Origin of the sequence: Acinetobacter chinensis, assembly GCF_002165375.2 — a bacterium.
Lineage (GTDB): Bacteria > Pseudomonadota > Gammaproteobacteria > Pseudomonadales > Moraxellaceae > Acinetobacter > Acinetobacter chinensis.
This window is the reverse complement of sequence record NZ_CP032134.1, coordinates 2475771-2533441: the sequence shown is the minus strand read 5'-3', so window position 1 is coordinate 2533441 and position 57671 is coordinate 2475771. Positions and strand designations below refer to the sequence as shown.

General features: G+C 42.2%; 44 protein-coding genes and 3 tRNA genes (1 of these 47 only partly in view). 24 read left to right on the top strand and 23 right to left on the bottom strand.

Translation table 11 applies throughout. The features are described from left to right. The 6 genes from CDG60_RS13020 to CDG60_RS12995 form a co-directional block, all read right to left on the bottom strand. Positions 1–510, bottom strand: partial view of an amidohydrolase gene (locus CDG60_RS13020; protein WP_087511886.1) — the 5' end (the start) only. 1353 nt of this gene lie to the left of the window's left edge; only the first 510 of its 1863 coding nucleotides appear in the window; it begins with the start codon at positions 508–510; its stop codon lies off the left edge, out of view. 70 nt (positions 511–580) lie between these two features. After that, positions 581–1267, bottom strand: a complete 687-nt coding sequence (locus tag CDG60_RS13015) for a hydrolase (RefSeq protein ID WP_087511885.1) — start codon at positions 1265–1267, stop codon at positions 581–583. Between the two features lie 243 nt (positions 1268–1510). After that, a complete protein-coding gene (locus CDG60_RS13010) occupies positions 1511–1882 on the bottom strand; it encodes a cupin domain-containing protein (RefSeq protein ID WP_087511884.1) in 372 nt (123 codons plus the stop codon). Between the two features lie 64 nt (positions 1883–1946). Beyond that, positions 1947–2495 carry a GTP cyclohydrolase I FolE gene (gene folE / locus CDG60_RS13005; RefSeq protein ID WP_171405512.1) on the bottom strand — a complete coding sequence of 183 codons (549 nt, stop codon included), beginning with the start codon at positions 2493–2495 and terminating at the stop codon, positions 1947–1949. A 128-nt stretch (positions 2496–2623) separates the two neighbouring features. After that, positions 2624–3325, bottom strand: coding sequence for a Smr/MutS family protein (locus CDG60_RS13000; RefSeq protein WP_087511982.1), 702 nt, complete (start codon positions 3323–3325; stop codon positions 2624–2626). Beyond that, the gene (locus CDG60_RS12995) at positions 3322–3585 is read right to left on the bottom strand and encodes a hypothetical protein (RefSeq protein ID WP_087511882.1); all 264 of its coding nucleotides are present in this window, start codon (positions 3583–3585) and stop codon (positions 3322–3324) included. Before CDG60_RS12995 ends, CDG60_RS13000 begins: the two co-directional genes overlap by 4 nt. Positions 3586–3642: 57 nt before the next feature. Between CDG60_RS12995 and CDG60_RS12990 the strand changes: the two genes are divergently transcribed. Further along, positions 3643–4167, top strand: a complete 525-nt coding sequence (locus tag CDG60_RS12990) for a hypothetical protein (protein ID WP_087511881.1) — start codon at positions 3643–3645, stop codon at positions 4165–4167. Between the two features lie 124 nt (positions 4168–4291). Here CDG60_RS12990 and trpC read toward each other — a convergent pair whose 3' ends face one another. From trpC to CDG60_RS18220, 4 genes are all read right to left on the bottom strand, one after another. Then, positions 4292–5101, bottom strand: a complete 810-nt coding sequence (gene trpC, locus CDG60_RS12985; protein WP_087511880.1) for an indole-3-glycerol phosphate synthase TrpC — start codon at positions 5099–5101, stop codon at positions 4292–4294. A gap of 16 nt (positions 5102–5117) precedes the next feature. After that, a complete protein-coding gene (gene trpD, locus CDG60_RS12980) occupies positions 5118–6164 on the bottom strand; it encodes an anthranilate phosphoribosyltransferase (protein ID WP_087511879.1) in 1047 nt (348 codons plus the stop codon). 17 nt (positions 6165–6181) lie between these two features. Next, a complete protein-coding gene (locus CDG60_RS12975; RefSeq protein ID WP_087511878.1) occupies positions 6182–6766 on the bottom strand; it encodes an anthranilate synthase component II in 585 nt (194 codons plus the stop codon). Between the two features lie 470 nt (positions 6767–7236). Next, positions 7237–7413 carry a hypothetical protein gene (locus tag CDG60_RS18220; protein WP_160117051.1) on the bottom strand — a complete coding sequence of 59 codons (177 nt, stop codon included), beginning with the start codon at positions 7411–7413 and terminating at the stop codon, positions 7237–7239. A 1080-nt stretch (positions 7414–8493) separates the two neighbouring features. Between CDG60_RS18220 and glnA the strand changes: the two genes are divergently transcribed. The 3 genes from glnA (at position 8494) to CDG60_RS12960 (ending at position 11826) form a co-directional block, all read left to right on the top strand. Beyond that, positions 8494–9909 carry a type I glutamate--ammonia ligase gene (gene glnA, locus CDG60_RS12970; protein WP_171405456.1) on the top strand — a complete coding sequence of 472 codons (1416 nt, stop codon included), beginning with the start codon at positions 8494–8496 and terminating at the stop codon, positions 9907–9909. Between the two features lie 163 nt (positions 9910–10072). After that, complete coding sequence (locus tag CDG60_RS12965) at positions 10073–10351, top strand: hypothetical protein (protein ID WP_087511876.1); 279 nt, start codon at positions 10073–10075, stop codon at positions 10349–10351. Between the two features lie 293 nt (positions 10352–10644). After that, a complete protein-coding gene (locus CDG60_RS12960) occupies positions 10645–11826 on the top strand; it encodes a hypothetical protein (protein WP_087511875.1) in 1182 nt (393 codons plus the stop codon). A gap of 95 nt (positions 11827–11921) precedes the next feature. Here the strand turns inward: CDG60_RS12960 and CDG60_RS12955 are convergent, their stop codons facing one another. After that, positions 11922–12905 carry a LysR family transcriptional regulator gene (locus CDG60_RS12955; protein ID WP_087511874.1) on the bottom strand — a complete coding sequence of 328 codons (984 nt, stop codon included), beginning with the start codon at positions 12903–12905 and terminating at the stop codon, positions 11922–11924. Between the two features lie 624 nt (positions 12906–13529). Between CDG60_RS12955 and CDG60_RS12945 the strand changes: the two genes are divergently transcribed. From CDG60_RS12945 to CDG60_RS12870, 16 genes are all read left to right on the top strand, one after another. After that, positions 13530–15173 carry a BCCT family transporter gene (locus tag CDG60_RS12945; protein WP_227542882.1) on the top strand — a complete coding sequence of 548 codons (1644 nt, stop codon included), beginning with the start codon at positions 13530–13532 and terminating at the stop codon, positions 15171–15173. Further along, complete coding sequence (locus tag CDG60_RS12940; protein WP_087511871.1) at positions 15170–16099, top strand: alpha/beta hydrolase; 930 nt, start codon at positions 15170–15172, stop codon at positions 16097–16099. The genes CDG60_RS12945 and CDG60_RS12940 overlap by 4 nt, the downstream gene beginning before the upstream one ends. A 58-nt stretch (positions 16100–16157) precedes the next feature. After that, entirely contained in the window at positions 16158–17273 is a 1116-nt protein-coding gene (cntA, locus tag CDG60_RS12935) for a carnitine monooxygenase subunit alpha (protein WP_087511981.1), read from the top strand. Positions 17274–17353: 80 nt separating this feature from the next. Further along, the gene (locus tag CDG60_RS12930) at positions 17354–18805 is read left to right on the top strand and encodes an NAD-dependent succinate-semialdehyde dehydrogenase (RefSeq protein WP_087511870.1); all 1452 of its coding nucleotides are present in this window, start codon (positions 17354–17356) and stop codon (positions 18803–18805) included. Positions 18806–19053: 248 nt separating this feature from the next. After that, entirely contained in the window at positions 19054–20013 is a 960-nt protein-coding gene (gene cntB / locus CDG60_RS12925; protein WP_087511869.1) for a carnitine monooxygenase, reductase subunit CntB, read from the top strand. A 61-nt stretch (positions 20014–20074) separates the two neighbouring features. Further along, on the top strand, positions 20075–20725 hold the full coding sequence (locus CDG60_RS12920) for a hypothetical protein (RefSeq protein WP_087511868.1): 651 nt from the start codon (positions 20075–20077) through the stop codon (positions 20723–20725). A gap of 100 nt (positions 20726–20825) precedes the next feature. Then, positions 20826–21335 (top strand): chorismate--pyruvate lyase family protein, encoded by a 510-nt coding sequence (locus CDG60_RS12915; protein WP_087511867.1) that lies wholly within the window; start codon positions 20826–20828, stop codon positions 21333–21335. A 6-nt stretch (positions 21336–21341) separates the two neighbouring features. After that, positions 21342–22220 carry a 4-hydroxybenzoate octaprenyltransferase gene (gene ubiA, locus CDG60_RS12910; RefSeq protein WP_087511866.1) on the top strand — a complete coding sequence of 293 codons (879 nt, stop codon included), beginning with the start codon at positions 21342–21344 and terminating at the stop codon, positions 22218–22220. Positions 22221–22599: 379 nt separating this feature from the next. Then, positions 22600–25293, top strand: coding sequence for a DUF11 domain-containing protein (locus CDG60_RS12905; RefSeq protein ID WP_087511865.1), 2694 nt, complete (start codon positions 22600–22602; stop codon positions 25291–25293). A 16-nt stretch (positions 25294–25309) separates the two neighbouring features. After that, the gene (locus tag CDG60_RS12900; protein WP_087511864.1) at positions 25310–27958 is read left to right on the top strand and encodes a hypothetical protein; all 2649 of its coding nucleotides are present in this window, start codon (positions 25310–25312) and stop codon (positions 27956–27958) included. 1 nt (position 27959) lies between these two features. Further along, a complete protein-coding gene (locus CDG60_RS12895; protein WP_160117049.1) occupies positions 27960–31697 on the top strand; it encodes a prealbumin-like fold domain-containing protein in 3738 nt (1245 codons plus the stop codon). A gap of 208 nt (positions 31698–31905) precedes the next feature. Beyond that, positions 31906–32397 carry a hypothetical protein gene (locus CDG60_RS12890; RefSeq protein WP_087511862.1) on the top strand — a complete coding sequence of 164 codons (492 nt, stop codon included), beginning with the start codon at positions 31906–31908 and terminating at the stop codon, positions 32395–32397. Between the two features lie 56 nt (positions 32398–32453). Then, entirely contained in the window at positions 32454–35252 is a 2799-nt protein-coding gene (locus CDG60_RS12885; RefSeq protein ID WP_087511861.1) for an isopeptide-forming domain-containing fimbrial protein, read from the top strand. 106 nt (positions 35253–35358) lie between these two features. Beyond that, a complete protein-coding gene (locus CDG60_RS12880; protein ID WP_227542881.1) occupies positions 35359–41376 on the top strand; it encodes an SdrD B-like domain-containing protein in 6018 nt (2005 codons plus the stop codon). Then, entirely contained in the window at positions 41376–42470 is a 1095-nt protein-coding gene (locus CDG60_RS12875) for an OmpA family protein (RefSeq protein ID WP_087511860.1), read from the top strand. Before CDG60_RS12880 ends, CDG60_RS12875 begins: the two co-directional genes overlap by 1 nt. A gap of 82 nt (positions 42471–42552) precedes the next feature. Continuing rightward, a complete protein-coding gene (locus CDG60_RS12870) occupies positions 42553–42756 on the top strand; it encodes a hypothetical protein (RefSeq protein ID WP_087511859.1) in 204 nt (67 codons plus the stop codon). Positions 42757–42776: 20 nt separating this feature from the next. Here CDG60_RS12870 and CDG60_RS12865 read toward each other — a convergent pair whose 3' ends face one another. The 7 genes from CDG60_RS12865 to CDG60_RS12835 all read right to left on the bottom strand — a co-directional run bounded on the left by CDG60_RS12865 (position 42777) and on the right by CDG60_RS12835 (position 46385). After that, a complete protein-coding gene (locus CDG60_RS12865; protein ID WP_171405510.1) occupies positions 42777–43223 on the bottom strand; it encodes a DUF2726 domain-containing protein in 447 nt (148 codons plus the stop codon). Between the two features lie 61 nt (positions 43224–43284). Next, positions 43285–43360: transfer RNA gene (locus tag CDG60_RS12860), tRNA-Asn, on the bottom strand. A 323-nt stretch (positions 43361–43683) separates the two neighbouring features. After that, positions 43684–43759: transfer RNA gene (locus tag CDG60_RS12855), tRNA-Asn, on the bottom strand. Positions 43760–43764: 5 nt separating this feature from the next. Continuing rightward, positions 43765–43840, bottom strand: a tRNA-Asn gene (locus CDG60_RS12850). 249 nt (positions 43841–44089) lie between these two features. Then, on the bottom strand, positions 44090–44728 hold the full coding sequence (locus CDG60_RS12845) for a hypothetical protein (RefSeq protein ID WP_087511857.1): 639 nt from the start codon (positions 44726–44728) through the stop codon (positions 44090–44092). A 122-nt stretch (positions 44729–44850) separates the two neighbouring features. Beyond that, a complete protein-coding gene (gene sodB / locus CDG60_RS12840; RefSeq protein WP_087511856.1) occupies positions 44851–45477 on the bottom strand; it encodes a superoxide dismutase SodB in 627 nt (208 codons plus the stop codon). Positions 45478–45626: 149 nt separating this feature from the next. Then, positions 45627–46385, bottom strand: a complete 759-nt coding sequence (locus CDG60_RS12835) for a Nif3-like dinuclear metal center hexameric protein (RefSeq protein ID WP_087511855.1) — start codon at positions 46383–46385, stop codon at positions 45627–45629. Between the two features lie 167 nt (positions 46386–46552). Between CDG60_RS12835 and CDG60_RS12830 the strand changes: the two genes are divergently transcribed. Next, the gene (locus CDG60_RS12830) at positions 46553–47731 is read left to right on the top strand and encodes a S1C family serine protease (RefSeq protein WP_087511854.1); all 1179 of its coding nucleotides are present in this window, start codon (positions 46553–46555) and stop codon (positions 47729–47731) included. 126 nt (positions 47732–47857) lie between these two features. Here CDG60_RS12830 and CDG60_RS12825 read toward each other — a convergent pair whose 3' ends face one another. Then, entirely contained in the window at positions 47858–48400 is a 543-nt protein-coding gene (locus CDG60_RS12825) for a DUF2239 family protein (protein ID WP_394373886.1), read from the bottom strand. Between the two features lie 184 nt (positions 48401–48584). Continuing rightward, a complete protein-coding gene (locus CDG60_RS12820; protein WP_087511979.1) occupies positions 48585–48920 on the bottom strand; it encodes a thioredoxin family protein in 336 nt (111 codons plus the stop codon). 140 nt (positions 48921–49060) lie between these two features. On the opposite strand from CDG60_RS12820, the gene CDG60_RS12815 reads away from it, so the two are divergent. After that, entirely contained in the window at positions 49061–50053 is a 993-nt protein-coding gene (locus CDG60_RS12815) for an NAD(P)H-quinone oxidoreductase (RefSeq protein ID WP_087511852.1), read from the top strand. A 494-nt stretch (positions 50054–50547) separates the two neighbouring features. Continuing rightward, a complete protein-coding gene (locus CDG60_RS12805; protein ID WP_087511851.1) occupies positions 50548–51054 on the top strand; it encodes a hypothetical protein in 507 nt (168 codons plus the stop codon). Positions 51055–51182: 128 nt separating this feature from the next. On the opposite strand, the gene CDG60_RS12800 is transcribed toward CDG60_RS12805, so the two are convergent. From CDG60_RS12800 to CDG60_RS12790, 3 genes are all read right to left on the bottom strand, one after another. Then, positions 51183–52529: a CitMHS family transporter gene (locus tag CDG60_RS12800; protein ID WP_087511850.1), complete on the bottom strand. Its 1347-nt coding sequence runs from the start codon at positions 52527–52529 to the stop codon at positions 51183–51185. 358 nt (positions 52530–52887) lie between these two features. After that, entirely contained in the window at positions 52888–54213 is a 1326-nt protein-coding gene (gene paeA / locus CDG60_RS12795) for a polyamine export protein PaeA (protein ID WP_087511849.1), read from the bottom strand. 128 nt (positions 54214–54341) lie between these two features. After that, positions 54342–55331 carry a LysR family transcriptional regulator gene (locus CDG60_RS12790; RefSeq protein ID WP_087511848.1) on the bottom strand — a complete coding sequence of 330 codons (990 nt, stop codon included), beginning with the start codon at positions 55329–55331 and terminating at the stop codon, positions 54342–54344. A 638-nt stretch (positions 55332–55969) separates the two neighbouring features. On the opposite strand from CDG60_RS12790, the gene CDG60_RS12785 reads away from it, so the two are divergent. Continuing rightward, positions 55970–57571 carry an isocitrate lyase gene (locus CDG60_RS12785; protein ID WP_087511847.1) on the top strand — a complete coding sequence of 534 codons (1602 nt, stop codon included), beginning with the start codon at positions 55970–55972 and terminating at the stop codon, positions 57569–57571. Positions 57572–57671: the final 100 nt, after the last annotated feature.

Here is a 57671-nt window from a genome sequence, read left to right as displayed (position 1 = left end):
TGGTGGATCTGGGGTGTCTTTGTTGAAGCCCAGTACATTCAGTGCGGCACGGTTCAGCATGGCACGGGCATACAGGTGTAAAACAAATACAGGGGTATCAGGAGCTGCTTTATTCAGCTCTTCGAGTGTAGGTAAGCGTCGCTCAATAAACTGAAACTCTGACCAGCCACCGACCACACGAACCCATTGAGGAGCAGGGGTGTTATCTGCCTGTTCTTTCAGTAATCTGAGTGCATCTGCGACAGAGGGAACACCTTCCCAGCGCAGTTCCATGTTGTAATTCAAGCCACCACGGATAATGTGCAGGTGACTGTCATTCAGACCTGGAATGACCCGACGGCCATTCAGATCAATAATTTTTGTGTCTCGATCTGCCAGTTTTAAAATGTCCTGGTTGTCACCCACCTGAAAGATTTTTCCGTCACTGATGGCAAGTGCTTCCACTTCAGGGTGCTGTCGATCAAGCGTTGTAATTTTTCCGTTTTTATATATGACCTGTATTGCAGACATGACAATTTCCTTTTATGACAATGGTTGTACATCAAGAAAAAAGAAGGCGTATCAAAGTACGCCCTGATTGTTATTTTGCTGGAACTGGTGCAACAGTTTCATGCTGGGACTGAGTGCGCTGAGGTGCTTTATGTACCATAGTGTATGCATAGTCCACACCCATACCGTATGCGCCAGAGTGTTCACGGACGATGTCCATTACCGCGTCATAGCTGTCGCGTTTAGCCCAGTCACGTTGCCATTCGAGCAGCACCTGCTGCCAGGTGACAGGAATGACACCTGCCTGAATCATGCGCTGCATGGCATAGTCATGTGCTTCTTTGGTTGTGCCACCTGAAGCATCTGCAACCATATAAATTTCATAGTCTGTGTCGTGCAGGGCACTCAGAGCAAAAGTTAAATTACACACTTCAGTCCATAGACCTGAAACAATAATTTTTTTGCGTTGATTTTTTGCCAGTGAATCACGGACTTTCTGATCATCCCATGAGTTCATGGAAGTACGTTCAAGCAGTGGCAGGTCTGGAAATACATCGAGCAGTTCAGGATAGGTATGACCTGAAAAACTGTCTGTTTCTACCGTTGTGATTGTGGTTGGAATATTAAAAACTTTAGCTGCTTTAGCCAGTCCAACGGTATTGTTTTTTAATACCTGACGGTCGATGGACTGTACGCCAAAAGCCATCTGTGGCTGATGATCAATAAAAATAATCTGTGAGTTTTCTGGTGTTAAAACCTGTAAAATTGATTTATTCATTTTAAACCTCGGATCGCTGTTCGATAATCATTCTGTTGTAATCAAGAATAGCGGAAAGAAAAAATGAAATAAGTGTGATTAATATGACGCTTCTTATTATTTTTGAAACGCCGTAGATATTTTTTGACTGGTGTTGGATTAATGTCTGTTTTTATTTAATTATTTAAAAATGCAGCTTAAACCAAAAGCTGAAAAATGAGTGAGATCTGAATCATTACCCATTGCTGTAATGATTGCATCTGGTTATTCAGCTGCAGGGACTTCAACCACAACGAAGCATTTTTTAACCGCTTCAAGCACTTCAAATGTGCCTTTGAATGCGGGCGGAATGATGCCTGCTTCACCTGCTTTGACTTCTATAAATGAATCATTCTCAGCATTGTGAATGCGTACAATACCTTCAATGATATTGAAAAATTCCTGTTTATTGTCGGCAAATACAATATTCCATGCGCCGACTTCACATTGCCAGATACCACAGTTCATATTGGGATGTTCATACAGACTCGTGGTTAAGCGTTTAGGATTACCTTTCACTAAACGGTCAGGACGAGGGTAATCTACGGTTGTTTCACTGCTTGTTAAGCCTTGACCGGCAAGCCAGAGATCAGACATTTTAAAATCCCTATATAAACAAAAGCCCCAATAAAATTGAGGCCTGGAAAAATACATTTAAAACTTAGTGTGCTTCAGGCACAGCCATGAGGAATTCACGACGGTCTTCTTTATTGGTTTTAAAATCACCGATAAAAGACACTGTACGGGTTGTGGATTCCTGTTTGCTGACACCACGCATCATCATACACATGTGAGCAGAGTCAATCACAACAGCAACACCACGTGCCTGAGTTACTTCAGCAACGGCTTCAGCAATCTGCTGTGTCAGCTGTTCCTGAATCTGTAGACGACGGGCAAACATTTCAGTGATGCGGGCAAATTTAGATAAGCCTAAGACATTGCCTTCCGGCAGATAGGCAATATGGACACGACCATGAAACGGCAGTAAATGATGCTCACACAGCGAATAAAATTCGATGTTTTTGACCAGTACCATTTCATGGTTATTGGAAGGGAAGACTGCATTATTGGTCACTTCTTCCAGTGTTTTGCTATAGCCAGACGTCAAGTACGAAAAAGCTTTAGCCGCACGCATAGGCGTATCTTTCAGACCAGGACGATCCAGGTCCTCGCCAACGGCAGTTAAAATATTTGCGTAGGATTGCTGCATAGACATAAAACGTGTTCACTTTATACGGGTTGAACAAGGACGGCATTGTAGCAGAAAAAAAGCTGATTTTTGCTAATCATAAGATAAACCGTCACTTAGGAGGGGTATTTCCCAGTTAAAATCAAGGGTTATGATGTGGTGTTAAATTTAGGGTTTTTCTCAGCACGTTTCAGCAGGACTAAAACTGCGCCCGTTCCACCCTGTTTTTCAGGTGCGCTGACAAATGCCAGTACATCACGATGCTGACGAAGCCAGCCATTGACATAGGTTTTGAGAATGGCTTCAGGACCTTTGCCATGCACAATCTTGATGACATTCTGGTTTTCTGCTTTAGCAATCTGAATAATCTGTAACACCGCAGAACGCGCTTCTTCAACAGTACAGCCATGTAAATCCACTGCCTCAAACCAGCGAAGATTTCCTGCTTTCAGATCTTCAAAAACTTTGTGCTGTAAGGTGGCAATACGATAGCTCAATGTTGCCTGACTTGCGACTGGATTTAATACAGCCTGTGTATCTGATAATTCTGCATCATCAGTTTCAAATGCACCTTCTGCAGCAGCACGTTTTGCTAATATTTTTGCATCGGGTTTTTTACGCACATCTGTACGTTCGATTTTAGCAATATTGCTGTTGTCGATTTTCTTTACACCACCTAAAGCTGTTTTAAATAAATCAGCATCACTGATTTCTTCAGGTGCAACTTCCTGCACTTTCTTCTGTTCATGTTGTGACGCCACTTTAGAAGAATGTGGATGGGTGATTTGTTTTTTGAACTGTTTTAATAAATCGAGCTGTGATTTAGAGAAGGGTGAATCTGAATTACTCATAATTGCAAAAAAACAGTAAATGACCATATTTGCTGTGAATTATAGTCTGATTTCATTGAAATTTGAACCGAAATACATAGCGCTAACCATTCACGGACTACTTTCAGGTCAGCATACAGAGACAATTGTTGAGCTTCGTCATGATCTGAAACGGCTCTGTTTTTCATGCCAGAAGTACTTTCAGAGGCAGCCTGGTCAGAGTGACTGAGCTGTACAGTGATGTTGGATGCAGATGACATACCTGTTTGATTTACAAACATGAAAATTATAGTGTTATAATTAATATTTATATTTTACAGATACTTAATTAAATATTAATGAAAACTGAACTGATTGTTTTAGCGATAGGTATAACGGTTAATACGGCAACTTTTGCAGAGGGGTTTAACTGGGGGAAGGTGAAAGAGGGTTTAACAACCTATGTACTGAATCCTGTTCTTTTACCCAATAACCCTGAACTGGTACGTGGCAAGGTTATTGGGGAAGATGCCAATGCTGCACCGGAAATCAACAGTAAGATGACATCCAGACAGATTACATTTGCCATCAGTTATTATGAAAAGCTTTTTGATCAGAAAGTGTCAGAGTTTGTTCAGGCAAACCGGGATGATCTGGATCTGAGCCGAAAGATTAAAATATTATGTGAAGCTGAAAGTGCCGCGATCAATGTGATGCAGGTTCATATGTCGAATGGAGGAAGGAAAGATTTACCAGCTGCTGCTCTAAAGCTGATGTCAGAAAAAGATAAGTATTACAACGAGCAGCGAAGAGAAATGGTGTATGAGCAAAGACGTGTGAATGGTTCCAATGTGAACTGTTTTGATTATTTTCCATATAAATAAAAATAAGGTATATCTCTGTTTCCTGGTTATTTCAGGACATGGCTGTTTATTTAAGCTGAAAATTTTTAAAATAAAAAAAGCTCAGGATGTGTTCAGCCTGAGCTTTTTGATTGATGGAGCTGATTTATTTTACAGTTTCAGGCACACCAAACAATTCAGTAAACGCATGATCAGGGCGAGGCTGTTTCATAAAACTTTCACCAACCAGGAAAGCGTGAATATCATGTTCCTGCATCCTGCGTACATCATCAGGCGTTGCGATGCCACTTTCCGTGATCAGTAAGCGTGATGGATCAAGTAACTTTTTCAAACGGAATGATGTATCCAGATCAACATCAAAAGTTTTTAAGTTACGATTATTCACACCCAGCAAACACCGCTCAGAAAGGCGTAAAGCACGTTCAAGCTCATCTTCATCATGCACTTCTACAAGTACATCCAGATTTTGCTCAAAAGCAGTTTTCGACATTTCTTCAAGCTGCTGATCTGACAGGCAGGACACAATCAGTAAAATACAGTCTGCATGCAATGCACGCGCCTCAATGACCCCATAAGGATCAATCAGGAAGTCTTTACGCAAAGCAGGCAAGCTGCAGTGACTGCGTGCAATCTGAATGTTTTCATCTGCACCCTGGAAGAAATCAGTATCTGTCAAAACGGATAAACATGCAGCACCTGCCTGTTCATACTGTTCTGCAATTTCAGCAGGATTGAAGTTTTCACGAATGATGCCTTTCGAAGGAGATGCTTTTTTAATTTCAGCAATCACACCTGGGCGTTTACTTTGTAAAGACTGTGCAAAACCACGGACAGGCGTTGCAGCCTGAGCAAGTTCCTCAATATCTTTCAAACTGCGTTGCTTTAAACGTACAGCAAATTCTTCGTATTTACGGTCTACAATTTTACCTAAAATGGTATTGGCAATATCCACCATGATTTTTCCTTAATTCTTATGCTTCATACTGTTTCAGTGTTTTTGTGAACTCTGCCAGAACACCCATTTTTTCTAAAGCCTGTCCGCCATAGATAATGTCATGTGCCAGTGCCACACCCTGTTTATAGCTGTTGGTCAACCCAGAAACATAGATGCCTGCGCCTGCATTTAGGGCAATCATGTTGGCAGCTTTTTCACCTTTGGCAGATTTTTTCTTGCCTAAAGCATCCTGGATCAAAGCCAGGCTCTCAGCAGCGCTGTCTACAGACAGACCGGTCAATGTCTGAGATTCAATATCCACATCTTCGGGTTGAATCGTCCATTCAGTCACTTCACCATTTTTCAGCTCTGCAACATAGGTTGCAGAAGCCAGGCTGATTTCATCCAGTCCATCTCTGGAATGAACCACCATGACGTGTTCAGCCCCTAACTGTTTCAGAACTTCTGCCATCGGTCGGCATAATTCACTGGAAAACACACCAATCACAAAACGACGCACTCCAGCCGGATTCGTAAGCGGGCCAAGTAAGTTGAAAATGCTGCGGAAACCTAATTCTTTACGGGGACCTGCAGCATATTTCATCGCTTTATGATGATTCGGTGCAAATAGGAAGCCAACGCCCATTTCACGGATACAGCGTTCAGTCTGTTGCATATTCAGATCCAGGTTAATGCCAGCCTGCTCAAGCAGATCAGAAGAACCTGATTTTGAAGAAACGCCACGGTTACCATGTTTGGCAATGGTTGCACCCGCAGCTGCAATCACAAAAGAAGATGCTGTTGATACATTAAATAAGTTCTGACCGTCACCGCCAGTGCCCACAATATCAATCAGATGAGGAATATCACTGACATCAATCTTAATGGCAAATTCGCGCATTACACGCGCAGCAGCTGTGATCTCATCAATACTTTCACCTTTCAGGCGGAGTCCCATCATAAATGCACCAATCTGGGCATCTGTTGCTTCACCGCTCATGATGATGCGCATGACATCTTCCATTTGCGGCTGGGTCAGTTCAATGTTTTTAGTAATATTGTTTAACGCTTGTAAAATATCCATCAGTTTCACTGTGCCTGTTATGCGTAAATATCAAGAAAGTTTTTAAAGATCTGGTGACCGTGCTGGCTTAAAATGGATTCAGGATGAAACTGCACACCTTCAACAGGCAGTGTCTTATGCTTTACACCCATAATTTCTTCCATAGAGCCATCAGCTTCATTGGTCCAGCAGGTGACTTCAAGGCATTCGGGAACAGTCGCCTGATCAATCACTAAAGAATGATAGCGCGTTGCTGAAAACGGAGAAGGTAGATTGCTGAATATGCCTTTATCACTATGATACATATCAGATAAACGACCATGCATCACAGTTCTGGCACGTACAATGTTGCCACCAAAGGCCTGACCAATTGCCTGATGTCCAAGGCAGACACCCAGCAGTGGAATTTTTCCTGCAAAATGCTGAATGGCAGGAATTGAAATTCCCGCTTCAGACGGAGAGCAGGGACCAGGCCCAATCACTAAATACTTAGGTTGCCATCGTTCAATATCTTCCAGAGTCACGGCATCATTACGGACAACTTTTACTTCCTGATTTAACTCGCCAAAATACTGGACGATGTTATAGGTAAAAGAGTCATAATTGTCGATCATGAGAAGCATACTTAGCATATCCCTTAGAAATTTATACATTTATTTTGTTTGTGGGTTTCAGTACCCGTGTCGTATCCATGCAGGATGGAATGCCGGACAGGAACAAAATAAAAAGCCTGCCAGGTGCAGGCTACTTTATCAGAGTTTGTAACGCTTGTGATCACTTCATTGACATAACTGTTTAATCACTCCCTGTACTTGTATTTATAGCTTCAGTGACTTCAGCCTGTTTTACGGGCATGCCATAAACAACTGGAGTGAAATATCATTTTTTAATATGACTGTTTGATTAAGCGATGTATGTATTGACTGAATATGCGAGGCGAGCTGGAATATACTGATGATGTTCAGGATAGTTGATACAGTGAAAATATAATATTCATAAATAAATATTTGAGAATGGTGGTGGAGTCTTCAGCTGAATATTGAAAAGGTATTTCAACTTGAATGAAATACCTTTATTTTAATGATCAGATGTTTTAAGCATCAGATTTTTTTTGTTCGCTGTTGCTGTTTTTTGAATTTTCAACAGTCATATTCTGTGGTTCAGATGTAAAATCAAAACTTGGAATAATAGGCATTGCTAATGCTGAAACAGATGTGAATGGAGATAGTATAACTAAAATTGCGAGTAATTTGCTTTTTGAACCGAACATAATATTGCCTTAAAATTTAATAAAAAATATAAAAATCAGTAATTTGACTGTTGTTAAATTTAATAATAATCAGGATTTTTTTAATATCCCTGAAATTTGGTATTTGGAGGTTTTTGTGTAGTTATTAAGTCCAGTGTGAAATATATTGACATGTATAATTTCTTGTTCTTTTAATTTTAAAATGATTATTATTAATTAATTATCTTGGTGAGAATTTGGATTTTATGTGATCAGAAGTTGTAGTAAAGGAATATTTTTATGAGTTTAAAAATATTCTGAATCACGGTTTATTATTTAATAAAATATAATAAAGAATAGTATATTGATGATTTTTTGACTGAAGGCTTTGTGGGATGTTCAGTATTAAAATGATCTGATGGTTAAGTGGACAGAAGTTGAATATGAGACTTTCAGTTCTGATCCATTTTCATCATTGCTGATAAGGGTAGTATTTTTAACAACCAACTCACAGTGTAAATATCAGTGCTTTGTTGAACCTGTCGTTGCTTTCTGAATGATTTGACAGCATGACTGCTTTCATCCCATGAGTAACTGGGCTGTGTATCTCGTTAGCGATTCAATAATCTCAGGGAAACAACGGTATTCATATTGTGAAGAAGAAGGGCACACAATAAAAATTTTATGCCTGGTTGAATAAACAGAAGGACCAGATCAATCAGGATGATCGCTTATTCTTCAGAGCTGTAATAAGTGTTTAACAAGTGAACAGTGGCACCAGGATTATTATGGTGCATTTTTATGCGGGGTGGTGGAGAAAGTCATTTTAAAGGCTTTTCCTTTACGGAAATACATCAGAAAGACACTCACAGACAAAGGGTATTGCACCAAATTGGTTCACTATATAGGGCATTTCCAATAAAAGTGAAAGAGAGTGTCTGAATATGGTGCATTTGCTATAGCACTCAGTATAATAGTACTAAAGAAAGGTAGACGAGTTGATGTTTCTGTATGAAAAATCAACATTTTAGCTTTGTTTTTAAAAGTTGGTACGGGAATTGCTTAATCACTACCAACTACTAACACGCACTTCGCGAGTGCAACAAAAAAACATCGGAGCAAATGAGCATGGCCAACAAAGTCCTTCAACTCATACAGGAAAGTGGCGCAAAATGGGTCGATTTTCGCTTTACTGACACTAAGGGTAAAGAGCAGCACGTAACTTACCCGGCGGACAGTATTGATGAAGATACTTTTGAAGACGGAAAAATGTTTGACGGTTCTTCAATTGCAGGCTGGAAAGGCATTGAAGCATCTGACATGATTTTACGTCCAGATGCTGAAACAGGTTTCATCGACCCGTTCTTTGCTGAACCTACAGTTGTTGTGACTTGTGATGTGATCGAACCATCAACAGGTCAGGGTTATGAACGTGACCCACGCTCTATTGCTCGCCGCGCAGAAGAATACCTGAAATCTACAGGTATCGGTGATACTGCATTCTTCGGTCCTGAACCAGAATTCTTCGTATTTGACGAAGTTAAATGGGACATCGACATGTCTGGCGCTCGCCATACACTGATCGCTGAAGAAGCTGCATGGTCAACTGGTAAAGACTACGAAGCAGGTAACTCGGGTCACCGTCCACGCGTTAAAGGCGGTTATTTCCCAGTACCACCAGTTGATTCTTCTCAGGATATGCGTGCAGATATGTGTGCAAAAATTGAAGATATCATGGGTCCTGGTCGTGTAGAAGTACATCACCACGAAGTTGCATCATGTCAGCTTGAAATTGGTGTGAGCTTCAACACGATGGTTCGTAAAGCGGACGAAGTACAGCAGTTCAAATATGCAGTATGGAACGTTGCGCACCAGTATGCGAAAACTGCAACCTTTATGCCTAAACCAATGGTTGGCGATAACGGTTCTGGTATGCACGTTCATATGTCTATCTCTAAAGATGGCAAGAACCTGTTTGCTGGTGATGAATATGCAGGTCTGTCAGAAATGGCACTGTACTTCATTGGCGGTGTGATCAAACACGCTCGTTCATTGAACGCAATTACTAACCCTTCTACAAACTCGTACAAGCGTTTAGTTCCGCATTTCGAAGCACCGATCATGCTTGCTTACTCAGCACGTAACCGTTCTGCTTCCATCCGTATTCCTTACGTTTCAAGCCCTAAAGGCAAGCGTATTGAAGCACGTTTCCCTGATCCAATGATGAACCCGTACTTAGGTTTTGCTGCATTGCTGATGGCTGGTCTTGATGGTATCCAGAACAAGATCCACCCAGGTGAAGCTGCAGACAAAAACCTGTACGATCTTCCTCCTGAAGAAGAAGCAAAAATCCCGACTGTTGCACACAGCCTGGATATGGCGCTTGAAGCACTTGCAGCGGATCATGACTACCTGCTTAAAGGTGGCGTATTTACTAAAGATATGCTCGATGCGTACATTGAACTTAAAACTGAAGAAGTGCGTCGTCTGAACACGACTACTCACCCAGTTGAGTTTGACATGTACTACAGCCTGTAATTCTTTTTAGAATATAAGCTTGAAAGCCCGCTGAATGCGGGCTTTTTTGTTGCTGATCATTGTGTAATACATGGTGAAATATAGTTCTGGATAACAGTCATTATGCGGTTCTGTTTTTGTATTATGTACAGATAGAGTAGCATGAGTTTAAGATCGGAGAAATATGTCAAAACCACGCAAAAAACATACGGGCTTTTTCCCCTGGATTGATGCTCAGGATCAGAGTAAAGGATTTAAACTGAACTTTTCGGAAGTGACTTATATGGAGCTGGGTCGGACTATTGAGGGTTATAAACAGGCGCAGTTTATTGCCTTAAAAAATCCTGAGCTGGCACTGGATTTTGACTATCCTGAAATTTTTTATATCAGTGCAGAAGGTCTGATTTTAATTAAAACACCTCAGGGTAAATTTGAAACTGTAGCGAAAACAGACAATGCTTAAATGCATCTCAGAGACTGAAATTTAATAAAACAGGTTTATTATGCTAAATGCTGATAAATAAAGTTGTGAGATGCCTGAAGGGCTGCTCAGCTTATTGTAAAAGAAGATCTTTTTAGATTTAAATGGTTGTGGATTAAGATTTTCTGATTATTCAGTACAGGTGAAATGCCAGGTCTGCTCGACTAAAGTCTAAAGATTAAACACATTTCGTAAAGCCTGAACCTCTGTTTATACGATTGATTCAACAGAGGAAATTCTTCATTTTGAACATCCTTTTGTCAGGGATGCTTAAAATGAAAAAGTCCTTAATATCGCTGTCTATTATATCAGTACTGTTCAGTCCGGTTGCTTTTGCAGGAGGGCTGTCTGTAGGCAGTCCTGAAGCTCAGGCAGGACAGTTAAAACTGAATGGTGCAATCCGTACCCGCTATCAGCATAAAAATTTTGCAGATGATGCGAGTGAGGGTACAAACGGTGACTGGAAACTGGCTGATATTAAACTGGTGCTGAATTATGAAAATCCGAACTGGCTGGGTTCGGTGGATGCACGCTGTTATCAGTATGACCGTCTCTGCGATGCCATTTTTCTGACCAATGCATGGGTTGGTTATAAAATTGGTGCTGAACAGAAACTGACAGCGGGTTTACAGCCTGTGGATTTTGGCTTTGGGCGTTTCTGGGGTAACAGTTATTACGAAACTTTATTTAATACACTGGGTTTTGAGGATGTGCATAACCTGGGACTTAAATATCAGTTTAAAAATAAAGATTATGACCTGAAACTGGGCTTTTACCCTGTAGATGGCGGTAATTTTAAAGGTACTTCAAAAGATTCCAGCCGTTACACAGGAAACTTTGTAAAAGCAGATGATCTGAGTGCAGGCACGGATATTGAAGAAAAAAATATGTGGGTTGCCCGTGCAGCACGTAAGTTTCAGTTAAATGAAGCTGAAAACTTCAGTACAGAACTGGGGGCTTCCGTCTGGCTGTCAGAGCTTGAAAATAAAAAAACAGATCGGACTGGGCATAAAAATAACTGGAATGTGTTTGCAGTCACCAGTTATGACAGCTGGCAGTTGATGACACTGGCGGGTCAGCAGAAAATAAATAATAAAGATCTGGATATGCCTGAGAGTTCAACCATAGGTGCATTTGATTATCCATATCAGATTGCCAATGATGGTAAATATGCCATGGCAGAAGTGAACTATGCTGTGAAGCAGGATTTTCACGGGATCACAGGGATCAAACCTTATCTGTCTTACAGTCAGTTCTTTAAGGATGAAGCGGGTTATAAGGATTCAAACCGTGTAATCGCAGGTGTAGCATTTAACTACAAACAGGTTGGCGTACAGGCAGAGTATATCCTGTCCCGTAATGATGCCATGATTGGTGGTACTGCTGATGCGCTCGCACAGGGAGATAACAACAGCTGGAATAAGCTGATGTACCTTGCTGTCGGTTATTACTTTTAACACTTTGTCAGTATAAAGTAGCCAGGTCAGTGGTTTCATTGACCTGGTTCAGAACACTAAGCAGTACATAGAGGCTGTTGAGATAAAAATAATAATTACAGGAAAACTTTTTCAGTCAGCAGACTTTCATTTGGGGTGATTTTCGGTAATGGCTGACCCCGTTCAAGTAAATTCAGATGGCTTAAACGGTTATTCAGTTCGGTCTGAATAAATACAATACAGGTTTTCAGCTTGGATGAACTTTTCAGGCGTGATGGATAGACTGCCCAGATATCTGCATCCTGCCAGAAATCAGTCAGAATGTGCTGAAGTTTACCCGTTGCTATTTCTTCTGCAATATCCCATACAGAGCGCAGCATAATACCGTGCCCCTCAATTGCCAGTTCCTTGATGATGTCACCGTTGTTGGAAATGATACGTCCATTGACCCGGGTGGAGGATTCATCGTGATAATTGCGAAGTTTCCATAGACCAGCCGGCTGATCACGTTCGCTGACCACCAGGCAGTCATAGTTTTCCAGGTCATCCAGTGAGTCGGGTTCACCAAACTTCTGAATATAAGCAGGGGAAGCACACAGAATCCGATAATTGGACAGCAGCTTCTTGGCAATCATGTTAGGTGCAATGTCATTGCCAATACGGATATCCAGATCAATGCCATGCTGAATAAGATCAAGCGTATGGTCAATGGTATCAAACTGAATTTCAAGTTTTGGGAATAAATTCATTAACTTAGAGAGGATTGGTGCGACATACTGACGCCCGAATCCGAAACTGCTGACAATGTCAATTCGACCTGTGGGTGTATTCTGAGGATTGTTCACCAGTTCACTCAATTCATCGAACTCATTGAGGATGTTGGCGACCCGCTCCAGAATCAGTTTTCCATCTTCAGTCAGGCTGACATGACGGGTACTCCGGTTGAACAGAGTGCAGCTGAGATTGTTCTCTAAGATATTGATTCGCTTACTGACATAAGCAGGAGACGAACCCAGTTCATCTGCGGAAGCTACAAAACTTTTGCGTTTTGCCACTACACAGAAAACCTTTAAATCTGACAGGTTTGGTAGATTATTCACGATCTGTGTCCATGGGGAAAATGGTTAACTTATTGATCATTTATGCCCGAAAAAGCATCTTAGTCACTGTTAAGGAAACCGAAAGATGTGTATCGGAGCTTGATAAGCCGGGAATACAGAGTCGTAGATTTTGCCTGAAATGGTGTAATGCGATGTTTGTACCACAAGGTTCAAAGGTAGTAAAGGCAGTGTCACTAAAGTATGACTACAGATCATTCTCTGAAAGCTTACTGATGTAGAACAGCTCAGCCACCCAGGAATTTCTTCCTGCACATCTTTTTAAATTACTGCCTGGCAGAACGGCAAAATATACCGGTTCAGCCTTGGGTAAATATCGACCTTGATCACTGTCTGTCAAGCAGTGAGAGAGAGAATTCAGTGACAGGGACGGGCTTTCGGACTGTGTGAAAACAGAATCTGAAAGTGTCTGGAGCAGAGTTTTACCAGGTGATTCATCGGGTATGAAACTGTTCCTGACCGTATGAACAGTACAGCTTTTTAAGGGGTAATTGCAGCTGGATATCAATTCAGGCAATTGGTGTACTGATCGGAGATGCGCTGTGATCTGTCATTCTGGAACTGATCCGTATGCGGTCAAGTTTCATAAATTAAGGATTTATGGATATGGATGGTAGTAACTCAAATGTAAAGCTGGATAAGGTGCTGACCATCAGCAGTCTGGCAGTTGTATTTAGTTCTGTCCTCGCACTGGCGATCTATTCGAAAGAATCCATCGCCTTTGCAGAAAAACTGCTGTACTGGAGTACATCAATTTTTTCAGCACCAGTTTTGCTTTTCGGTTTTTTTGCCTGCCTGTTTGTAGTCGGGCTGGCATTCAGTAAATATGGACATATTAAATTAGGTGAGGGAAAGCCTGAATACAGTACGCCATCATGGATTTTCATGTTTATTCTGGCGGGTCTGGGGTCTTCCACACTGTACTGGGGTTTTCTCGACTGGGCTTATTACTATCAGACACCTGGTTTAAATATTGCTCCCAATACACCTGAAGCACTGAAGTACAGTGTTCCTTACTCTATGTTCCACTGGAGTTTCAGTGCATGGTCCATTTATGCACTGGCATCCATTCCAGTGTGTTACAGCTTCCATGTACGCAAAAACAAAGGTTTGAGCCTGGCTTCAATTATTGAAGCAGTGACAGGTTTCAAAGCAACGGGCATTGTGGGACGTACCGTGGATCTGCTGTTCCTGCTGTGTATGTTCGGTGCGCTGACCATTTCACTGGTACTGACTGCAATTACATTCACCAATATTCTGTCATCGCTGACCGGTATTCCAAACACCTTTATGACCAATGTCATTATTGTTGTGTCGGTATCGGTACTGTTTGCTCTGAGTTCATATGTCGGTATGGATAAAGGGATGCAGCGTCTGAGTCAGATGGTGTGTTATGGCGTTGTTGCTTATGCCATTTATATTTTCATTTTTGGTCCAACACATTTCATTCTGAACAACACCATCAGCAGTGTGGGAACCATGTTCTCCAGTTTTGTGGCAATGAGTCTGTACACAGACCCTATGGGCGATGGCAAATTTACCCGTGAATGGACTGTGTTTTACTGGTTGTGGTGGACGTCATATGCACCGGGTGTTGCACTGTTTGTAACACGTGTGTCCAAAGGTCGTACGATCCGTGAAGTACTGATGGCGATGGTGCTGGGCGGCAGTATCGGTATGTGGTTCTTTATGGGGATCTTTGAGAACTTCAGTGTTTATCACTTCATGAACAACATCATTGATGTTCCACATATTCTGAGTACTCAGGGTGGTGAAGTTGCGATTGCACAGCTGCTGAACATGTTGCCTGCGGGAACAGTGATGATGTGGGTTTTCCTGATCATTATGGTGATTTTCCTTGCAGCACATATGGATGCAGTGGGTTATGCCGTTTCTGCAACCTGTTCACAGAACCTGGCTGAAGGGCAGGACCCATCCCGTAATATCCGTCTATTCTGGTGTGTCATGCTGACTCTGGTTCCACTGGCGATGATTTTCTCCAAAGCGCCACTGGACACTATGAAAGCAGCAACAGTTGTCTGTGCACTGCCATTTATTGTGATTATCCTGGTGCAGACCTTCGGTCTGGTGAAATGGCTGAAACAGGACTATGCAACCTTGCCATCACACATGATTGAACAGGGCGAGATCAGTGCTGCGCTGAAAGAGCTTCAGGAAAAAAATGAAAGCGTTATTCAGCAGGTACTGAGTACTGACATTAATTCTGAAAAAGAAGGTAAATCGGTATGAATGCAAATTCAGAAGTCGTTTTGACCGAAGACATGCAGATGTTTGACTACTGGAGCCAGGTGTACAGCCCGGCAGACAGACATATTGACTCTTTGCGTGCGGCTTATGATGCATTTCTGCAACATTACACTTTACCTCGTACTGAGCAGATGGAAGTTGAAGACTTTGATCTTAAGCTCAGTACACATGAGGTTTCCATGCGGGTGTTCAATCCTGCCCAGCCTGCACCTTTGCAAGGCTGGAAATGGATTTTTTATGTCCATGGTGGCGGTAATGTTGTTGGGGGTGCTGACTCACACGAATATATTGCTCGACAGCTGTCCCGCGATCTGAACCTGAAAGTGTTCCTGGTGGAATACGGTCTGTTTCCAGAGTTCTCATGGCAGCAGGGACTGACAGACTGTATGGAAGCCTATCAGCAGATCCGTACAGATGCAGCACAGTGGCAGATTCAGGCAGATGAATCTGTGATTGCGGCTGATGCTTCTGGATGTTCAATTGCGCTGAGCATGCAGCAACAGCTGGCAGCACAGCAGACAGATATCAAAGCCATGACACTGTTTTTCCCGACATTTACATCTGAACAGACATCGGTTGCGGTGAACAGTCTGGTGTATCAGGTAGAACAGCAGGCACTGGTACAGCAATGGTTTGAACCATCAGCGCTGTCTGTTGAAGACTCAAGAACTGTTCCTGCACTTGCTCAGGTTTCTGTGCAGACTTATGTTGCAGTTGCTGAAGCTGATGACTTTAAAGCAGTCACTCAGGCTTTGCTGGATCAGCTGAAGCAGAACAATACCCCGTTTGAAACCGTGACAGCCCAGGGGCTTCGTGGCAGTTGTCTGCCATTGATGCGGGATTGTCCTGAAACTGCGGCGGTTTATGAAGCAGCGGTCAATTTTATTTCTCATCAACTGAATAATTAATAAATTTTCAATTTTAAAGGAGCAGCTTACTGTGAACTCACTTGAGAAAATTCCACACGTGGAAGAAACAGAGAAATTACCTGAAAACTTCTGTCAGGATCCAGATAACGCATGGACTGTACCAAAAGTTTTCTATACATCTAAAACCGTTTTTGAGCGTGAAAAAGATGAAATCTTTGCAAAAAGCTGGATTGCGGTAGGCCACTGCAGCGAAGTTGCAACACCTAACCAGTATTTCACCCGTAAAGTGATCGGTGAAAACATTATTGTTATCCGTGGCAAAGACAGCGTGTTACGTGCGTTCTATAACGTATGTCCACACCGTGGTCACGAGCTGATGACAGGTGCGGGAAAATCCAAAAACGTGATTACCTGCCCATACCATGCATGGACATTCAAACTGGATGGTTCACTGGCACTGGCGCGTAACTGTGAAAACGTGGCAAATTTTGATAAAGAAAATTCAAACCTTGTATCACTCAAAGTTGAAGAACATGCAGGTTTTATTTTCATTAACATGGACCCTGAAGCGACTTGTGTAGCTGATCAGTTACCTGGCTTTGCTGAAAAACTGGGTGAAGCATGTAAAGTTGTGAAAGACCTGAAACTGGCTGCACGTTTTGTAACGGATACACCTGCAAACTGGAAAGTGATTGTAGATAACTATCAGGAATGCTACCACTGTGGTCCAGCTCACCCGGGCTTTGCTGACTCTGTTCAGGTGGATAAATACTGGCACACTATTCATGAAAACTGGACGCTTCAGTTCGGTCATGCACGTTCTTCTGAAAAGTCGTTCAAACTTGATCCTTCAATCAAAGATCCATCTTTCAGTGGTTTCTGGACCTGGCCAAGCACCATGTTCAACGTACCACCAGGTGGCGACTTCATGACTGCCATCTATGAGTTCCCTGTAGATGAAGAAACAACACTTCAGCACTATGACATCTACTTCTTGAATGAAGAGCTGACTCAGGAACAGAAAGATCTGATCGAATGGTACAAGCATGTATTCCGTCCAGAAGATTTAAACCTGGTTGAAAGTGTACAGCGTGGTCTGAAATCACGTGGTTACCGTGGTCAGGGTCGTATCATGACTGACCAGCAGCGTTCTGGTATTTCTGAGCATGGTATTGCTTACTTCCAGAGTCTTGTCGCGAAGTATCACCAGTAATCGGGTCAACAATATTTCAGATCAGGGATGAGCCCATTCTCATCCCTTGTCTGATTCAGCCAACAGAGTAGGATTAAAAGATGCTTGATTTACAGGATAATGATTTATTTCAACAACACGCTTTCATTGATGGTCAATGGGTCAATGCTCAGGATCAGGACAGCGTTATTGTCACTAACCCTGCAACTGATGAAGAAATCGGTTCAATTCCAAATATGGGACAGGCAGAAGCACTGGAAGCCGTTGAAAGCTCATATCGTGCTTTACAATCATGGAAAGCATTGACAGCACAGCAACGTGCTGACCTGCTGCTGGCATGGCACAGATTAACCCTGGATAATGCAGAAGATTTAGCCCGCATTATGACTGTTGAGCAAGGTAAACCGCTTGCTGAAGCACTGGGCGAAGTCAGATATGCAGCATCATTCATTCAGTGGTTTGCCGAAGAAGGCAAACGTGTTTATGGTGATGTGATTCCAACCACCAACGCAGGTCAGCGTTTCTTAGTGACCCGTGAACCTGTTGGTGTTGTTGCAGCGATCACGCCATGGAACTTCCCACTGGCAATGATTACCCGTAAAGCAGCTCCTGCACTTGCAGCAGGCTGTACGATTGTCATTAAACCTGCCAATGAAACACCTTACTGTGCGCTTGCGATTGCAAAACTTGCTGAAAAAGCAGGTATCCCTAAAGGTGTGATTAACGTTGTGACCGGTAAATCTGCGGAAATCGGTTCAGTATTTACATCTCACGAAAAAGTGAAAAAACTGACATTTACAGGTTCTACGCCTGTCGGTCGTTTACTGATGCAGCAGTGTGCGCCAACCATTAAAAAACTGGCACTTGAGCTGGGTGGTAATGCACCACTGATCGTATTTGAAGATGCAGATCTGGACAAAGCAGTACAGGGCGCAATGCTGGCAAAATACCGCAATGCAGGTCAGACCTGTGTCTGCGCAAACCGTATTTATGTACATAAAAATGTCTATGCAGCCTTTACCGAAAAATTCGTTTCAGCAGTAAAAGCACTGAAAGTCGGCAATGGTCTGGATGAAGGTACTCAGATCGGTCCTTTAATCAATGATAAAGCGATTGTAAAAGCTCAGAAACTGATTGATGACGCATGTTCTAAAGGCGCATCGGTTGCCTGTGGCGGTCAGCGTCATGCACTGGGTTACAGCTTCTTTGAGCCGACTGTACTGACCAATGTTGATCAGTCCATGGAAATTGTAGATGAAGAAATCTTCGGGCCAGTTGCTCCACTGATTGCTTTTGAAACAGATGAAGAAGTGATTGCTCAGGCAAATGACACCATCTTCGGTCTGGCTGCTTATGTCTACACTGAAAATATCTCCCGCATTTTCAAAGTGTCTGAACAGCTTGAATATGGCATGGTCGGCATGAACTCAACTGCCATCTCCAATGAAGTTGTACCTTTCGGTGGTGTGAAGCAGTCAGGTGTTGGACGTGAAGGCTCTAAATATGGTCTGGAAGAATTTATGACCATCAAATATTTATGTCTTGGTGTCTGATAAAGACCACTGATACCCGAATGCCATTACAGCTGCTTGAAGCAGAATGATTCTGGCAGATTGATAAGGGCATGGTTTCAGCTGTTTTTACAGATTCAGAAGCAGCTGAAACCCGTGTTTAACCTATTTTTTCTGAGCCTTTATAAAGAGACTTCACCAAGGCAAAGCCTTCTGTGCAATGAGCAGAAGCAAATTCATTGTGAATGTTTCAAAGCAGGCTCAGTCTTATTCCATAGCAGGATTCCAGGATGACTGACAGTTATCAAATGTTCCCTTCCGTTGTAACAGCAGTGGAACAACTGACGCCACTGATTAAACGCTTTACATTCAAGCGTAAGGACGGCGAAAATTTCCCTGAATTTACAGGTGGAAGCCATATTATTGTCAAAATGAATGACAGGCTTTCAAATGCATATTCACTGATGAGTAATGCACAGGATTTATCCACCTATCAGGTCTGTGTACGCAAAGATGTGGAAGGTAAAGGTGGTTCTGTATTTATGCATGATCACTGTACTGAAGATTTCACACTTGAAATTTCTTCACCTAAGAATCTGTTTGAACTTGCACCAACAGGTGAAAAACACATCCTGATTGCGGGTGGTATCGGTATTACACCATTCCTGCCACAGATGGATGAACTGGCTGCCCGTGGGGCAGCTTATGAACTGCATTATGCTTTCCGTTCTCCTGAACATGCAGCACTGCTTGAAGACTTAAAACAGGGTCCTCATGGTGCAAATGTTTTTACTTATATTGACAGCGAAGGCAGTAAACTGGATCTGAATACACTGATTGGCAGCCAGCCACAGGGTACTCATGTCTATGTCTGTGGTCCAAAACCAATGATTGATGCGGTTGTGGATACCTGTAACCAGAACCGTATGCGTGATGAATATATTCACTGGGAACAGTTTGCATCCAGTGCACCGGAAAATGGTGAAGCATTTACGGTCATTCTTGCAAAATCAGGTCAGCGCATCGAAGTTATGGCGGATCAGACCATTCTTCAGGCGATTGAATCACTGAATGTGGATGTTGAATGTCTGTGCCGTGAAGGTGTGTGCGGAACCTGCGAAACAGCGATTTTACAGGGCGAAGCAGAGCATTTTGACCAGTATCTGGATGACGATGAAAAAGCATCTCAGCAAAGCATGATGATCTGTGTATCCCGTGCAAAAGGTAAGGAAATTACACTGGATCTGTAAAAGGTCTCCTTTGGCAATCGGGTTCAGACCCGATTGCATTTTTATTTCAGGCAGGGAAGTGATGAATATTCTTTTTGAACCCAGTCAGTTTGCCTCAAGGAATCAGTCTCTGCTGAACAGACTGAGTGAGCTGGATGATATGATGCGTAAATTAAAAGCATCGTCCAGGTCAGTCAAATATCAGCAGATAGAAGCCTTTCTGTCTGAAATGATCAGGTTGCATGGTCATGATATAAAAAATGATTACTACATAAAAATAGAATTTATCACCAGACTGACTCAGCTGGCAGAGCATAAAACACTGTCTGAAAAACTGAAAAAAAACTGGGATGAGATTTATCATTTTTTTGTTGAAAAATTTTCCATACAGCAAAAGCAGGAAATCTGCCTGTTTTTCCTGATTCAGTATAAACAGATTGTGAGCGATCTGCAGAATGCCAACAGACTGCATGTGGAACAGCTGTTTGATGTGGAAAAATACAGTTATCTCTATCAGAAATTTCAGGGCTTACCGAAACTGCAGTTAAACGATACGGACATTCAGCAGCTTGAACAGAAATACAATGAAGTGCTGATCCGTCAGCTGGCAAATTCATGTATACGCTTCCGACTGATTCATGAGGACTGCTATTATCTGGAAAAAATTGTCACCAATATTTTATTAAGCCGATTAAAAAAAAACGCACTCTGTTTCAGTCGGATTTATGGCTGAAAAGACTTCCTTTGCTGGAATCTGTTGAAAAAACAGAAAATGGTCTGAGCATCGTGGCAATTTCAGTTACACTAAAGCCTGTTTTTGAAGGTGGTGTAATATGCGCAAGACTCAGACATGGCAAAGACAGGATCCATCCATCCATCCTGAACTGAAATCATGGCTGTACGCATCGGGCTCACTGACCCGACAGCTGACTGAACTTGCTGGTGGTGTTTTCTGGGTTCAGCCCTTAAAAGAATATTTTCAGCGTCTGAATTTTAATGACAGCCAATGGATGAAAATGCCATATCGGCACACATCGTGGGTCAGGGACTGCTATCTGTATGGCAGTGATGAACAACCCTGGGTCAAAGCCAGAAGCATTTTTCCCATTCTGAGTTTACAGGGCAGAGCGAGACTGTTTCAGCATATCGGCAGCAAGCCCATAGGCTGGTATCTGTTTCAGCGCACTGAACCGGTCTGTGAACGCCGTGTCATCTGGCTTGAAGACGGCTGGACACGACAGAGCTGTTATACCTGGCACGGATGTAAATTTATTGTGCAGGAAACATTTTTACCCGCCTTCGAACAGTTTCTGAATACCCAGACTCAACAGACACATGGTTGATATGTCATGACTACACTGCAAGTGACCACCTGGCGTCAGCGCCTGGAAGCCTATTATTATCTTTGTCGCTTTGACAAACCTGTAGGTACTGAACTGGTACTGTGGCCTACCATGTGGGCATTATGGATTGCAGCCGAAGGTATCCCTGATCTGACCACATTTATAGCCATGCTGCTGGGAACCATTTTTATGCGGGCAGCGGGCTGTGCCATCAATGATTTTGCCGACCGCAAAGTCGATGCTCATGTTGAAAGAACCAAAGACAGACCACTGGCAACAGGTGTGATTTCAGCAAAAGAAGCCGTCTGGGTCTTTATCGCACTGGTTGCAGCCAGCGCATGCACACTGTTTTTTCTCCCGATTGCGACCTTTTACTGCGCACTTGCAGGACTGGTGCTGGCATTTGTTTATCCCTTTATGAAACGCTACACGCATCTGCCTCAGGTGGTGCTGGGCATGGCATTTTCATGGGGGATTCCGATGTCATTTACAGCAATGGGTAAACCGCTGGATTTAACCTGCTGGCTTTTATATTTTGGAAATCTGGCGTGGACTGTAGCGTATGACACACAGTACGCCATTACAGACAGAGAGTATGACCTGAAGATCGGAGTTAAATCCACAGCCATTCTTTTTGGAAAATATGATATTCAGATTATTTCACTGTTGCAGGCAATCAGTGTGCTGTTGATTGGTTTATCCATGTACAGGGCTGAAATTCTGTTTCCGTATGGTTTCATTGCATTACTGATCGTGGTGGCAGATTTTATTTTCCAGTGGACGAAAACCAGAAAGAAAGATCCACAGCTGTGTTTCTGGGCATTCAGGCACAACAGATGGGTCGGGATTATTATATTTATCGGCATTTTTATCGCTCTTTTATAATCTTTGAATGAAAAGCAGTCCTGGAAAAGGGCTGCTTTTTTTATAAAAATAACAGGCACAATTTAATTAAACTTAAGATACAAAAAATTACAGCATTTTTTTGACTATTAATTAAGCTGGTATGCGAATTTTAATGAAATATTATAAAAATATAAGGTGTGATGAGTATCACAATATAATGCTATTTAATAGAATAAGTCATTAAAAAACTAAATTAATCTGATGTTTATTGATCAAAAGGCTGTACTTTTAATAAAACATTTATAGAATATTCTTAGAGAAAAACTGCACACAAAAAGTGCGATTAATGGTACATTAGTGTAATAATTTGTGATTTTTATTCTGTTTTTGTAATTTTTAAAAATATTCAGGGTGGGGAATGAAAGGGTTAAAAACCGGAAAAGTACGGCTTCTTACAGCCTTGGCAATGCTGAGTCTTTCTGGATATTCGTATGCGTTCCCAGCGCCGGGAAGTTACATCTCCAATATCGCATCTGGTGACTATACCGATGAAACCGGTAATCTATTGGTTGTAAACTCAAACCCTGTTTCGCTTGAAGTTCAGAAAGTTTATGCGCTGACTCTGGTGCAGAATCAGAATCAGCTGGGTACGATCGGTGCTCAGGTCAGTTTCCCCCATGTACTTACAAACACGGGTAACATGCCGGATACTTATCAGTTCAGTTTAAATCAGCCGACTACAGATGATTTTAATCTGGATGGCGTGGCAGTTTATGTTGACCGCGACCAGGACGGTCTGCCGGATGACAGCAATGATCTGCTGACAGCAGCATCCACGATCAGTCTGAAACCAGGCGAATCACTTGCTGTGGTTGTCGTGGGAGGTATTCCAACGGATGCAGCGGAAAAACAGAAAAGTATTCTTGATTTGATTGCGACCAGCAGTACTGAAAGTGCTTTAACTGCAAAAGTTGAGGACACAGCTACCGTTGTGGATGACGCTGTTATTGCTTTGGTGAAAGCACAGGACAAGAGTCAGGGTGATGTCGCTGATGTTATTACCTATACACTGACTTACCGAAATAACGGTACAGCAGCACGTCCGTTAATAATTACAGACGTACTCGACAGCTCACTTGAATATGTAGCAAACAGTGCCCGATGGAACCAGGGGGCAGTTGCACTGACAGATAGTGTTGCTGCGGAAGATGCGGCAAACACAGGAATTGAATATCGGGTACTGCCTGATGGTATAACTGTTCAGGCGCAGGTGACATCGGTAGCACCACTGACTTCGGGTACACTGTCATTCCAGGTTAAAGTGAAACATGCAGAAAAAAATAAAATTCCAAATACTGCAAATTATGAATATTCAGATAAAAACTCAATTACATACACATTAAATTCCAACACGGTTAATTATACACTTTCACCATCTCTGGGTGTTGTGCTGAACAGAACATCGACTTCTGCGGCGAATGCCGGAGACCCTGATCAGACTCCCGATAACCTTGAAACAATAGCAGAGCTTAAGCCTGGACAGGAAGTTCTGTTTAAAAACTACGTCTGGAATACAGGAAATGTGACAGATGTTTACAACCTGACTTTTAGCTCACAAAACCTGCCTTCCTGTGCCAAAGTACGTTTATATACAAAAGATGGTAAAACGCTGCTGACCGATACCAATGGTGATGGTGTTGTCGATACAGGTTCGCTGGCTGCATCTGCTGTAAAAGAAATTCAGGTGGGTGTATATGCTTCCACCAGCTGCAATACAGAAACCAGCAATATTATTGTCGATGTTAAAGCAACCTCCACAACTTCAAGTGATATTACAGACCCTGTGCGTAACGTCGTGACAAAACTGGTTGCATCATCCTCTGAAAGTGACCTGTATAACTCAGATAAAACAGGTCAGGGCACTGGCGGTGGTGTTGGGGATATTGACGACAATGGAAAAGCCTGGCTGAAAAAAACAGTTGTTGATGGCAAAGTTGTTTTCCCTTTAGTGGCTGAAAACAGATCCACTCAATCCAATAACTACAATCTGTATGCTTCTTTTTCAGCAATAGATCCACAGAATATTACGGTAGTAACGGCTCCTGGCTTCACAGTGAAGTTCTATGAAGGCGATGCAACCTGTTCAACACTGGGTAAACAGATTACCAATACTGGAACAGTCGCAGGTGGTACAGCGAAGCAATACTGTGCTGAAATCCAGGTCGATCCATCACAACAGAATTTTGTAAAACCGATATGGTTTGCAATCCATTCACCTGTAAACCAGCAGGCTGATGCAATTAAAGATGAAATTGTCAGCAGTGTTGCGCGTCAGCTGGTACTGACCAATGACCAGCAGGGGCAGGTCAGTGTTGGCGGAAGTATTGTTTATGCACACACACTGAAAAATACAGGCACTGTGGCTGAAGGAACGCTCTCAGTTCCAGGCGAGGGTTCAGTTTTAAAATTTAAAGTGACACCACTCAAGCCTGACGACAGCTTTATTTACAGTCTTTATTATGATGCCAATAATGACGGAAAGCTGGATGCAGCAGACAAATTTATAGATGTAAACTCTGATCTGAATGTACTGACATCTGGGGTGGGCATCCCATCGCAAGGCAGTATTCAGTTGTTATTGAAAGTCAGCAGTTCTTCGACTGTGCTGCAGGGTGCCAGCAGTGCGGCTGAAATTATAGTTGAAGCAGGTGATTATAAGGGTATTACTTTAGCCGATATCAAAAATACAGATATCACAACTGTTGGCACGGTTAATATGCAGTTGACTAAATATCAGTCAACTCTTGATTGTAAAGAACCATTGGATGAGGCAAAAGTTTCGACATTGGCATTTTCAACACAGGCACTTGCAGTCGAGCCTGGGCATTGTGTGGTTTATAAACTGAATCTGCTGAATAAGGGGATATCAACTGTAAATGCTGTGCAGTTTATTGATGTGGTTCCTGCCTATACAACTTTGCATAAGGGGCCTTTGTTGGTGCCGGGTGGTACGGATGAGTCTTCTGGGGAAAAAATATCAGGTGCGGTCGGCAGTCTTGCACCAGGGGCTGAAGCAAATATGTACTTCATGATTCGTGTCAATCCACAATAATAAAAGGCGTTCAGAAATGTTTACGGAAAAGATGATTACTCGAAGTTTACGCTGGGCAATGTCTGGATTGTTAGGAGCAACTGTATCCACATTTGCACTGGCTGATACCGCTGCGGTTATCAGTAATATGGCAACAGGTGAATATAAAGAGGAAGGTTCGACTGTTGTGCAGACATCCAGGTCGAACCTGGTGCGTACCACAATTATCCCGACTTACAGTTTTACTCTGACCAGTAATAATGAAATTGATGCAGCATTGAATCAGACCGTATATTTCAACCACGTACTGACCAATACAGCAAATGCAGAAGATACATTTACTCTGAGCGCAGTTACAAATAATGGCGCGGTGGCATTAAGTCAGATTGTTGTATATCTGGATAAAGACCGCAATGGTGTGCCAGACAGCGATCAGCCTGTAACTCAGTATTCTTTAAATGCGGGTGAAGCAGTTGCTTTAATTGTAAAAGCAGTTGTTGGAGCTACAGGCGCTGTTGGTGCAGGTGGTTCACTGAAAATTACAGCGACTTCAGCTCAGTCTGGGGTAGCAGCACAGAGCAATACTGACACAGTAAAGATTACAGATAAAGCTGTACTGAGTATCCGCAAGTCATTCAATAAAGATATTGTAGTAAAAGATGATGAAGCCATTGTCCGTCTGACCTATCAGAACATGGGTACTGAAAGTGGCGAAGTCCATATTACGGATGTGCTGAATTCAGCAGAGCTGCTTTATGTATCAGGTGCTGATCTGTGGAATGGACAAGTATTAAATTCTGCATCAGGATCAAATGATCCGACAGGTATAAATTATTATTGGGATGAGGCGACAAAGACGGTGAGCGCCAGAATCACCAGTGTCCCTGCCAATGCTCAGGGTTATATTGAGTTTAAAGTCAAAGTTGTAAAAGGAACGCCAGGTCAGATTCCTAACTTTGCAGACATGACTTTTGATCATGATAAAAATACAGTTACCCCCGTTTTAACAGCAAAATCAAACACAGCCATTCTGGAAATAAAACCAGTTTATAGTTATGGTGTTGTGATCAATGCTGATGCCAGCACAGCTTCAAATGTTAATGATATTGACAGTAGAGGACCTGTGGCTACAGGTTCAACAGTGTTGTTCAACAACTGGGTCTGGAACACTGGAAATACAACTGACCGTTTCAATCTGACTATGGGAACCCATAATTTCCCTGTAGGAACAGTTCTTGAGTTTTTCCGTGAAGACGGTGTTACTCCATTGTTTGATACCAATGGCGATGGTGTTGCTGATACAGGTTATATCGAAGCAGGTGGAAAACTGCCCGTTGTTGTGAAAGCAACTTTCCCGAAAGACTATATAGATACAGCAAATACTCAGTTTGAGGTGAAACCTGTAGCTCAGTCCATTGCGGACAGTTCAAAAACAGATGACGTGACAGATAGAGTCACGCTGTCTCAGAATGATTTATCCAGAACAGTCGACTTAACAAACCAGCCCGAAGACAATGGTGTAGGCAATGGTGCCGTCTCCAATGGAGCAGCTGCATGGAAAAACCTGTCGGGTGATAATACCAAAAAAGTGATCTTTCCATTGCAGGTCAGTCATGTCGGTCTTGCAACATCATATCAGTTCAGTGCAGATGATGATGGTGTATTCAGCACATTAAAACTCCCTGCAGGCGTGTCTGGTGTTCGTTACTACGGAACTGCAGATAACTGTCAGACTGTGCTTGGAGAAATTTCTTCTACTCGTGTACTGAATAATGGTGAAACTCAGACTTACTGTGCAGTAGTGAGTCTGGATGCCACAGCTGTAACCGGGACTGTGGATATCTATTTCAGAGTGGCTTCATCTGAGCTGCCTGCACCAAATGCACAAAACGCTTATGACACCATTCATAACTCGATCAGCATCACATCTAAAAACAGTCAGGGTGGCATAACGCTTGATCCAGACCTGCGTGGGCAGATTGCACCAGGTGGCACGATTACCTATACCCACATTTTAAAACCGTGGGGCGAGCAGGTTCTGAAAGCAACAGATACTTTGACAGTGACCAATGACCAGCAGGGTTTTATCACCACACTGTATTTTGACAAAAATGATAACGGTATGCTGGATGCTGAAGATGTGCTGATGACCGATTTATCGGCAGTACCATCAGCAACACTGACAGATAAAAAGCCAGTCCGTATTTTTGCCAAAGTGGAAAACTCATCACTGGGCACAGTGGGTATTACCAACACTTCTGTCATCAGTTTAAGTGATGGTTCTACGGTGCTGGATACAGCAACGGACATTACCACCATTACCACTTCACCTGTGCGTTTAAGCAAGTTGCAGGCAAAAGATGATGACTGTAATGGAACCGAAGAAGGTTCATTTACAACAGGCATTTTGCCGATTACTAAAAATGCCGATGGTTCAGGTCAGTGTGTGATTTATCAGCTGACGGTGACAAATATGGGTGCATCAGACATTGGCAGATTTACTTTTTATGATGCAACACCAGAAGCAATGGTGATGAATAAATCACCGGTTTGTGCGGACTGTGATGCGGCGTCAATCACTGCGCCAGCTGTGGGTCAAAGTGGTGAAATTAAGGGTTCAGTCCCTGCGGTTAAAAGTGGTGCAAGCCATACCTTGGAGTTTGGGGTGAAGTATGTGGGGAACTGAGATGAAAAAAGTACTGGGAAAAAGTTTCTTATTCGGGGTGCTTTCCTGCATCAGCATTTCATCTGCATACTCAGCCAATCCGGGTGCAATGACTGTTGATGTCTCCCGTTTTGAAGTGACTGCTGTAGATACACCCTCAATTACCAAAGGGCACAGTGGTGTACAGACTGCAACCATTACAAATTTTGGACCATCGGCTGCAACGGGCACAGTCGCTGAAGTAAGGGGAGCGACAACAACGGGTGTAACGATTACCGGTGTAACCTGGGGAGCGGCAGATACAGTCTGTCCATTAACTGGTACGGTATACAGTTGCAGTGTCGGTGGTTTAAGTGTTGGTTCTACTTTTGATGTTAAAATTACTTATGCAGTCGCTCAGACTGCAACCACATCTACCTCAGTACAACAGACGACTTTAGCTGTAAAAAGTAATCAGGCAAACCTTGGTAGTGGTGCTGGTGAGAGTATTCACAGAGTTTGGGGGCGGGAGGGGAGTAGTACAAGTGCGCCTTCAGCTTATGATGCTTTTTGGGTTGGTCGAACTGCAAATGGAACTTGTACTGTTAACAGAAATTCTAATGGTGTGATTACTTCAACAACTTGTGGAACATATTCATGGGAAGGGACAAGTTTGATCGGTGCATGGCCATTAGCAGAAAAAAACCCCATAGGACAGTACCTTAGGACTGCTGCATCAAATTCCGAACTTGGAGATACTTATTACTTTGTATCTAGTGCCAATAAACCAGAACCGACGTTTGTTGACCTTGTTACAAATTTAATTGGTTATACAAATAGTCAAGTTACCTTAGCTGAACCTTCTAATAAGAGGAACTCATATACTAATAATTTACGTGCTTGGGAGTTTGAAACTTATGTTTATATTCCTAATGGAACAAGTGAAGTTAATGCTTGTGTTGGTACGCAAGGTTCACATATTGATGACGGAGCTTATATTACGATTCAAAAATCAAATAATGGAGTTTTAACAAATTCAGCTTTAATGTCAAATTCCAGGGAAAGTGTGAGGGATTCTTGGGATTCTGATAATCCTTATGTGGTGAGTTCTACTTTGACAACAGGTGGATATTATAAAATTACTTATCGAATGGTAAATCAAAATTCAATAAATAAATATGCGCAAGGATTATATGGACCCATTGGAATGTCGTTCAGTGGTGGAACATGTAGTAATACAGAATTACAGAAACTGTTGGAAACAGGCTTTCCAACCACCATTACTGTTCTGGATAAGGCAGACCTGGCTATTACCAAAACAGTTGATAAAGCAACTGTAAAAGTTGGTGACTTACTTACCTATAAGTTGAAAGTATGGAATAAAGGTGTTGCTGCTGTCACGGGTGCAATTGTTACTGATAATGTACCGGCAGATTTAGCCAGTGTGCAGGTTGTATGTAAGGCAGTGGGGACTGCAACATGTCCGGCTTCTATTTCAAATATAAACAATTCCAATAGCCGCAGCATTACTTTGGGTTTATTGCCTTTGGTTGGTAAAGATTCAAATAATAATGATGCCAATTATCTTGAATTTACACTGACAGGTTTGCTTTATAAAGAGCCATCTGGGACTTCAGTTTCAAATACTGCAACCATTGCATTACCTGCAGGTCTGACGGATACGGATCCAACCAATAACACTTCTACAGTATCAACTGTAGTTACCAAAAACACACCTATTACAAATGGTGAATCTGAAAATATGTGTGTAAGTGCTCAGTCAGTGAATTTAATAACCGATACAAAATTTTATTCATATATTGACAATAGTATTTTAAGTTCACAAGGATTTGCAGTAAATCCAGCTATATCACCTTATTCAGTTGCTTATGGTACAGGAGCTAATGGTGCATTACAGTTACAGGGGAAAATTAACTGGTCTTATGGAAATCCTCGAGTCACAGGTTCAACACTTAAAATTTATGTAAATGGTACGCCGTATGCTGTGCTGACGACTCCAGGTGCCAGTGTAAATAATGATGCTACATTTACTGCTTTAAATGGAGCAACTGTAACACCAGTAAGTTTTACTGTTGGTCAATATAATACTGCGCCATCAGCGGTTAATTTCACTGTAACTTTACCAACGACAGTTGTGTCCAGTTTAAGTACTTTAAATGTGGATTTTCAAAATATCAGTCCTAACAAAAGTGCAAATGATGCGGGCGATGACATTGGTTTCAGTCTCAATAATTTAAATGTCTGTTTAAAACCAACCTTTGAGTTAAAGAAAATCTCAGAGGGTGGTACGGATGCTTTTGAATTTGAAAACTTCAGTAATCTGGCTGCAAATGCTTCATATCAGATTCAAAGTGGTGAAGTGGTGACAACAGTTGTTGGTTCAGCTCAGAATGTCCGTTTGAAGAACTCTGTTTCACCGGTGGAGAATGGTTTCACATCACCAGTTTATGCAGACGCAAATAAAGCGATTTCATTTACTGAGAAAGAATCGGGTCTGTATTCGCTGCGCAGTGTCGAATGTACTGATTCAAATACCAGTGTGAGTGGAAACGTTGCAGGCAATCTCGCTGTACGCCAGGGAAGTACAGTGACACTGGATGCATCAAAGGTAAAATTTGCATCGAAGCTGATCTGTAAAGTCACCAACGAAAAGAAAGCGGGTTATGTATTCAGTGGTCGTGTGATCAATGACAACAGCGGTACAACTCAGGATGCAGCCAAGGCATATAACGGTGTTGCTGACTCAGGTGAAGTCGGTATTGCTGGAAGCCGTATAGAGTTGCAGAACTGTAGTACCAAAGAGGTGTTTGCATCTGCACAAACCAATGCAAATGGTGGTTTTGAGATCCGTACTTTGCAGAATGTATTTGATGCAACCTCAAATAATGTTTGTCTGGTTCAAAAAAATGTGGATGGTTATACATCGGTCAGCAGTGCAAAGTCTGCTTCTGTAACAGCAGTTGTTGATGCAGGACATGATCTGTTTACGGTCGAAAAAAATGGGACAGCCAGTGTTTATGATGGTTTCCTTTTTGGTGATGCACAGCTCCAGCTGATTCTGACGCAGAATGGTCAGAAAAATATTTCAGCAGGTGATGTGGTTGACTATCCACATGAAATTATTTCAAACAGCGTACACAAGCTGGGTGCTCTGACTTCTTCAAATATACAGCAGCCATCTGGTCAGGACTGGCAGAGCATGATCTACCATGACACTAACTGTAACGGCCTGGTCGATGTAAATGAAAAACTGTATTCAGCTGCATTGCAGAATACGCAAATCATGCCAGGTCAAAAAATCTGTCTGGTACAGAGGGTTGTCTCATCTGCAGCTGCTAAAGCCGGTGACAGTCTGACCGCGGAGTTTAAGCTGGACTACAGCCAGAATTATGAGGGTAATACACCAGGAAAATCAAATTCAGTACATGACATCACCACAGTCGGTTCGGCTGGACTGGATATCAAAAAACAGGTTCGTACAGTGAATGCATGCCCATCTACATCTGCAGATACGGCATTATTCACGACGGAAAATACCGCAAAGAAAGAACAGTTCCTGGAGTATCAGATTGCATATACAAACAGTTCGGCTAAAAAACTGATTGATGTTGTGTTGAAGGACTCTGTGCCGCTTGGAACAGAATATAAAACCTGTACAGAAAACTGTACCCAGACTGGATCGTCACTTACATGGGATATTCCTGGGACGCTGTTACCTGGAGCGAGAGGAAACGTACTGTTCTGTGTGAAAGTTCAATAGTTTTAGGGTGGGAGGCTACACGTTTAGTGTAAATCTGAAAATGTGTAGTTAGTCCTGTGAAAACAGATAATTAAAGTTACATCAAATTTAATTAATGATTGAAAACATGGTTAAAATTTGTTTAATATAAGTTGTATTTTGTATGTTTTTCATAGAAAATTGTGACTTATATTAACAAAATGTAATTTTACTTGCAGTGGATCTAAATATGCTGAAAGCAACTGTTGCGCTGAAGGGTTTAACCCTCAGTCTGGTTATGGGAATAGCAGCTACACATGCTGTGGCAGCTCAAAATAATGCTAAAGAACCCGTGTCTATTGAACTTAAAGCGTTCAAAAAAACAGTGGACACAAAAGGAAAGGTCAAGTTTGTTTCTGCGGAAGCAACCAAGCCAAAAGATATCATTGAGTACCGTGCAACATATACCAACAACACTGCAGGTAGTATCAAAGGTTTGAAAGCGACACTGCCTGTTCCAGCAGATACTCAGTACACAGGTGTCAGCTCTCCGGCAGGTGCGCTTGCAAGTACAGACGGGGTGAATTTTGCAGCGACACCGCTGAAAAAAACAGTAAATGGAAAAATTGTGGAAGTTCCACTGAAAGACTATCGGGCTTTACAGTGGCAGGTTGCAGAACTGCCATCCAAAAAGTCTGTGACTGTAACTGCACAGACTAAAGTTAATGCTGCAGACGATTAATTTTTAACTTTTTAAAAGCAACTTAAACATAACTCCTTTTGGGGGCGGGGACTATAATGTCAAATCCTATTCAAACTTTAAAGCGTAACAGCTTGTCTTTGTCCGTAGCGGCAGCGCTTGGCGGTCTGGCACTGGTTTCTACCGGTGCACAGGCTGCAGCACCAGCAGCAGGGACTCTGATTAAGAACGCCGCGGTGGCGACTTATACAGAAAATGGTACAACAACAACGTTGAAGTCAAACGAAGTTGAAACCAAGGTTCTTCAGGTGGGTTCATTCACACTTGAATCTGATCGTACCAAAACAGCGAATCAGAATGCTGAAGTGGTTATGCAGCACATCCTGACTAACACCGGTAATGGTACAGATACATTTACACTGACTATCGGTGATGTACTGACAGGGGATGATTGGAACTTCCAGAAAGTTGAAGTGTATCTGGATACGGATGGTAATGGTACAGCAGATGGTAAACCACTGACGGCTACGGATAAGATTACCCTTGACGCTGGCAAATCCATGAACCTTGTGGTTGTAGCTAAAACACCACAGGCAGCAAATGCTGCTACTGCAGGTCAATTAAAACTGACCGCAGAAAGTGAAAAAACGATTGGCACCCTGAAATCACAGGACAATACTGATACTGTAACTATTATTACAGGTGCTTCTTTCAGTGTTGTAAAAGCAGTCAACGTCCAGGCTATTGATACAAGTACTGCTGCTCAGACTGTTACTTATGATTTGAAATATAAGAACAGTGGTAACGGTACTGCAAATCTGGTGATTGAAGATGTGCTTGACAGCAAGCTGGCTTTTGTCACTGGTAGTGTAACTCTTGATGGTACTGTTTTGACACCATGGGATGGTACTGGAACAGCTCCGACGACGAATCATTATCAGGTTGATGGGCAGAAACTGACATTTACTTTGGTTAACGTTGCTTTTGGTAAAAACGGTATTGTAAGTTTTAAAGCTAGCGTTGCTAAGGGAACTGTACCGGGTGATATTACAAACATTGCAAAATATGACAATGATGGTCCTGATCCATCAACTGGTGGTTATAATCCAGATGACCCAACCAACAATACAATTGTAACGGTAGAGGGTAATCATAACGGCTTTATCAGTGACAGTAGTGATATTACAAAAGATAAAGGCGGTTGGACGGATAAGATTACGCTTAAAAGTGTGACAGCAGGCAGTTCAATTGACTTTGGTAGTGGTACAGAGTCTACAACTGCGACTGATACAGGAACTGACCTGGAAGTTATCTATATTCATAACTCAGGAAACACTACAGATACCTTTAAAGTTGAAACTTTAGCATCAACTTTCCCTGCGGGCACAAAATTCTCATTCTATAATGCTTATGGCAACGCACTGACTTCGAGTATTGGTCAGGGTGTGGATACTGGACCACTTGCTCCAGGTGCTAACTTTAAACTGCTTGTACGTGTAGAGTTGCCATCAGGTATTGAAAAAACAACAGCGAGTGAAGTAAAAGTAAGTATTACTTCTGTAGCTAATTCAGCTAAAAAAGATGATTTAACACTTGAGATTCAAGAGATTACAAAAAATGCTGTTGACTTGAGTAACGGTAGTGGTGATCACAATGGTAAGCAGGATGACGCAAAAAATGCTGGTGAAGGACCATATGACCCAGCTGATGTTATTGATTCAGAATCTACAAACCCAGGTGTAACTGTTAAGTTCCCGGTAGCTGTAACTAACCATGGTGCAAAACCTGAAGAATATCTGTTCAGTACAGTGGTTAAGACAACTGACGGCACACCTGTTGATTTAACTGACTGGGTTGTTGAGTACTTCAAAGAGCCTGCACAGAATGGAACAACCTGTTCAGGTACACCTGTAACAAGAACAGGCAGTGTTCAGCCAACAACAGCGACTTCAGATAAAACTGAATATTACTGTGTGAAAGTAACTCCACCTAAAGGTCAGGACGCTGGATTATATGATGTAATCTTCAGTGTGACATCTTCTGCTGGTGTGACAGACAGTATGAAAGATCAGGTGACTGTAAATGCGGTGCGTGAGCTTGTATTAACTGAAGATCAGCATGGTACTGTTTACCCAGGTGGTGTGGTTCGTTATGAGCATACGCTGACCAACAACGGTAACGTGACAGAAGGTGCTGGTAAAAATGCTACTGATAAAAGTTACTTCGAGCTGGGTATTTCACATAGCGTAGATAACGGTTTCATTACGACTGTCTATGTTGATACGGACAAAAATAATATTTTTGATCCATCAGAAGATGCTGCATACAGTACCAGTTCAGCTGATTGGATTCATGCACTGAAAAAAGGTGAGAGCGTTAAACTGTGGGTGATTGTTCAGGCTCCAGGTACGGCAACCAATGGTTTGACTGATGAATCTAAAATCACAATTACAACAACCGGCGTAATAAATAAAGTTGCAGCACCTAAAGTTATCTATAACACAGATACAACGACTGTAGCTGCAGGTATCCTTGATCTGTATAAGACTCAGGCAGCATGGCCGACATGTGCAGACACACCTCCAGGCGCAATGCCAACAACAGGTAGTACTGCTGGTCTTGAGGCGAAACCAGGTGAGTGTATTGTGTATTTCATTACAGCAGAAAACCGTGGTGACCAGGTTGTTAAAGACGTTCAGATTAAAGACGTGATCCCGTCTTATACAACACTGAAAGCGCCTGCAACATTACCGGCTGATTTCAACAATACAGCAGGTACTAAAAAAGGTCAGTTTAACTACGATGCTGGTAGTACAAAAGATCTGATTACAGATAAATTTGATCTTGCGCCTAAAGAAGCTGCAGTACTTAAATTTGCTGTGCAGGTAGACAAATAATAATCCATATTTGCTTTTAGCAGATGGATGGACATGAACTTCGGTTCGTGTTCATCCCTATAATTTTTATATTTTGTTTTTTGAATTTTTTTGTTGGGGTACTGTCGTGTCAAAGCGATTTAAGCTGGGTAGTAGCAGTCAAGTAGCATTCTTGTTCACCACACTGGCATCGTCCATTGTACTGGTGAATCAGACCTATGCAGCCATGCCAGACGCTGGTGTAACGATCCGCAATACCGCTTATGCAAGTTACAGCACCTCCGATGGTGGATACTTTAAAGACGTTCCATCCAATACAGTGGGTGTAACGATTACTCCGTTGTATGTGATTGGACTGACAACGCCACCTTTACAGGAAGTTGATGCAGGCTCTAAAGTCATCTGGCTCAATGAACTCAGTAATGACAGTAATGCACCTGTTGATGTCCTGTTTGATCAGTTGGGTCATTCTGATTTAAGTAATATTAAAATATATCTGGACACTAACCGGGACGGGAAGTTTGACAGTTCTGACCAGGTGATCAGTGGTCCTGTTCACCTTGAAATCGGTGAAAAAGTAAATTTATGGGTTGTTGCAGATACTTTAACAACACTGCAGGACAACACACGTGTTGATTTACCTGTTCGTGCCTATACCGTACAGGACAACACTGCTGATGCAGAAGCAACAGATGCTCTGATCAGTTTTGTTCCACAGCTTATTGCAACTAAAACTGTAGATAAACAGCAGTTTGAACCTGTACCAGGTCAGTCGTATGATCTGAAGTACAATCTTGAAATAAAAAATAATTCTTCCAGAACATCAGGAACTACGGCGATTGATGTCGATGGTTCAAGCATGAATGCTGTACTTCTTGTGGATGAATTGCCAGCCAATACTGTCTTTAAATCAGCAAAACCAGCAAACTCAAATGCTGTTGTGCTATATAAAATTGCCAATAATAAATATACAAAGAATATTCCGTTGGATAAAAACCAGATCAATGAACTGGTGGTTGCATATCCTCAGGCTTTACCTGGAAATGCAACAGAAGCTGTAGAACTGATCGTGACCATGAACTCGAACATTTCGAGTACGACGCTGGTAAACCGTTTTACAGTCGAGCATGGAACAGCAACAGGTATTAAAAAAACCATTTCCAATGATGCGATTACCAATGTCGGCGGTCATTCGGATATCAGTAATAACTCAGGCGATTATTCCATTACCGTGGGATCGGGTACTGTCAAAAAACCATTGTATATTTCTGCCAATGGTGCAATGTGTAATGCTGAACGTAATACACTGGATAAAGTCAATATTAAGGTTCAGTCCACGACCACGGGTGACATTGAAAATGTTCAGAGCATAGAGACTGGACTCAATACAGGCGTTTTCCGTTTCGAGCTTCCAACACAGGAAAGCCAGACAGCAAATCCTGGAGATATGATTCTCCAGACCGTAAAACGTGACAAAGTTATTGTAAGTCTGACGGACTGTCTGGATGCAAATGGTACGTCCACCAAAAAAATTATAGATGTAAATACGGATGTATTGATTGATCCTTACGGCGTTGTATTTGATGCAAAAACAGGTCTGCCTGTTGCTGGTGCTACAGTTACTTTACGTGATGCAAACGGGCAGCCGGTTGGTCCAAATGTTGCATTTAAAGTGGATGAGATTACAGGGGCACTGATTCCAATAGATGCTGTTCAGGTGACGGACAGTGATGGTCAGTTTGTCTATCCGTTGGTGGAACCTGGTACATACAGCCTGCATGTGGATACCACTACCATTCCTGGTGGTATTACATATACATTTACCAGTGACCGTACTATTTATAACGATTTCGGTACCAGACCTGTAGACATTAACTGGTCTTATGGTGGTAATTTCAGCCTGAAAGCAGGTGATGCTGCACTTAATATTGATATTCCAATTGATCCTTCAGCATCTACAGCAGTCAATAATAACCTGACGGTCAAAAAAGAAATCAACGGCAGTAAAAATGCTGAAATTGGTGACTTCAAGGACTATACCGTTACTGTTGCCAACCAGGGCAATACTACTTTATATGATGTGGATATGAAGGATACTCTGCCAAGAGGACTGGTATATGTATCTGGAACCATGCGTGTGGATGGCAAGAAGGTTGCCGATCCACAGGGTGGAAAAGGACCTTATCTGACTTTGGGTCTGGGAACTTTGACTCCAAAACAGGAAGCAAAAGTTCAGTACAGAGTTTATGTGGGTCCAAATGCTTTAAGCGGTGATGGTGTTAACCGCGCACATGCCCGTGATCAGGCAGGCACTGTGTCAAATGAGGCACAGGCTAAGCTGAAAATCACCCCAGGTGTGTTCAGCCCTGATGGTTTTGTAGTGGGTAAAGTCTTTGCTGACTGTAACCGCAATGGTGTACAGGACAAAGGTGAAGCCGGTATTCCTGGTGTCCGTATTTATATGGAAGACGGTACCTTTGTAGTCACCGATCGTGAAGGTAAATATAACTTTTACGGTATCAAACCGATTACTCATGTACTCAAAGTCGATACCACAACACTGCCTGCAAATTCAGAAATGCTGCTGATCAATAACCGTCAGGCGGGTGATCCGGGCAGCCGTTTTGTTGATATCAAACGTGGTGAGCTGCATCGTGCTGATTTTGCAATTGCGGATGGTATGGGACAGTGCAGTGATGCACTTGCAGGTCAGATTGAGGAACGTAAAAAGAACATTGATGCTCAGCTGGATGCCCTGGAACAGGTACTGCGTGCAGATTTAAGTATTGATCCGTCAGTTACTTATGTTTCTGATGTACAGGGACAGCCATCAAGTGGCTGTATCAGTGCCGTTGGTGCATCAGCCAACTGTAATGTTGAATATAAAAAAGATCAGATCAAAGATGTTAAAACAGTTCATATCGAGCCTGTAAAAGCACCGGTTTCTCTTGATCTTGAGCAGGAATTACAGCGCTCTGAGTCAAATCAGCTCGGTATTCTGAACTTAAGGGATCAGCAGATATTGCCTGCTGCTCAGACTATGGTTCAGCTAAAAGGTGCTCTGGGCACAGATATTCAGCTTTTTGTAAATGACGAACAGGTCAGCGAAAAACGTATCGGTAAAAAAGCCGCTGCTGCTGATCTGGGTGTGGCTGGATTTGACTTTATTGGTGTGGCGTTAAAACCTGGTAAAAATAAGATCGAAGCCCGTCAGGTGGACAGCTGGGGGAATCTGCGTGATAGCCGTACAGTGACTGTGATTGCACCTGGTAATATGAATCAGCTGAGCACTCAGGTGGTGGAACAGCAGGCTTATGCTAACGGTAAAGATGTATTTCAGGTTGTCGTTAAAATACAGGATCAGAACGGAACACCGGTTGCGGCACGTACACCACTGACCATTGAATCCAGTATTGGTACGGTTCAGTTAACAGATCTTGAAAAAGATAAACCAGGCACTCAGATTTTTGTTGAGGGCGGATCGGTTGTTATTCCTGTACTGGCACCGACAGAAGCCGGTGAGGGCGTACTAAGAATCAGCAGTGGTATTTATGAACGCAGTATTCCTGTGCGCTTCCTGGCGGAACTTCGCCCAATGCTGGTTACAGGTATTATTGAAGGTTCATTTGCGCTGAATGATTTTGATCCTAAAGAGCTTGCAAAAACTTCAACCCAGGATGGTTTTGAAGAAGAACTGACAGACCTTTCCGTTTCTTCAGATGGGACTAAGGCAACCCGTGGTCGTGCAGCATTCTTCCTGAAAGGTAAAGTGCGTGGTGACTATCTGTTGACCATGGCTTATGACTCTGCCAAAGACAATAACCAGCGCCTGTTCCGTGATATCCGTCCTGACGAATACTATCCTGTTTATGGTGATGCATCTGCAAAAGGTTTTGATGCACAGTCCACAAGTAAGCTGTATGTCCGTGTGGATAAAGGTCGTTCATATGCTATGTACGGTGACTATGTTACACGTACAGAAAATGACGAAGGTCTGTCACTGGGACAGTACAGTCGTTCATTAACGGGTCTGAAATCCACTGTTGAGGGTGACCGTTACAAAGTCAGCGGTTTTGCATCCAGAACCAGTACAACTCAGATGATTAATGAGTTACGTGCAATGGGTGTTTCAGGACCATATTCACTGGGTATCAGTGCTGATGATATTCAGGAAAACAGTGAAAAAGTTGAAATCATTGTCCGTGACAGAAATAACCCGGGTCTGATTATTTCCCAGAAAACACTGTCCAGATTCAGTGACTATGAAATAGATAGTTATTCAAACAGTATTTACCTGACTACACCGCTCAGCAGTATTGATGAAAATCTGAACCCTGTATATCTGAGAATCACAGTTGAAACAGATCAGGGTGGTGATGAATATACAGTTGCCGGTGTTAACGGTTCCTTGAAACTGACAGAACAGGTCAGTGTTGGTGGATCTTATATTCAGAATGAAGATCCTGTCGATGAAGAGAAAATTGCCAGCGTAAATACAGTGGTTAAGCTGAATGAAAAAACTAAGCTGATTGCTGAGTATGCTTATTCAGAATATGACAGTATCAGCCTGGACAACCTGACCAAAGTCAATGCTTCGTCAGATACTGTTGGACCTCAGGATGGTTCTGCGGCACGTGTTGAACTGGATTATAAAAACCAGAATGTCGAGCTGCGTGCTTACCATCATCAGGCAGATACAGGATTTAAGAATGCATCGTCTTCAATCAGTGCCGGCCGTAAGGAAAGTGCAGTCAAACTGAATGCCCGTGTGGATAAACTGGGTGTGGTCAGACTGGAAACAATCCGGACTGAAGATACTGAAAATAACGGTGTGCGTAATGGTGTCAGTGCAACGATTGAACGTGCCATTACCCGGATTCTGACTGCAGAAATCGGTGTCCGTTATTATGAAGAATCTGTAGATGCGGCAAGTCAGTCCACATCAGGTATTTCAACACCTTATAACGGTACGACGGTCAGAACAAAGCTGAAAGCAAATCTGCCATTTAATGGAACAAGTATCTTTGCTGAATACGAACAGGATATTTCGGACAGCGAGCGTCAGGTCTTTGCATTAGGCGGTGATACCAATATCTATAAAAATGTTCATGCCTATGCGCGTCATGAGTTCATTTCAAGTATTGGTGGTCTGTATGAGTTAAATGATACTCAGAGCCGAAATACAACCGTATTTGGTCTGGACAGTCAGTATATGCGTGATGGTTCAGTGTTCAGTGAATACCGTGTCCGTGATGGCCTGAGCGCACGTGAAGCTGAAGCTGCGATGGGTGTGCGTAACCGCTGGCAGTTGAAAGAAGGACTGTTCTTCAACACGAGCTTTGAAAAAGTCAAAGTGATGGAAGGTGAAAATAAAGATTCACTTGAGTCCACTGCAGCAACGGTTGGATTTGAACACTTAAGTAATCCGCGCTGGAAAAATGTGGCTCGTGTAGAAGGTCGCTGGTCCAGTCAGTCTGACAGCTACCTGAATACATTGGGTACGGCTTATAAACTGACAGATGAAGTGACTCTGCTTGCCAAAAACGTACTGAATTTTACAGACAACAAGTCTGCAGATTCTGGCGATCGACTGGTCAACAGATTCCAGCTGGGTGCAGCATACCGTGATGTGGAAACCAACCGTTTTGATGCGCTGTCCAAGATCGAACACCGTTATGAAGACAATCAGTCAACATTGACAGATCCGCATAAACGTAACGTTTATCTGTTCTCGACACACATGAACTATCATCCTTCACGTGCTGTTCATCTTTCAGGACAGTATGCGGTGAAATATCTGGATGAAACGTATGACATGATCCAGACCAGCGGTATGACGCAGATGCTGAACGGGCGTTTTATGTATGACATCAATGAACGCTGGGATGCAGGTGTAAATTCAGGCGTGATGTGGAATGACGTGTCTGATGGCGTACGCTATATGGCAGGTGTTGAAGTGGGTTATCTGCTTGCATCAAATCTGTGGTTGTCGGGTGGTTATAACTTTACAGGTTATGACGATAAAGACCTGACGGATGGCGATACCACTATGCGCGGTGCTTATTTCAGATTCAGATTCAAGTTTGATGAAAATCTGTTTAATAGAAATAAGGCGTCTGTAAATAAAGCACTGGAGCCAAAATAATGCCATTCACAATGAATAAATACAGCGTATTGCTTGGTGGGCTTATTTTCTCAACACTGAGCTTTACAGTAAATGCTGAAACTCAGCCATTTCCAGCTGACAGCCAGTATCAGGCTGCATCGGCTCAGATACTGCATGAGCAGATAAAGAGCCGACTTTCCAGTGCATCTGAAGTGCAGGATCGTTATCAGCTCGAAAAAGCCAGTGCCTGGCTGACTTATGCAGACCATCAGTACAGTGAAAGAGGTTTTACTCCTGCGGGCAAAGAGGCTTTTGCACAGGTCAGTAAATTACTGCAACAGGAGCAGAAACCGAGCCTGACAACTGCTATTATTTCATCTTCGCAGGTCATGCGACGTGATCTGTGGTTACGTGCAGAACAGTTAAAACAGCAACCTGGTTTTTCCTGTGCATACAGATCGGTTGCGCAGGCGGAAGTAAATCTGGTCTGGGCAGCAGCAGAATACTGTGAACTGGGATGGAGACATTCCAGAGAAATCTTTGCTGCGGCAGAGCGGCAGATGGATCAGGCAGTTTATCTTGCACAGCAATGTGAAGGTGCATCAGGTCAGGTTCAGCAGCCATCGGTTGTGAAGCTGCCTGAGCTGAAACAGCTGAATGGCAGTATTGGGTGTGCCGGTGTCAATCCTGAGTTATGGCCTTTAAAAGCATCCGATGAAAAAGCACAGGAACCTGCAGTTATTCAGATTAAAAACACGGTGCATTTTGCGCTGGATAAATCGGTACTGTCACCAGAGTCCAAAGCCGTACTGGATGAAATTATTCAGGTCATGAAAGAACAGCCTGAGTGGTCTGTTACGCTTTATGGTTATACTGATGCCAGAGCAAATGCAGCCTATAATCTGAAGCTCTCTGAGCGTCGTATCGACTCAGTACAGCAGTATCTGACAGCTCAGGGCATCAACCCATCCAGAATAGCATCTGAAGCCCGTGGTAAAACAGATCTGATTGAGCATGATGATACCGTTCAGTCCACAGCAATGAGCCGTAGAGTGGAAATGCTGTTCACAGATGCTGAGGGTAAAGAAATCAAAACTGAAACTCAGTATTCGGATTTGCAGAAAGAGAAATAAAGCTGAAATATGACCCTGAGACGGTACTTGTCTCAGGGTTATTTTTTGCTATATTGAAACGCCATTTTTAACGGTCTGTTTTATGACGCAACATAAAAAATCGCCATTAACACGGAAAGTCATTTTATTGGCAACGCTAGGCTTATGTATTCCTGTTTTTTTAGTTGGAATGGCTTTTCTTGCATTAAAGAGTGATGCTGAAAATCAGAAAAAATATCAGCAGCAAAGGCTTGAACAGGCTCAGAAAATTGCTGAACGTGAGCGGGCAGCTAAAGAACAGAAATAGTCTGGTCTGATGATTCAGCTTTAGGAAGCTATATCCTGTTTAAGTTGCCGTACGGTCGGAATTTCTGTGTAACGACATACCTTGTAGCCTGCTTCATGGAGCATGGCATCCCGTAGGGCATCTTCTTCCTCTTTTCCTTCATGACTGGGATCATCCAGTTCAATGACCGCCAGTACATTCATGGACTGATCAAGAATTACAAAGTCGGTGACTTTGCGGTTAAAACGGTTTCTGACTTTATAATTCTGACTGGTGATCAGTGCGCTGAAAGCAACCTGAGCAAGAACGTGCTGTGCAGGAAATGCTTCATTCAGACGGATAAACATTTTCTGCTCAAAAGGCGTGATAATTTTTTTGGGATGGTATTGTTGTGAGCGGAACAGATGCTGTCCAAAGACCAACAGGATGAATGCAACAGTCGCGATACAGCCGATGAAAATGAAAATAATCTGAAAATCAAACACAATGCTGATACAACTGACAGGCTGAATAAGAAAAACCCACTCATAGTGAGTGGGTTTTAGAATCTGGCTCTCCAACCTGGGCTCGAACCAGGGACCTGCGGATTAACAGTCCGTCGCTCTACCGACTGAGCTATTGGAGAATCTGCACGCATTCTATGGGGCAAATGCAGCAGGGTCAAGCATAGAGCTATGAAAAAGTTTAAAATTGCGATCAAATGTCTTAAAAATAGTCATTTGTATTCTATGCATATAAATCCGCGACTTAGATTATTTTCTGTGGCTTTTAATGGGCAATGGCTGAAAAGGGGTTTTCTTTTTATATTCCTGTTTTGCCTTTCTTACAGTGACTAAATATCTAAGCGTATAAGATTCAATGGTCATGTAGATGATGCGGTTCAGATCATTTATGCTGATGATGGCAATAAAAAAAGCCCACTTCATAATGAGTGGGCTTTTTAGAATCTGGCTCTTCCACCTGGGCTCGAACCAGGGACCTGCGGATTAACAGTCCGTCGCTCTACCGACTGAGCTATGGAAGAATAGATGGCTCTCCAACCTGGGCTCGAACCAGGGACCTGCGGATTAACAGTCCGTCGCTCTACCGACTGAGCTATTGGAGAATCTGATGCGCATTTTAGGGATGAAACTGAACATGGTCAAGTGAAATTGAATGAAAACCCTGTTAAATGTTTTTTTATTGTCCATATTTAAAATATTTGCTTATATATTGATTATTTTTGAAGTTTTCCTGTTCTTTATTGACGATTGAATGATGATGCTGGTGCTATAAAAATTATTTTCCAGCGTAGTATTTATTTTTAATCAGTTTATTTTTTAATACGACAGTTATCCTGTGCACGGGATTATTTTTATTTTCGGGTACTGAATTTTTTATTGAGTTTTTGATCGTAGTTAAAGTTCGCAATGTCTTTCTGACTGAGAAAATCAATGAATCTGAATTGTCTGTTGTTGAGCTTGTGGAAAACAGATGGTCTACTTTTGGCTTTATTCTGGCAAAGAACACAGATCAGCATAGCCGTTTCAAGAATTTGATCATTGCTGATCAATAATCCCTGTTGAACCTGAAGTATAGGCTCAGATGTTGTTCTGGAAAAAATATCAACGACCTGTATAGGCTGAGCGGTGTATAGAAATAATTTCCGTTCTGGTTCATAGGCTGTTATTCGATAATTGGTTTCGTGCCTTTCTAAACTGAAACTCGTAATATCAGCATATTTAATTTTGGCTTTACGGGTATATTGAATAACTTCAAAATCGTCTAAATTAAAAATAATACGGGGTGTTCTGCGTTGAAAGACCATCCATAGCAGATAAATGCTGAAGATAAATAAAATCAAAAGAACAATCACTGCAATACCGAAAAGGGGCGTAATGTAGTCTGAATATTGTAAAAATTTAAAGCAGGCAAACTGTATCGCAATCATACTGATGAAAATAAATGCTATACGTCCAGAACTGGCTTTGATCACATGAGGTTGTATGGCCATTGTTATACGATGTTCTTTTTATTGGGAAATACTTTTTATATGCTAATAAAAAATCGCTCTGTAAAAGAGCGATTTTTGTAAATAATTCAACTGATATTCAGTTGAGTCCTTACGGACTTCAATTATTTTTCAACGCCAGCAGCAAGACCTGCATATTTAGCATTTGCATAGTCCCAGTTTACAAGACTTTCAAGGAAAGTTTTGATATAAACTGGACGTGCATTACGGAAGTCGATGTAGTAAGCGTGTTCCCATACGTCAATTGTTAATACTGCAACTTTACCGTGAGCAAGAGGAGTATCCGCATTTGAAGTTTTCAAGATAGAAAGTTCGCCATTTACTTTGTCAGCAACCAGCCAAGCCCAACCTGAACCGAACTGAGTCGTTGCAGCGGCAGCGAATTCTTCAGCAAATTTTTCATAAGAACCGAAAGCTTCATCAATTTTAGCAGCCAAAGCGCCTGTTGCAGCACCGCCACCGTTTTTAGCCATACAGTTCCAGTAGAATGTGTGGTTCCATACTTGAGCAGCGTTATTGAAAACACCTGCTTTAGAAGCATCGCCAGCAACAGCTGTGATGATTTCTTCTAAAGATTTACCTTCAAGGTCAGTACCTTTGATCAGGTTGTTCAGGTTTACAACGTATGTGTTGTGGTGTTTGTCATGGTGGAATTCAAGCGTCTCTTTGCTGATGTGTGGCGCTAGATCTTCGTAACCATAAGGAAGTGCTGGTAAAGTAATTGTTGACATGTTTTAAATTCCTTGCAATTTGCTGGGTTTTAACATTAAGTGGCTTTATTGTAATGGATTATTCGACTGATTGTGCATCACTTTAAATAACAATACACAATATAAGCTGAATTAATACGCATAAAGAAAATGCTAAAACCTGAGAAAAATTAAATCGGGTTGTTTAACTCGAAATAACTATACTCAATATTGAACTGTTCTGAAACAGCTTTTGCCAGCTGTTGCACACCATAGCGTTCCGTTGCATGGTGACCGCATGCAAAATAATGTACCCCCAGTTCTTTGGCTTCATAAAAAGTCCGTTCGCTGACTTCGCCAGAAATATAGGCATCACAATTCTGCTGGGCTGCTTTGCCGATAAAATCCTGTGCACCACCGGTACAGAAGCCGACTTTCTGAATCGTGGTTTTCTCCGCAGGCAGATGGATTGCATTAAAAAGCAGACGTTCAGAAACAAAAGATTTAAAAGACTCAGGTGTCATTGCCTGTTTTAAGTAGCCAGTATTGCCAATCGGATGCTTTTCTTCAGGGTCAAGTGCTTCCAGGTTTTCCAGTTCCAGCAGATCGGCTATCGCGGCGTTATTGCCTAATACAGGGTGCGAATCGAGCGGTAAATGATAGGCAACCAGTGAAATATCGTGCTGAATCAGACTTTTGATCCGTTTCCCACGCATTCCTGTAATCGGATACGCTTCACCTTTCCAGAAATAACCATGATGTACAAGCAGTAGGTCAGCACCCTGGTCAATCGCTGCATCTACAGCATCCTGAGAAGCTGTTACAGCACATAAAATTTTGCGGACTTCCTGTTTACCTTCGATCTGTAAGCCGTTTGGGGCATAGTCTTTAAATTCGCCTGTTTTCAGGGTCTGATTGCACCACTGAAGTATGTCCTGAAGTTTAGCCATATAAATTCTCAAATCTGTTTAGATATCATCAAAGCATAATCTGAATTGTAACTAAAGCATCACAAATCTTTGCTTCTATTTTATGTATCAACTGGTTTTTCGATTTACAATAGTGAAGAAATTACTTAACCATCAACATATTAATAATATTTATAGAGGATATAGACGTGCGCCGGACCTTTACATGGTTACCCTGGGTGTTGCTCATTATCGTAATTATCGGTTTTATTGGCTGGCAGCAATATCAGAAACCGAAAGCTCCCGTTGCTGTAGACGGCATTAAAATGCCTGCCGAAAAAGTTGAACCGCTGATTGATACAACGCGAGCTGGTGGAGTGGTCTCTTACAGTGCAGCTGTGAAAGTTGCAGCACCAGCAGTAGTCAATATTTTTACAACACAAAAAGTTAAACAGCTGGATCATCCACTTTTGAATGATCCGGTTTTCCGTGAGTTTTTTGGAAATCAGATTCCAGATCAGGGGCAGGATCAGAACGAAAACAGCCTGGGTTCAGGGGTAATCGTACGTCCTGATGGTTATATTCTAACCAATAATCATGTGATTGCACAGGCTGACCAGATCGTGGTGGCTTTGCGTGATGGACGTCGTGCTCAGGCTAAAGTGATTGGAACTGATCCTGACACTGACCTTGCTGTGATTAAAATTGAACTGGATAAATTACCGGTTCTTCCGTTTAAACTGAGTGGCAATGAAGTTGGGGATGTTGTTCTGGCGATCGGTAACCCATTTGGTGTGGGGCAGACGGTCACGCAGGGGATTGTTTCTGCAACAGGTCGTTCAGATCTTGGTATTAACACCTATGAAGATTTTATCCAGACAGATGCCGCTATTAATCCAGGTAATTCGGGGGGGGCGCTGATTGATGTTGCGGGTAATCTGATTGGTGTAAACACGGCTATTTTCTCTCAGTCGGGTGGATCACTGGGCATTGGTTTCGCGATTCCAGCGAAAATCTGTCAGCAGGTTCTGAACTCTATTTTAAAAGATGGTCGTGTAGTACGTGGCTGGCTGGGAATCAGTCTGCTGCCAGTACAACAGGAAGATATTCTTGGACCTAAGCAGAATGGTGTGGTTGTTGCAGATGTTCTGAAAAATGGTCCTGCAGCTCAGGCTGGTTTACAGCGTGGAGATAAAATTATTCAGGTCGATAACGAAGTGATAACTTCTGCTTCGCATCTGATCAATTATGTTGCACTTCAGGCACCTGGCAGTCAGATTAAAATTCTGGCAGAACGTAATGGTAAAGCGATTACATTTGATGTGGCTGTAGCTGAACGAAAAGCACAAACCAGTGATTCTCAGTTTATTCCATTGCCTAAACGATAAGTTCTTTACAGCTTCACAGAAACCCAGCTTCAGCTGGGTTTTTTATTGGACTGAAAAGTACTTCCTGCGCTGAATATATGATGTTGAAAACTGGTCAGGATCAATGATTTTATTTTCCTGAACAGATCAGAATACAGATTCAGTTTTTTTCAAAAGATATGATTTCAAGTCTGCAGGATAATGCTCAATCAGTGCATCAAAAGCTGTTTTATTGCCCTGATACAGTGCTCGGGTCGCTTCTTCATAATGCGGCATATCACCCAGCATGGCAGACATAAAGCGGTCTACAGCCTGTTTAGCCATCATGATATTACTGCTCGATGCAGGATTATTCAGCTCCTGATCAATCAGTTTACGAATGACAGAGGAGGCACTGGCACTTTGCTGATCAAGCCAGTCCCAGTGTTTCTGTTGCAGAGTCACTTCACGGGATATTACACCCAGCTTAGGACGTCCAACTTTTTTAACTTCGGTTATTTCACCGTAACGTGCCTCAATATCCTGCGCAGAACCTGAAACGTCAATATCAATCTGCTGTCCGGTCTGATCATTAAAGATCAGAATATTCTGGTCGGTCGGAACATGATTTTGGATCTCTAAGGCAATATTCAGTAATGAATCACAGCATAGAAGTGTATTGCCTGCAAAGGCACTGTAGGTCTTTTTCATAATAAGCATCCATCAATTTAAAATAATTTTACCAGGGTAAAATTAAACATTGGGCTTATATTACCCGGGTAATAATAAAAAATAAAACAGAAAATGATCATGCTGATGCGATGAACATAGAAAATTAATTGAAGTGTTTATTTATAAAGGAAATAAAATTTTGAAAAATTCAGTGAGATCTGTTTCATGGGGAGATGGATTGTTGAATGATCTGAGTTATTTCTGTCAGGCTTTTTACACCTGCAATTCTTTTGATAATTTGACCCTGATGAAAGATCAGCGTTGAGGGTAGGCCATAGACGTTATAACGTAAACTGACGATTGGGGACTGATCAATATTGACCTTGCCGAATTTTATGGCTGGATCAGAATGGGCAAAGTCGTTTGCTGCCTGTTCGAAAACTGGAAAATTCTGAACACAGGGTGCGCACCAGTCAGCATAAAAACGGATGATGGAAAAACCTTCATACCATTCAAATTCAGAATAGTTGTCTTCGTTATAATGCATGATTATGTTCATTATTTGTTCCATAAAAGCATGATTATCAAGTTGCTGAATGCTGAGCCAATTATACATAAGTCCACTGTTATTCAAACTTCAACCGCTTTATGTTCAAATGGATAAAACTTGAAATGTATTGAATTAAAACGGAAGTCCTTATGTCACAGAGCAGTATGCAACAGGTCATTATCACTGAACCAGGCGGAGTGGAAAAGCTGGCTTATGAGCAGGTGGATCTACCACAGCCAGCGGCAGATGAGGTGCTGGTCAAAGTCCATGCGTTTGGTATTAACCGACCGGATATTTTACAGCGTCAGGGGCTTTATCCTATGCCGAAAGGTGTAACACCTGTGCCTGGGCTGGAAGTGGCAGGTGAGGTGGTTGCAACTGGGGCTGATGTTACACTGTTTAAAGTAGGTGATCGGGTTTGTGGACTGACCAATGGCGGTGGTTACGCAGAATACTGTGTTGTCCCTGAAAGTCAGACCATCACCGTGCCAGAGGGAACCAGTTATGTACAGGCAGCTGCAATCCCTGAAACATTTTTTACGGTCTGGGCAAATGTCTTCCAGATGGCTCATGCCAAAGCAGGAGAGACGGTACTTGTACACGGTGGTGCAAGTGGGATTGGAACAACGGCTCTCATGTTGTGTAAATCATTAGGTTTAAGCTCATTTGCAACTGTGGGTTCAGATGAAAAAGTTGCTGCAATCAGCCATTTAACGACTGCGATTAATTATAAAACGCAGGACTTTGAACAGGTGATCAACGAAAAAACAGAAAATGCAGGCGTGGATATTGTACTGGATATGGTAGGAGCACCGTATCTGGATCAGAATCTCAATCTGTTACGTCGTGATGGCAGACTGGTTTATATTGCCTTTCTGGGTGGAGCAAAAGCCAAAGAAGTCAAACTTGGGCAGATCATGATGAAACGGCTGACCATTACAGGTTCGACTATGCGCGCCCGAAATACTGCAGAAAAAGCGGAAATTGCCGAAGGGCTGATGGAGCATGTTGCGCCACTCTGGGCGAAAGGTGAATGTTTACCGATGATTTATAAAACTTTTAAGTTTGATCAGATTCAGGATGCACATGCTGCAATGGATACCGGTGATCATATCGGTAAAATTGTGGTGGAAGTGATTTAAAGGCACAGATTTTTTCCTGAAGCTGCTATTGAAAGCTTCAGGAAAAATTTCTAAAAGTTATGAGTGATCAATACTGTTTCTGAATCAGTCGAAAATTTTAGATAACAGTAAGCGTACTGGCAGACTGAACAGACGCCACCATGTAAACAGGGGTAATGTGAAAAAATTTTCGTAACTGAGCGTGCTGTTATATTTGCTGCGCTCTCTGTGTTTATAAGCGGGTGGTGTAATTACATAGGAAAGAATCAGTAAACCCACTGCTCCAAACAATAAAACAGCCTGGGACTGATGTGCAAAGAAATAATAAATCATATAAAGTGCTGAATAAAAAGAGATGCAGGCAAGAATGGCACTAAAGGAAAAGTTCATCATTATCTATAGTTTAGTCATGATTCTTTGAGCAGAATATCATAGATATCAGCTAAAGTATTTATATCTGTTTTCTGTGTGAAACTATGCGAAAATAGTACATTAATTTTATTTCCAGGACTCCCATGACAGATTCTTCTGCATCTTTAAGCGATATTGAAATTTTGGACATACTTCACTCTATGAAGAATGATGTTCTGAATACAGAAGCACAAGAAATTATCCGAAATGGTGGTAAGGCTGGGCGTCAGGAAGCGCATAAACAGGCACTGGTTGCGCTGAATCAAAGTTTTGAAGAAAAATTTGTTGAGGCTGTTGTTCTTGCACTTGGGCTGAACGATGCTCAGGCAAAGAAAATCCGTTATAAAAAAGACCGTATCCGTATTTTAAAAGCCTGTGGTATTGATTACCTGGAGATTGACGGTGCAGAAACCGCTCAGGTACTGTCTCAGGTTGCACAGGCTATTGTGCGTGAAGATGCGGTAGTGACACATGACCTGCATAATATTTTTCCTTTCTGGAAAGAAGGCTGGCCAATGGTTCAGTTTGATAATGTTTATAAAATTCTTGAAGATGATATTTCGATTCATTATCAGGCAACGCTGGATGAGCTGTTAAAAAAGCATAACTGATCAGCGATTTTTAGTGTGAACCATGCTGCTTCAGCATGGTGAACTGAAAAGATTAAGTTATAAAAAAAGCACCCAATTCAGGGTGCTTTTTTATTTTATGCTTATGTTATCCGACTGCTGTCAGCTTATCAGCCCAGTGTGGAATAGAGTGGGAATACTCCAAATGCCAGTGCTGCTACCATCATGACTAGACAGGTAACAATCGCCCATTTGATCGTGAATTTCTGATGCTGACCAAATTCAATACCCGCAAGACCGCAGAGCAGGTAAGTCGATGGAACCAGTGGGGAAAGTAAATGTACCGGCTGCCCAACAATTGAAGCACGTGCCATTTCAACTGGGGTAATTCCATAGTGACCTGCAGCTTCTGAAAGAATCGGCAATACACCATAATAGAAGGCATCATTGGACATAAAGAAGGTTAAAGGCATACTCACAATCGCAGTGATGGGTGCCAGATAAGGTCCCATACTTTCAGGAATAATAGCCACCAGTTCTTTGGACATGGCATCGACCATTCCCGTTCCTGCCAGAATACCTGTGAAAATACCCGCTGCAAAGATAATACCGACGACGTTGAGGGCACTGCCGGCATGGTTTGCAACCAGTGATTTCTGCATATCAACATCTTTATAATTCACCACCAGTGCAATACACAATGCAATCATAAACAGGACCGACATTGGCAGGACACCTTTGATCAGACTGATCATCAGTACCAAAGTCAGTAAACCATTGAACCATCTTAAATGCTCGCGGTTCGCTTCTGGATTGCTGGAAATCTGAATATTGTCACCATGACTGATATCCAGTTCAACAATACCCAGGCGCTTACGTTCCATACGGCCATACATGAAACCGACAAAGTAAAGCCAGCCGATTGAAAAAATCATTGGGAGAATCATCGGGACAAAGACATCACTGGCATCTACATGCAGTGCGCTTGCAGCACGGGCAGTTGGACCACCCCATGGTGTTAAGTTCATGATACCGCTGGCAAGCATCATCAGGCTCGCCATAATCAGCGGACTCATGCCTAAGCGTTTGTAGAGCGGTAACATGGCTGCCACACAGATCATGTATGTGGTGGAACCATCGCCATCAAGTGACACAATCAGGGTCAGGGTAATTGTACCCATGACGACTTTGAGCGGATCACCCTTGACCAGTCTTAAAATAAATTTTACAGATGGATCGAAGAGACCTGTATCAATCATAATGGCAAAATAAAGAATAGCGAAAAGTAACATCACACCTGTAGGTGCAAGTTTCTTCACACCGTCAAGCATCATTTCGCCTAAACCACTGAGTTCAATATGTGCCAGGCTTTCTACGCCCATAAATGATCCAAGACCATAGGCAATCAGTGCAAATAAAACAGGAATAAGTGTTAAAGCCGCAAGAGCGGTCATTCGTCTGGACATGATCAGGTACATAAAGCACAGGATCATGCCTAAACCGAGAATGGTCAGCATGGTTCAATCCTTTGATACAGGTTAAAAGAGTTCTAATTGTTGTGTCTGGATGACAGATGCTAGGCTTTTTTTTTGTGAAATTAAATAATTGCAGATAAATATGAATTGCATGCACATTATGTTAAAAAATAGTAATTAATTAACAATAGCTTGTATTGTTGTGATTGAGGTCGCACTAATAAAAATATCAGAATGAATTGTTTCCAAACTGTTAATTTACCGGGATTTATTGTTTTTTTGTAATCGTGATGGCCGAGCTTTGTACAAATGAATATTTCATAAATTGATGATTAATTATGGTGATTTTAGGTATTTTATAAAAAAATACCCTCGTTCATGAGGGTATCAATCGGTATGTTTATTCTTCGGACTGAGCTTCTGGATGCTCAGCTTTTTCCAGTAAGCGGGTCACCAGCAGCTGATCTATTTTAAAATGATCGACATCAACCACTTCAAATTTATAGCCGCCATAAATCACGGCATCTGCTGGGCGCGGAATTTTACGTAAACGGAACATCATAAAGCCGGCAAGGGTTTCATAATTTTCCTCATCTGGCATTTCATCAATTTCAAGCGCATGCTTAACGTCTTCAATTGGAGTACTGCCTTCAATCAGCCATGAATTGTTGTCACGTTTAATGATCTGCTGATCTTCTTCAATCGGTGTTACCCAGTCACCCATGACCGTAATCATAATGTCGGACAGAGTAATCACGCCAACGACCAAGGCATATTCATTAATCACCACCGCAAATTTCTCTTTGGTGGAGCGGAAACGGTCAAGTACTTCTGATAAGGTCAGTGTGTCAGGAATAGTCAGTACTGTACGGATCGTATTTTCGTTTAACTGTAGTAAAGACTGATTATTTAAAATACGCACCAGAATATCTTTGGCATCCACATAACCAATCACATCATCAATATTTTCACTGCAGACTAAAAACTTGGAATATGGGTATTCGGCAAGTTTCTGACGGATACTTGATTCAGATTCTTTCAGTGTAAAGAACACAACATTTTCACGTGTGGTCATACTTGAGGGAACATTACGTTCTTCCAGCTCAAATACGTTTTCAATAAAGTGGTGTTCCTGTTTCTGCAATACGCCTGCTTGCGCACCAGCATCCATTACCGCAGAAATATCATCAAAAGTAATATTGTCTTCACGGGTGGTGTTCACTTTAAATAAACGGAACAACAGATTGGCAACGGCATTGATAAACCAGGCAAGTGGTTTACATACCACAATGAAAATCTGAATTGGGTTGATCACTGAAACAGCAATCTTTTCTGGTGCAATCATCGCCATGCGTTTTGGCATGAGGTCTGCAAACAGAATAAATAATGAAGTGACTAAGGTGAATGAAAGGGCAAAGCTGATGGTTTCAGCCCAGGGGCCAACATAGAAACGTGAAACAAATTCAAAGAAATAAGGACGGAATGCCCCCTCACCTAAAATACCGCCCAGGATGGCGACGGCATTTAAGCCAATTTGCGACGCAGCAAAGAAATCAGCAGAGTTCTGCTGTAAGTCGAGGACTTTCTGTGCGCGTTCATCGCCTGATTCGGCAAGAATCTTGAGTTTGACTTTACGCGCACCTGCAAGTGCGATTTCTGTCAAAGATAAAAAACCTGCCCCTACAATCAGTACCGCGATGATGAGGATATTCTGGAAAAGGCTCACGAATCCACCTGTGGATTTTGATTATTATGAATATTTTTAACACAAAAGCACCAGAAGGTAATATTCAGATATTCCCTTCTGGTGCTGACAGTATAAGCGTAAAACGCAGTATTTAAGAAGCGTCTTGCTTAATAATGTGAAAATTGTGAATTATTCAATAAATATTCACGGTTTTCCTCTTCAATCATCTGACGTGCAACATACAGAATAAGCTGACGTAACCAACGATGTGCAGGGTGATGATGCAGTAAAGGGCACCATGCCATTTTGAGTTCAAATTCTGGAATATAAAAAGGAGGATCTTTGATTAGCAGGCTCTGGTTATTACCCTGCAAATGTGCAATACGGGATGGAAGTGTGGCAATCAGATCAACATTGGAAGCCAACAGGGCAGGCATCTGGTAATGTCGGGTAAAAACAGAAATTTTACGTTTCTGACCAATACGCTCAAGAGCTTGATCAATCCAGCCTAAACCTGCCTGTTTTTCAGGATTCACACCAAAGCCAACGCCCATTCCTGTTTTTGATACCCAGATATGCTGTGCATCCAGGTAGCTTTTCAGGTTCAGGTTGGTGGCAGCAGGGTGTTTACTGTTTAACAGACATGAAAAACTGTCACGCCATACCAGCACCTGATGGAAACTTTGTGGAATTTCATTGAAACGGTTAATCGCAAGATCGACTTTACCCTGTTCCATGTCGCGGTAAGACACATCACTTGGTGTTAAAAAGTCGAGTACGACATTGGGTGCTTCAGAACGCAGTGCTTTGACTAAACGCGGAACCAGTGTGGCTTCTGCATAGTCTGAAGTCATAATGCGGAATACACGGTTGGATGTATAAGGGCGGAACTCGGTACGAGGTTCAAGAATCATGGAAAGATCAGAAAGTGCATCACGGATACGTGGTTGCAGTTCCAGTGCCCGTTCTGTCGGTGTCATTCCTTCAGAAGAGCGGATCAGGAGAGGATCATTAAATAAATTACGTAAACGACGCAAAATATTACTCATGGCAGGCTGTGTTACACCTAACTGTTCAGCAGCACGAGTTACATTTTTTTCACGAAGCAGTACATCAAGATAAATTAATAGATTAAGATCGACCCGCTCCAGATTCATAAAATAAATACCGAAAATAAAATCAAGAAATTATTTTGATTATGCCATAAGCGATATAGGTTGTGTATAAAAAAAGATGAATTAAAACGCAGTCTGTAACAGGAAATGGAGATCACTTTTCCCTTTTTGAGCAGCCTGCCTTATTCATGATCTGAGGTACTTTTTTCACTGGATTTTTGAGCTTTCTGAGCAGGAACTGAGTTTATCCTTCAGATGGTTTTATTCAGTATCCAGTCATTCACCATCACTTATTTTTTGTGTGATTATTATACTGTAGTGTGTGACATAAAAACTGATTTCAGTTTTAATCTGAAGAGGGAATGCACTTTTTTACAAAAGCACGACTTAAGTCTAATAATTAATTTTTAAGCAATATGTTGTTTTTATGATCACGTTTAAGATTTAAAAAACACATATTAAACAGTAATTTATAAATGTAAATAAATATTATAATACGACTTTGATCTATGTATTTTTTAAATAAATACTGGGAATTAACGCAGAATATTGGATTAATTATTTGACTCAAACTAAGCTAAGTCCATAACAGCGAAGTGTATTAAATCTGAACAATTTATTCCGAGCAGGTTTAGCACTTTAATTGATGAAATCCTAAATATTATATACAGGAACATATCATGTCTACATACTTAACAGCGATTGATGCAATCCGTGAATTAAAAGCAAAATTCGGAAGCACCTGGCGCGATATCAGCCCAGAAGATGCTGCGCGTATGCAAATGCAAAACCGTTTCAAAACTGGTTTAGACATTGCTAAATATACAGCTGCGATTATGCGTCGTGATATGGCTGCTTATGATGCAGACTCAAGCAAATATACTCAGTCATTAGGTTGCTGGCACGGTTTCATCGCGCAACAGAAAATGATTGCGAACAAAAAATACTTCGGTACTACTGAACGTCGTTATATCTACCTTTCTGGTTGGATGGTTGCTGCACTTCGTTCAGAATTTGGTCCACTTCCTGACCAGTCAATGCACGAAAAAACTTCAGTTCCTGCGTTAATCGAAGAAATCTATACTTTCCTTCGCCAGGCTGATGCGAAAGAATTAAACGATCTGTTCCGTGCGCTTAAAAAAGCACAGGAAGCTGGTGATACTGCTAAAGCTGCTGAAATCACTGCTCAGATCGACGGTTTCCAGACTCACGTTGTGCCAATTATTGCGGACATCGACGCTGGTTTCGGTAACGAAGAAGCGACTTACTTACTTGCTCGTAAAATGATCGAAGCTGGTGCTTGTGCACTGCAGATCGAAAACCAGGTTTCTGACGCTAAACAGTGTGGTCACCAGGCTGGTAAAGTAACAGTTCCACACGAAGACTTCATCGCTAAAATCCATGCATTACGTTATGCATTCTTAGAAATGGGTCTTGACGACGGTATCATCGTTGCGCGTACTGACTCTGAAGGCGCTGACTTGACTCAGAAAATCCCAGTGGTTAAAGAAGCTGGCGACATCGCTTCTCAGTACATCAGCTACTTAGACACAGTTGAAATCGACATCGCTGAAGCTCAGGAAGATGAAATCCTGATTAAACGTAACGGTAAATTACACCGTCCTAAGCGTTTAGCTTCTGGTCTGTATCAGTTCCGTGAAGGCACTCAGATTGACCGCGTTGTACTTGACTGTGTGTCTAGCTTACAGAACGGTGCTGATCTTCTTTGGATCGAAACTGCGACTCCAAACGTTGAAGAAATCGCTCACATGGTTAACCGTGTTAAAGAAACAGTTCCAAATGCGAAACTTGTTTATAACAACTCTCCATCGTTCAACTGGACTTTAAACTTCCGTCAGCAAGCATACGACCGTTGGGTTGCTGAAGGTAAAGACGTTTCTGCTTACGACCGTGCTAAATTAATGAGCGCTGAGTACGATGCAACTGAATTAGCTGCTGATGCTGATGAAAAAGTTCGTACATTCCAGGCAGATGCTTCTCGTGAAGCAGGTGTGTTCCATCACCTGATCACTCTTCCGACTTACCACACAGCTGCTCTGTCTACTCACGAGCTTGCTCAAGGTTACTTCGGTTCTGAAGGTATGCTGGCTTATGTTGCTGGTGTACAGCGTAAAGAAATCCGTGGTGGTATTGCTTGTGTTAAACACCAGGCAATGGCTGGTTCTGACATCGGTGATGATCACAAAGAAATCTTCTCTGGTGACAACGCTCTTAAAGCGCACGATGATGCTAAAAACACAATGAACCAGTTCGGTGGTTAATCCTCCCGAGTGATTCAAAAAAACCCAGCGAAAGCTGGGTTTTTTTATGGAGAAATTAAAGCCTGTGAACGGCGAGCTGTGAATTATTTCAGAATAATGG

Excerpts from the sequence above, each read along its gene's own strand:
- CDG60_RS12975 (WP_087511878.1), bottom strand. The coding sequence starts at position 6,766 with ATGCTTCTCATGATCGACAATTATGACTCTTTTACCTATAACATCGTC.
- CDG60_RS12845 (WP_087511857.1), bottom strand. The coding sequence starts at position 44,728 with ATGGCCATACAACCTCATGTGATCAAAGCCAGTTCTGGACGTATAGCA.
- CDG60_RS12930 (WP_087511870.1), top strand. The coding sequence starts at position 17,354 with ATGCTTGATTTACAGGATAATGATTTATTTCAACAACACGCTTTCATT.
- CDG60_RS13000 (WP_087511982.1), bottom strand. The coding sequence starts at position 3,325 with ATGAGTAATTCAGATTCACCCTTCTCTAAATCACAGCTCGATTTATTA.
- CDG60_RS12940 (WP_087511871.1), top strand. The coding sequence starts at position 15,170 with ATGAATGCAAATTCAGAAGTCGTTTTGACCGAAGACATGCAGATGTTT.
- CDG60_RS12890 (WP_087511862.1), top strand. The coding sequence starts at position 31,906 with ATGCTGAAAGCAACTGTTGCGCTGAAGGGTTTAACCCTCAGTCTGGTT.
- trpD (WP_087511879.1), bottom strand. The coding sequence starts at position 6,164 with ATGGATATTTTACAAGCGTTAAACAATATTACTAAAAACATTGAACTG.
- CDG60_RS12870 (WP_087511859.1), top strand. The coding sequence starts at position 42,553 with ATGACGCAACATAAAAAATCGCCATTAACACGGAAAGTCATTTTATTG.
- CDG60_RS13015 (WP_087511885.1), bottom strand. The coding sequence starts at position 1,267 with ATGAATAAATCAATTTTACAGGTTTTAACACCAGAAAACTCACAGATT.
- CDG60_RS12820 (WP_087511979.1), bottom strand. The coding sequence starts at position 48,920 with ATGAACATAATCATGCATTATAACGAAGACAACTATTCTGAATTTGAA.
- CDG60_RS12995 (WP_087511882.1), bottom strand. The coding sequence starts at position 3,585 with ATGTTTGTAAATCAAACAGGTATGTCATCTGCATCCAACATCACTGTA.
- glnA (WP_171405456.1), top strand. The coding sequence starts at position 8,494 with ATGAGCATGGCCAACAAAGTCCTTCAACTCATACAGGAAAGTGGCGCA.
- CDG60_RS12835 (WP_087511855.1), bottom strand. The coding sequence starts at position 46,385 with ATGGCTAAACTTCAGGACATACTTCAGTGGTGCAATCAGACCCTGAAA.
- CDG60_RS12790 (WP_087511848.1), bottom strand. The coding sequence starts at position 55,331 with ATGAATCTGGAGCGGGTCGATCTTAATCTATTAATTTATCTTGATGTA.
- CDG60_RS12900 (WP_087511864.1), top strand. The coding sequence starts at position 25,310 with ATGTTTACGGAAAAGATGATTACTCGAAGTTTACGCTGGGCAATGTCT.
- CDG60_RS12875 (WP_087511860.1), top strand. The coding sequence starts at position 41,376 with ATGCCATTCACAATGAATAAATACAGCGTATTGCTTGGTGGGCTTATT.
- CDG60_RS12825 (WP_394373886.1), bottom strand. The coding sequence starts at position 48,400 with ATGAAAAAGACCTACAGTGCCTTTGCAGGCAATACACTTCTATGCTGT.
- CDG60_RS12885 (WP_087511861.1), top strand. The coding sequence starts at position 32,454 with ATGTCAAATCCTATTCAAACTTTAAAGCGTAACAGCTTGTCTTTGTCC.
- CDG60_RS12815 (WP_087511852.1), top strand. The coding sequence starts at position 49,061 with ATGTCACAGAGCAGTATGCAACAGGTCATTATCACTGAACCAGGCGGA.
- CDG60_RS12960 (WP_087511875.1), top strand. The coding sequence starts at position 10,645 with ATGAAAAAGTCCTTAATATCGCTGTCTATTATATCAGTACTGTTCAGT.
- CDG60_RS12915 (WP_087511867.1), top strand. The coding sequence starts at position 20,826 with ATGCGCAAGACTCAGACATGGCAAAGACAGGATCCATCCATCCATCCT.
- CDG60_RS12905 (WP_087511865.1), top strand. The coding sequence starts at position 22,600 with ATGAAAGGGTTAAAAACCGGAAAAGTACGGCTTCTTACAGCCTTGGCA.
- CDG60_RS13010 (WP_087511884.1), bottom strand. The coding sequence starts at position 1,882 with ATGTCTGATCTCTGGCTTGCCGGTCAAGGCTTAACAAGCAGTGAAACA.
- CDG60_RS12945 (WP_227542882.1), top strand. The coding sequence starts at position 13,530 with ATGGATGGTAGTAACTCAAATGTAAAGCTGGATAAGGTGCTGACCATC.
- CDG60_RS12895 (WP_160117049.1), top strand. The coding sequence starts at position 27,960 with ATGAAAAAAGTACTGGGAAAAAGTTTCTTATTCGGGGTGCTTTCCTGC.
- trpC (WP_087511880.1), bottom strand. The coding sequence starts at position 5,101 with ATGGTGGATATTGCCAATACCATTTTAGGTAAAATTGTAGACCGTAAA.
- CDG60_RS18220 (WP_160117051.1), bottom strand. The coding sequence starts at position 7,413 with ATGTTCGGTTCAAAAAGCAAATTACTCGCAATTTTAGTTATACTATCT.
- CDG60_RS12805 (WP_087511851.1), top strand. The coding sequence starts at position 50,548 with ATGACAGATTCTTCTGCATCTTTAAGCGATATTGAAATTTTGGACATA.
- sodB (WP_087511856.1), bottom strand. The coding sequence starts at position 45,477 with ATGTCAACAATTACTTTACCAGCACTTCCTTATGGTTACGAAGATCTA.
- CDG60_RS12785 (WP_087511847.1), top strand. The coding sequence starts at position 55,970 with ATGTCTACATACTTAACAGCGATTGATGCAATCCGTGAATTAAAAGCA.
- ubiA (WP_087511866.1), top strand. The coding sequence starts at position 21,342 with ATGACTACACTGCAAGTGACCACCTGGCGTCAGCGCCTGGAAGCCTAT.
- CDG60_RS12965 (WP_087511876.1), top strand. The coding sequence starts at position 10,073 with ATGTCAAAACCACGCAAAAAACATACGGGCTTTTTCCCCTGGATTGAT.
- folE (WP_171405512.1), bottom strand. The coding sequence starts at position 2,495 with ATGCAGCAATCCTACGCAAATATTTTAACTGCCGTTGGCGAGGACCTG.
- cntB (WP_087511869.1), top strand. The coding sequence starts at position 19,054 with ATGACTGACAGTTATCAAATGTTCCCTTCCGTTGTAACAGCAGTGGAA.
- CDG60_RS12800 (WP_087511850.1), bottom strand. The coding sequence starts at position 52,529 with ATGCTGACCATTCTCGGTTTAGGCATGATCCTGTGCTTTATGTACCTG.
- CDG60_RS12920 (WP_087511868.1), top strand. The coding sequence starts at position 20,075 with ATGAATATTCTTTTTGAACCCAGTCAGTTTGCCTCAAGGAATCAGTCT.
- CDG60_RS12990 (WP_087511881.1), top strand. The coding sequence starts at position 3,643 with ATGAAAACTGAACTGATTGTTTTAGCGATAGGTATAACGGTTAATACG.